Below are 43521 nucleotides of genomic sequence, written 5' to 3'. Positions count from 1 at the left end.
AGAGACTTGGTATTCATTTTTCGTCTTGCGACGTTAAGAATCCATGTCACTTTGAGTGCCCACACAGATTGTCTGATAAATTGTTAAAGAGCAGTTGCAACGCGGCGTTAAGCTCACCGTTGCGAGGTCCCGTATATTACGTTTTCCTCATTCAGAGTCAAGCGATTATTTTTGCTTTTCTCTGTCGGCGTTCATCTCTGAACCCCGCTAACCCGGCGGCCTGTAAGCCGTTGTTCCGTGTCAGTGGAGGCGCATTATAGGGAGTTCTCAGACGTTGACAACCCCTCTTTTAAAAAAAACTTTCAACCGTCTCTTTTTTGCTCAAAACCGTGCTACAGCGCCAGTTTTTCGAGCGTTTCAAAGCCATAACGGCGTAAAACGGGTAAAAGTTGCTCAGTCTCTTTCGTGATGGCCATACAAAACGCGATATTCGCATCGGTAGATTTCGCATCCGGCGCTTCATGCTCCAGCAGCCAGGCCGTGCGACGGGCGATAGCCGCGCCGGAATCCACCAGGCGCGTCCCCTCCGGCAACACCTCTAATAGCTCTTCCTGTAATAGCGGGAAGTGGGTGCAGCCCAGCACAACAGTATCCGGGGGTTCAGGCATGCGCAGCCACGGACGAAGAATACGACGCAGCTCGTCGAGTGATACCGCCTTTCCATGCAGCTTCGCTTCAGCCATCTCCACCAGCTCAGCCGAACCCAGCATCGCAATCTGGCATTCGTTGGCAAAACGGTCGATCAGCTCGCGGGTATAAGGACGCTTTACCGTGCCTCGCGTTGCCAGCAAACCCACAATGCCGTTCGCCGTCAGGCGCGCGGCAGGCTTTATCGCAGGAACAACGCCCACAACCGGGAACTGGAATTTTTCACGCAGGGCGGGAAGAGAAACGGTGCTCGCCGTATTACAGGCGATGACGGCCAGCGCAAGGGGATAGCGCTTTTGTACCGCGGTAACGATTTCAACCACACGCTCAACAATAAAATCTTCGCTCTTTTCCCCATACGGGAAAGCGACGTTATCGAAGGCGTAGATGTAATGGAGATCCGGCAGGAGGTGCCGAATCTCATCATAGACCGAAAGCCCACCGACGCCGGAATCAAACACCAGCACGGTGGGACGCGGATTAGAAGGTGTAGCTGCCAGACAAGGTGTATTCCCGTCCTGCAGTTTGGTAGCCATAAACTGTCTCGTAATCTTTATCGAACAGGTTGGCTATTTTACCACGAACTGTGAGATGTGAGGTGACAGGATACGAAACTGCGACATCCCACAGGCTGACACCACCCATTTTTACTTTCTCAGACGGATAAGCACCAAAGTCAGTGTCGTAACGCGTACCGAGATAGTGATAAGTCAGGCTCCAGTCGAAATCATAGATCTGCGTGTCGAGCTGATATTTCACCTGCTGCTTAGCACGACGGTCCAGAAGTTCGTTGGTTGCGGCATTGCGGGCATCCACATAGTCATAGCCTACAGTATGCGTCAACGGGCCCGTATCAAACGATGCTGTCGCTTCCACACCTTTAATGCGCGCTTTACCGACGTTGTAATATTGCTGAAGGTTATTATCGAAGTCGATGAGATTATCGACGTCATTACGGTAGCCGGAGACGCGCCAGCTCACGCCCGCCGTCAGGCCTTCAAACGCACCTTCCCACTGCTTGCTCTCTTCGGGATCAAGATGGTCATTGCCATAGAAACCATAGAGTTGACCCAGATTCGGTGCTTTATAGGCCGTACCATACGAAGCAACGAAGCGGTAACCCTCCACGAACTCCCAGGCCGCACTACTTTGCCAGGTGCCATGGCGACCGAACTGAGAGTTGTCATCGCTGCGAACCGCTCCTTCCAGAGTGAAGTCACCAAACTGCTGCAACCCGGTCAGGTAAACGCCGGTGTTACGCAGGTCGTAGCCGTTGGTCACGTAGTTTGTACCCGGCTCGGTGCTCTGCTTCTGCCAGTCAACGCCCGCGCCAATGTTCCCATGGCCAACGTCAACGGAGTTCAGCCACTGGACGTTGTACTGTTTGATTTCATCCAGCGTGGCTGTTGAATCGTAGCGGCCTAAATTTGGGTCGTAGTTATAGTCCTTGCTGTGGCTATAGCTGGTGAGCAGCTGTGAATGGAAGATGTCATTGTTGAAGCGCAATCCTGCATCCCAGGTCTGACTATAGAGCTGGCGGGTATCGACCAGTACGTCAGGGGTAAATGAACTGTAGTAACCGTCGTAGGCAGTACGGTTGCTATAGCCAAAGCCGCGAACAAATCCGCTCCACTGCTCCGAGAATGCGTGATCCACTGCACCATAGAGCGTTTTATTCATAAAGCCGTCGCGATCGGTCTGGGCAAGGCCACCATTGTTGCCGTCCGCAACCACATCAAACCCTTTGGTATAGGTGTAATCACCCGCAAGCGTGACGCGCGTGCTGTCACCCAATGTTTGCTGAGTACTGCCGCCATAATTCTGGTAACCATGCGACCCTACACCTGCGTTCAGCGTGGTACCGTCCTTCGCGCGAGTGGTAATAATGTTTACGACTCCGCCGATCGCGTCCGAGCCGTATACCGCCGAACGCGGTCCACGAACATATTCGATACGCTGCACCAGGGAGATCGGGAACTGGCTAAGATCGGATGACCCCGTGACGCCCGCCTGGTTAAGGCGGATCCCATCAACAAGGATCAGGACGTGGCTGGAGTTGGTGCCACGTATAAAGAGAGAAGAGAGTTGCCCCATCCCGCCATTTTGCGCCGTATCCACGCCGGGCAGGCGACGCATAACATCCAGGACTGAGGTTGATTGCCAACGGTCAATATCGGCACGCGTAACAACGGAGGTTGCAGCCAGAATAGTTTTTTCAGGTTGTTCAAAACGATTTGCCGTCACCACCAACGAGTCGGCGCTATCCTGCGCCCAGCCCGAAAATGCCGTGACGGACAACGCCGTCAACAGCGATACTTTTTTAATCATTGTTAAAGCATCCACAATATAAGAAGGATGCCGCAGGCCTCATCGATAGCACGCGATGATGAAACCAAATGCGACGTGATCCCGGCAGGTCTTCGGGCTAGGTGGCTATATAAGGATGAAGACTTCCCATTTTCACAGTGTCTACAACGCTCATCCCGCCAGACTTTACCGCTGCGCGTCAGCTCCAGATTTACACTGGATTCCCTTTTCACTCTCAGGAGACCGGAAACAGAATGCTACAATTAGACACGTATGGATGTCCAGACAGCTATTACCCATTAAATCTGGACATCCCCTGAACAATGCCTACAATCCCCGCGTAATTCTTTATCATTCAGGACGCATCATGACCCCAGAACACCTCCCGACAGAACAGTACGACGCGCAGCTGGCAGAGAAAGTCGTCCGCCTGCAAAGTATGATGACGCCTTTCAACGCGCCCGTTCCCGAGGTGTTCCGCTCTCCCGTCAGCCACTACCGCATGCGCGCCGAGTTCCGCATCTGGCACGACGGCGACGACCTGTACCACATCATTTTCGATCAGCAGACGAAGTCCCGTATCCGCGTGGACAGCTTTCCGGCGGCGAGCGAGCTCATTAACCAGTTGATGACGCTGATAATGGACGGCGTGCGCAACAATCCGGTACTGCGTAACAAGCTGTTCCAGATTGACTACCTGACCACGCAAAGCAATCAGGCGATTGTCTCCCTGCTGTACCACAAAGCGCTTAATGACGAGTGGCGCGAGCAGGCAGAAGCGCTGCGCGATGCGCTGCGCGCGCAGAACATCAACGTTCACCTGATTGGCCGCGCGACAAAAACCAAAATCATGCTGGATCAGGACTACATCGACGAGCGCCTGCCGGTGGCAGGTAAAGAGATGGTGTATCGTCAGGTCGAGAACAGCTTCACCCAGCCGAATGCTGCGATGAACGTGCAGATGCTCGAGTGGGCGCTGAAGGCGACGGAAGGGTCAACGGGCGATCTTCTTGAGCTCTACTGCGGTAACGGCAACTTCTCCCTGGCGCTGGCGCGTAACTTCGATCGCGTTCTGGCAACGGAAATCGCCAAGCCGTCGGTGGCTGCCGCGCAGTACAACATCGCCGCTAACCATATCGACAACGTGCAGATCATTCGTATGGCCGCAGAAGAGTTCACGCAGGCCATGAACGGCGTACGCCAGTTTAACCGCCTGGAAGGGATCGATCTCAAGAGCTACCAGTGTGAGACAATTTTTGTCGACCCGCCGCGCAGTGGCCTGGACAGCGAAACCGAGAAGATGGTGCAGGCGTACCCGCGTATTTTGTACATCTCCTGTAACCCGGAGACGCTGTGCAAGAACCTCGAAACATTAGGCCAGACGCACAAGGTTGAACGTCTGGCGCTGTTCGATCAGTTCCCGTATACGCACCATATGGAGTGCGGCGTTTTACTTACCGCACGGTGATCTGTAGGCCGGATAAGCGTAGCGCCATCCGGCGTTTTTGGCAGGTGGCGCTTCGCTTACCTGCCCTACAAATAATTCATTACTCTGGTAACTGGCTCTTACGGCTACGCATGCGCGAGCCAATCCAGAACACCAGCGCCACAGACAGTACCGCAGGGAAGAAGTTAGAGCCGATATCCGGATATTCCGCGCGAACCACGGTGCTATACAGCAATACCCCCAGAATAAAGCAGGCAGCGGCCAGCCCCGGTAACCCCACCGGCATGGTGCGGTTCAGGTAACGTTGATGCAGGCAGTAAACCGTCAGCACCAGCGCAATAAGCGGGAAAATCGAAAATGGAACGATTGAGCTAAAAATAGCGGCAAACGTACCATTAATGGATAAGCCAGCGATCAATGCCAGCAACAGCGTCCCTTTATCCTGACCTGACTGTTTCATTACTCACCTTCACTCTTCGGTTTGATGTGCCAGTTTCTCTTGTTCACGGCGATACCAGTAGTACGCGCCTTTGGAGATCATCCTGAGCTGCAATACCAGCCGCTCTTCGAGCTGCTTGCGTTGTTCAATGCTGACATCCAGCGCTTCGGCACCCGCGCTGAAAACAATCGTCACCATCGCCTCAGCCTGTGCTTCAGTAAACGCACGCGGCATATGGTTTTCGAGTTCAAGATAGTCGGCAAGTTCCGCGATGAAGTGCTGAATTTCACGCGCGACGGCGGCACGAAATGCCGCCGACGTGCCCGAACGCTCGCGCAGAAGCAGACGAAACGCGTTGGGGTTATTGCCGATAAATTCCATAAAGGTCGATACGGAGGTGCGGATCACGCTGCCCCCTTTGGCGATACGCTGACGCGCCTGGCGCATCAGCTGGCGCAGCATCAGACCGCTCTCGTCGACCATGGTCAGGCCCAGTTCATCCACATCACGGAAATGACGATAGAAGGACGTTGGCGCAATCCCGGCCTCGCGTGCGACTTCGCGCAGGCTCAAACTGGCAAAACTCCGCTCAGCACTCAGTTGACTGAATGCGGCTTCCACCAGCGAACGCCGGGTTTTCTCTTTTTGTTGTGCTCTTACGCCCATCACGATAGTTGAATCCTTCCAAAGGCCTGATGGCACTATACCAGAGAATAAAATTAATCTGTTTGCCTGGCTTTGTGAATGATTGTTTACGTGCGGTTTGTGCCCCACTGCCCGAAAAAAGCACAACGATAATTGGGTTACTCTGCCAATGATGTTATGATTCTGTTGCTTTTATGTATAAGAACAGGTAAGCCTTACCATGCCACATTCCTACGATTACGACGCAATAGTTATTGGTTCCGGCCCCGGCGGCGAAGGTGCTGCTATGGGTCTGGTGAAACAGGGAGCCAGAGTAGCGGTCATCGAGCGCTACCATAATGTCGGCGGCGGTTGCACCCACTGGGGCACCATCCCTTCGAAAGCCCTCCGCCACGCCGTTAGCCGCATTATCGAATTTAACCAGAACCCTCTTTACAGCGACCACTCCAGACTTCTTCGTTCATCCTTTGCTGACATCCTGAATCACGCGGATACCGTTATTAACCAGCAGACACGCATGCGTCAGGGATTTTATGAGCGTAACCACTGTGAAATTTTGCAGGGCAACGCGCATTTTGTGGATGAACACACCCTGGCACTCGAATGCCACGACGGTTCGGTTGAAACCATCACGGCTGAAAAATTTGTGATTGCCTGCGGCTCACGCCCTTACCATCCGGCCGACGTGGACTTCTCGCACCCGCGCGTCTACGACAGCGACTCGATTCTGAGCCTGCACCATGAACCCCGCCACGTCATTATCTATGGCGCAGGGGTGATTGGTTGCGAATATGCGTCGATCTTCCGCGGAATGGACGTCAAAGTTGACCTGATCAACACCCGCGACCGCCTGCTGGCGTTCCTCGATCAGGAGATGTCGGACTCCCTCTCCTACCACTTCTGGAACAGCGGCGTGGTGATTCGCCACAACGAAGAGTACGAGAAGATTGAGGGCTGTGACGACGGGGTGATCATGCACCTGAAGTCCGGTAAGAAGCTGAAAGCAGACTGCCTGCTGTACGCCAACGGTCGTACCGGCAACACCGATTCACTGCAGCTGGAAAATATCGGGCTTGAAACCGACAGTCGCGGTCAGCTGAAGGTCAACAGCATGTATCAGACCGCCCTGCCGCACGTTTACGCGGTCGGCGACGTGATTGGCTACCCAAGCCTGGCCTCAGCCGCTTACGACCAGGGACGCATTGCCGCACAGGCGCTGGTAAAAGGCGAAGCGACGGCGCATCTGATCGAAGATATTCCGACGGGCATCTATACCATCCCGGAAATCAGTTCAGTCGGCAAAACCGAGCAGCAGCTGACGTCAATGAAGGTGCCTTACGAGGTGGGACGTGCCCAGTTTAAACATCTGGCGCGGGCGCAAATCGTGGGGATGAGCGTGGGAACGCTGAAGATCCTGTTCCATCGCGAGACCAAAGAGATCCTCGGCATTCACTGCTTTGGTGAACGCGCGGCGGAAATCATTCATATCGGCCAGGCGATAATGGAGCAGAAAGGCGGTGGTAACACCATTGAGTACTTCGTTAACACCACCTTTAACTACCCGACCATGGCGGAAGCCTATCGGGTAGCTGCGCTGAACGGCTTAAACCGCCTGTTTTAACGCGCTGTCGAAATGGCCATCCATCGAACCACGGATGGCCTCTGCCAGCTGCTCATAGCGGCTGCGCAGCGGTGAACCCGGACGATACACCAGGCCGATAGTGCGACGCGGCTCCGGCTTAATGCACGGCAGATAAACCACGCCATCACGCTTACGCTCGCGCGGCACGGCCAGCGCAGGCAGCAGCGTAATACCGCTTCCCGCCGCGACCATATTACGCAGCGTTTCCAGGCTGGTTGCGCGGAAATGGGTATCCTCATCCGCACCCGCTTCAAAGCAGAAGCCCATCGCCTGATCGCGCAGGCAGTGGCCATCTTCCAGCATCAGCAGCTTTTCACCGGCCAGATCGGCCATCGGTACGCGATCGCGGTTCGCCCACGGGTGATCTTCATAGATCGCCAGCATCATCGGCTCATCGAACAGCGGCACTTCAATAAAGGCTTCACTCTCTTTCACCAGCGCCAGAATGGCGCAGTCGAGCTTGCCGCTGTCTAGCTGCGCCAGCAGCTGATGGGTCTGCGCTTCATGCAGGTACATTTCGAGTTTCGGGAACGTCTGGTGCAGCATCGGAATGATGTGCGGCAACAGGTACGGGCCAACGGTTGGGATCAGGCCAATATGCAGCGGGCCGGACATCGCCTCCCCCTGCTGGCTTGCCATTTCCTTGAGCACTTTGACCTCGCGCAGCACGGTGCGCGCCTGATCCACCAGCAGCAGACCTGCCTGTGTGAACAGAACCTTACGACTGGTGCGCTCCAGCAGCATCACGCCCAGCTCGTCTTCCAGCTTGCGGATCTGACCGCTCAGCGTGGGCTGGCTGACGTGGCAGGAATCTGCCGCGCGGCGAAAGTGACGATGCTCGGCTAACGCTACCAGGTATTCAAGATCACGAATATTCATTATTCATCCTCCGTCGCCACGATAGTTCATGGCGATAGATAGCATAGCAACGAACGATTATCCCTATCAAGCATTCTGTTGAATAATACACCACATAGATGAGGCGGCACGTGTTTGACCCTTGACGTCCCCGCACCGTCAGCGAGTTTCTCTCAAAACTCGAACAACTAAAGCCAACGTGAACTTTTGCGGACCCCGTGGTCCGCTTTTTTTTTGCGTAAAAAAGCCCGGGGATAAAAGCAAAATGGCAACCGAAGTTGCCATTTTTAGTGTTTGCTCCCTCTCCCCGTGGGAGAGGGCCGGGGTGAGGGCACCAGCCCGCACGGTTCAAACCAACCGGTTTTTCGCATCCGCTATCGCCTGCGCCACCTGCTTAGGCGACACGCCGCCTTTCGCGGCACGTTTATCCAGACAGGACTGCAGCGCAAGGATCGGATACACATCATCCCCGATAACCGCGCTGAACTTCTGCAGGTCGGCCAGCGCCAGATCTTCCAGCGGTTTACCCTGACGAATGGCTTCCACCACCGCTTCACCCACAATATGGTGCGCTTCACGGAAAGGTACGCCTTTCGCCACCAAATAATCCGCCAGTTCGGTAGAGTTAGCATAGCCCTGCTGCGCCGCTTCCTGACAGCGCGGACGTTTCACCTGAATGCCGTCCAGCACCAGCGCGCCCATATGCAGACAGTCCAGCCAGGTGTCGAGCGCGTCGAACAGCCCTTCTTTGTCTTCCTGCATGTCTTTGTTATACGCCAGCGGCAGCCCTTTCAGGGTCATCATCATGCCGGTCAGCGCGCCCTGCACGCGGCCACACTTGCCGCGGATCAGCTCCAGCGCGTCCGGGTTTTTCTTCTGCGGCATCAGGGAGGAGCCTGAGGTCACGCGGTCGGACAGCTCGACGAAGCCCGCTTCGCCAGAGTTAAAGAAGATCAGGTCTTCGGCAAAGCGCGACAGATGCACCATTCCGATAGACGCATTGGAGAGCAGCTCCAGCACGTGGTCGCGGTCGGACACGCTGTCCAGGCTGTTACGGGTGGCGGAAGCAAAGCCCAGCCAGCCTGCCAGCTGCTCACGGTCGATTTCATACGCCGTACCGGCCAGCGCGCCGCTGCCCAGCGGGCTGACGTCCAGACGTTTCAGGGTATCCTGCAGACGGCTTTCGTCACGCGCCAGCATCTCGACGTAGGCCAGACACCAGTGCGCAAAGGTCACCGGCTGCGCGCGCTGCAGGTGGGTATAACCCGGCATCACCGCGTCCTGGTTGTTCTGCGCGGTTTCCACCAGCGCGCTCTGCAGCTGACGGTTAGCCGCCAGCAGTTCGCCAACGGTATCTTTACACCACAGCTTCAGATCGGTGGCGACCTGGTCGTTACGGCTGCGGCCGGTATGCAGCTTTTTACCCAGCTGGCCGACCTTGTCGATCAGTTTACCTTCCACCCAGCTGTGAATATCTTCAGCATCGCTTTCGAGGATCTGCTGCGGGTTAAGACGCACCTCTTCCAGCAGATTGTTCAGCGCTTCTTCCAGCCGTAATTGTTCGTCTGGGGTCAGTACGCCCACTGTCACCAGCGCTTTGGACCAGGCCACAGAGCCGACAATATCCTGTTCGGCCAGGCGGTAGTCGAAGCGCAAAGAGTCGTTGAACTGTTTGAACCGCTGATCCGCTGCCTGTGTAAAACGCCCACCCCAAAGTGCCATAACATGATTCCTTTATTCGTTAGTTCTGCCGGGTGGCGCTTCGCTTACCCGGCCTACGGTCATTCAATAAAAACTTACGCTAAAATACGCGTGCCAATCGGCGTGCCGTTAAACAGCGCCGGCAGTTGTTCCGCGTGACGCCAGGAGGCGATATCCACCGGTCGGCCCAGCGTGCGTGCGGCATCCAGCGCGGCGTTCACTTTGACTATCATGCCGTCGGTAATAATGCCCTGAGCAATCAGCTGCTCGGCTTTCTCAGCCGTCATTTCAGCAATGCGCTGGCCTTTGCCATCCAGAATGCCGCTCACGTCGGAGAGCAGGATCAGATCCGCGCCCAGCGTTGCCGCCAGTGCCGTCGCCGCCTGGTCAGCGTTGACGTTCATCAGCTCGCCCTCTTCGGTCACGCCGATAGAGCTCACCACCGGCAGGAATCCCCCTTCCAGCAGCGTGTTAATCAGCTTAGGCGAACCTGGCTGCGCCAGTCCAACGTGGCCGAGCTCTTCGTCGAGCTGGGTCACTTTTACGCTGTCGCCATCGCCCAGATAGAGGCCAACGGACGCGATGTGGTGTTTCTTCGCCCACGCCAGCAGCGTTTTGTTCGCCGTGCCCGCCAGCGCACCGGTAATGATGTCAATCTGGTCAGCAGGCGTGACGCGCAGGCCGTTCTTCTTTTTCACCGGCAGGTTGAGCCCTTTCATCAGCTCGTCCACCACGCAGCCGCCGCCGTGCACAATCACCAGCGGACGCTGGTGTGATTCGCGATAGTTCACCAGCGCGGTAAACAGACGCTCCAGCGCTTCTTCGCTGTCCAGCAGTACACCACCGAGTTTGATAATTAATGGGTTCATCATCACACCTTAAATAAGAGCCTGCGTTTCCAGGAAACCGAAACGAATATTTGCACATTGCATTGCCTGTGCGGCAGCGCCTTTGAGTAAGTTATCTTCCGCGGCGACAACGATGAGATGCTCGCCCTGCACGGCAAAGCCGATGTCGCAGAACGGCAGGCCGACCACGTTTTTCAGCGCCGGCACGCCTTTATCGTACAGGCGCACCAGCGGTTTATCCGCATACGCCTGCGTGAAGGCCTCGTTCACCTGCTCTTTGGTCACGCCGGGCTTCAGGCGGCAGGTAATGGTTTCGAGGATCCCACGCGGGAAGCTGCCCAGGTGCGGGGTGAAAATGACGTCCGCGCCCAGATGCGTCGTGATTTCAGGGTGATGACGGTGATTAAAAACGCCATACGGCTGAAGGCTCACTTCGCAGAAGCTGTTGGAGATAGCGGCCTTACGACCTGCTCCGCTCACGCCGCTGGTGGCGTTGATCACCGGCCACTGGCTCAGATCCAGCAGGCCTGCGTCGATCAGCGGCTTCAGGGAGAGCTGCGCCGCCGTTGGGTAGCAGCCCGGAACGGCAATCAGGTCCGCTTCTTTCAGTTTATCTGCGCTCCACTCCGCCAGGCCGTACACCGCTTTTTCAAGCAGATCCGGATGCTGATGGGTGAAACCGTAATATTTTTCATAAAATGCGCCGTCGTTCACGCGGAACGCGCCGGAAAGGTCGAAGACCACGCAGCCGGCCGCCAGGAACTGCGGCGCCAGGTCGTGGCTGACCTCGTGCGCGGTGGCTAAAAACACCACGTCGACGCCGTCGGTAAACTCGCTGATGTCAGACATGGGCTGCAGCGGCAGATCGACAATGCCCTTAAGCTGCGGATGCAAATCGGAAATTAACTTTCCTGCATCATTGCTTTGCGCTGACACGGTCAAAGCGGTTATGGTCATATGTGGATGGCGATTCACGTAGCTTACAAGCTCTGCGCCCGCATAACCGCTAGCGCCTACAATCAGCGTATTCAACATCGGGTTCCTTTATGCTCAACGTTAATGTATTTTTATTCACATTTATTGCATGAATATTGATACTATCACGACCTAAGGTGTGTCAACAATGAAAATGAACTTACCGCCATTTATCGAGATCTACCGCGCCCTGATTGCCACACCGTCCATCAGCGCAACGGAAGAAGCGCTGGATCAGAGCAATGAGTCTTTAATCAATCTGCTGGCGGGTTGGTTTAGCGATCTTGGGTTTAACGTTGAGGTTCAACCCGTCCCCGGAACCCGCCACAAATTTAACCTGCTCGCCAGCACCGGAACCGGTGCGGGCGGCCTGCTGCTGGCCGGTCATACCGATACGGTGCCGTTTGACGACGGCCGCTGGACGCGCGATCCGTTCACCCTGACCGAGCACGACAACAAGCTCTATGGCCTGGGCACCGCCGACATGAAAGGCTTCTTCGCCTTTATCCTCGACGCGCTGCGTGACGTGGACGTGACGAAACTGAAAAAACCGCTCTACATTCTGGCGACCGCCGATGAAGAAACCAGCATGGCGGGGGCGCGCTACTTCTCTGAAAACACGTCGATTCGTCCGGATTGCGCGATCATCGGCGAGCCGACGTCTCTGCAGCCGATCCGCGCACACAAAGGCCATATTTCTACCGCCGTACGCGTGCTGGGCCAGTCCGGCCACTCCAGCGATCCGGCGCGCGGCGTGAACGCCATTGAGCTGATGCATGATGCCATCGGGCGCATCATGACCCTGCGCGACGATCTGAAAGAGCGCTACCACTACGACGCGTTCACCGTGCCGTATCCGACCCTGAACCTCGGTAGCCTGCACGGCGGCGATGCCTCGAACCGCATCTGCGCCTGCTGCGAACTGCATATGGACATCCGCCCGCTGCCGGGCATGACCCTCAGCGATCTCGACGGCCTGCTGAATGAGGCGCTGGCTCCGGTAAGCGAGCGCTGGCCGGGCCGCCTGACGGTCTCCGAACTGCATCCGCCGATCCCGGGTTACGAATGCCCGCCGGACCATCAGCTGGTTGAGGTGGTGGAAAAGCTGCTCGGTGAGAAAACCGACGTGGTGAACTACTGCACCGAAGCGCCGTTTATTCAGACGCTTTGCCCTACGCTGGTCCTGGGCCCCGGCTCCATCAACCAGGCGCACCAGCCGGATGAATATCTGGAAACCCGCTTCATCAAGCCAACCCGCGAACTGATTACTCAGGTTGTGCATCACTTCTGCTGGCATTAAAACCGCACCGAAGAGTCCCCTCTCCCTGTGGGAGAGGGTTAGGGTGAGGGCAACAAACCACATGATCTCCGTCACATTCCCATAAGCATCTCTTATCTGAAGCAATGCGAATTAAATTTCGTAAATTGCCCGCATTTATTCGTTTGCTGAACCGTTTTCGCAGCAATTGACGACGGGGGTTTTACGTGGCTTTATAAAGGGAGATGACAAAATAATGTCCAGAAAATTTTCGCCTGGACATAAACAAAAATGATGGGGTGACTGGGTTTTTATGAACGAACAATATTCCGCGTTGCGTAGTAATGTCAGTATGCTCGGCAAAGTGCTTGGAGATACCATCAAAGACGCGTTGGGGGAGAACATCCTCGACCGCGTTGAAACCATCCGCAAGCTGTCTAAATCTTCCCGTGCCGGTAACGAGGCCAGTCGTCAGGAGCTGCTCACCACCTTGCAGAACCTCTCAAACGATGAGCTGCTACCCGTTGCACGCGCATTCAGCCAGTTCCTGAACCTGGCTAACACCGCTGAGCAATACCACAGCATTTCGCCAAACGGCGAAGCGGCAAGCAACCCGGAAGTCATTGCCCGCACCCTGCGTAAACTGAAAGACCAGCCAGACCTCAACGAAGCCACCATCAAAAAAGCGGTGGAGTCGCTTTCGCTGGAGCTGGTGCTGACCGCACACCCCACTGAAATTACCCGTCGTACCCTGATCCACAAAATGGTGGAAGTGAACAACTGTCTGAAGCAGTTGGATAACAAAGACATTGCCGACTACGAACGCAACCAGCTGATGCGCCGTCTGCGCCAGCTAATTGCCCAGTCCTGGCACACCGATGAAATTCGTAAGCATCGTCCAAGCCCGGTCGACGAAGCCAAATGGGGCTTTGCGGTGGTGGAAAACAGCCTGTGGGAAGGGGTACCTAACTACCTGCGCGAGCTGAACGAACAGCTGGAAGAGAACCTCGGCTACCGCCTGCCGGTCGACTTTGTTCCGGTGCGCTTCACCTCCTGGATGGGCGGCGACCGCGACGGCAACCCGAACGTGACCGCAGAAATCACCCGTCACGTCCTGCTGCTGAGCCGCTGGAAAGCGACCGACCTGTTCCTGAAAGACATTCAGGTGCTGATCTCCGAGCTGTCGATGGTTGAGGCAACGCCTGAACTGCGCGCGCTGGCCGGGGAAGAAGGTGCCAGCGAACCGTACCGTTTCCTGATGAAAAAACTGCGTGGTCAGCTGATGGCCACTCAGGCCTGGCTGGAAGCGCGTCTGAAAGGTCAGCGCCTGCCAAAACCAGAAGGTCTGCTCAGCCAGAACGAACAGCTCTGGGAGCCGCTCTACGCCTGTTATAAATCACTGCAGGCCTGCGGGATGGGCATCATCGCTAACGGCGAACTGCTCGACACCCTGCGCCGCGTGAAGTGTTTCGGCGTGCCGCTGGTGCGTATCGACGTACGTCAGGAAAGTACCCGTCATACCGAAGCCCTGGGCGAGCTGACCCGCTATCTCGGCATCGGCGACTATGAAAGCTGGTCCGAAGCCGACAAACAGGCCTTCCTGATCCGCGAGCTGAACTCGAAGCGCCCTCTGCTGCCGCGTAACTGGGAGCCAAGCAACGAAACCCGCGAAGTGCTCAACACCTGTAAAGCGATCGTGGACGCGCCGAAAGGATCGGTGGCCGCCTATGTGATCTCCATGGCGAAGACCCCGTCCGACGTGCTGGGCGTTCACCTTCTGCTGAAAGAAGCGGGAATCGACTACGCTCTGCCGGTCGCCCCGCTGTTTGAGACCCTCGACGACCTGAACAACGCCAACGACGTCATGACCCAGCTGCTGAATATCGACTGGTACCGCGGCTTTATTCAGGGCAAACAGATGGTGATGATTGGCTATTCTGACTCCGCGAAAGACGCGGGCGTGATGGCGGCATCCTGGGCGCAGTATCAGGCGCAGGACGCACTGATCAAAACCTGCGAGAAAGCCGGTATTGAACTGACCCTGTTCCACGGACGCGGTGGCTCGATTGGCCGTGGCGGCGCGCCTGCACACGCAGCGCTGCTGTCGCAGCCGCCGGGAAGCCTGAAAGGCGGCCTGCGCGTCACAGAGCAGGGCGAGATGATCCGCTTCAAGTACGGTCTGCCGGAAGTGACCATCAGCAGCCTGTCGCTCTACACCAGCGCTATCCTGGAAGCAAACCTGCTGCCGCCGCCGGAGCCGAAAGCATCCTGGTGCCATATCATGGACGAGCTGTCTGATATCTCCTGCGATCTGTACCGCGGCTACGTGCGTGAAAACAAAGATTTCGTTCCTTACTTCCGCTCGGCCACGCCTGAGCAGGAGCTGGGTAAACTGCCGCTGGGCTCACGTCCTGCGAAGCGTCGCCCGACCGGTGGCGTAGAGTCTCTGCGCGCGATCCCGTGGATCTTCGCCTGGACGCAGAACCGTTTGATGCTGCCCGCCTGGCTGGGTGCCGGTGCCGCGCTGCAAAAAGTGGTGGAAGACGGTAAACAGAACGAACTGGAAACCATGTGCCGCGACTGGCCGTTCTTCTCTACCCGTCTGGGCATGCTGGAGATGGTCTTCTCGAAAGCCGACCTGTGGCTGGCGGAATACTACGACCAGCGTCTGGTGAAACCAGAGCTGTGGGCGCTGGGTAAAGAGCTACGCGAACTGCTTGAAGGCGACATCAAAGTGGTGCTGGACATCGCCAACGACTCACATCTGATGGCGGACCTGCCGTGGATTGCCGAGTCTATTCAGCTGCGTAACATCTACACCGACCCGCTGAACGTCCTGCAGGCAGAGCTGCTGCACCGTTCGCGTCTGGCGGAAGAAGAAGGTAAAGAGCCGGATCCGCGCGTTGAGCAGGCGCTGATGGTGACGATTGCGGGTGTTGCTGCGGGTATGCGTAACACCGGCTAATACGCTATGCCTGGCGGCGCCGCGCTTGCCCGGACCTATGATTGATAGGCCGGGTAAGCGTTAGCGCCACCCGGCACATTTCGGTAGTCTTCTCATGCATTTCGATATCACCCAAATTTTGGCAGACCTGGTGAACCGCACGCTACCGCTGGGTCAGATTCATTTCTCAGCGCTGTCTGAACAATACACCCGAACATCTCCCTGCCTCGTCATTACCCTTGATACCCCCTGTGAGGCGATATTTTCATCCTTTGGACACTTAACGCAGCCATCGCCTGACGCCCTGAGCATACATTTCGGTAAGCAGCTGCTGACTATCGAGTTACAGCATGACAATACGCTTGTGCAGCAGCTCCAGGTTGCCCGCCGCGGTCCGCGAACGGGTGCTTTTCTTCTGCAGACGCTAACCGAATTACAGATGCAGCCGGATGAGCAAGAGACCGCGATACTGGTGGTATTAAGCCTGCTCAGCCACTGCCGGGATCTGCTTGGCAGCGATATCCACACCGCCAGCCCCAGCCGCGCCCTGTTTGAGGCCATTCGCCGCTTCATTGAAGAACATCATGCTTCGGCGTTAACCCGTGAATCCGTCGCGCAGGCGTTCTACGTCTCGCCGAACTACCTTTCCCACCTCTTTCAGAAGATTGGCAACGTGGGGTTCAACGAATACCTGACCCAAACGCGACTCGAACACGCGCGCCAGCTGCTGAAAGGCTACGATCTTAAAATCAAAGATATCGCCGCAAGCTGCGGGTTTACAGACAGCAATTACTTCTGCCGTCTCTTTCGCAAGCACACCGAGCGTTCCCCTTCCGAATATCGTCGCCAGTATCACAGCGAACTGATCGCCAAAAAATAGCATTGTGATCGCTCTCGCACTTCGCTAAGGACATTACATTTGTCCAGTATTTGGCAAAATTGGCCTGTATCCGCTCTGCCTGCCCGCGCCTTATCCTTTATTCAACCTTTCTGACTTAAGGAAAAATAATGGAACTGTACCTGGATACCGCCAACGTGGCGGAAGTTGAACGCCTGGCGCGCGTTTTCACCATTGCGGGCGTCACCACCAACCCGAGCATCGTTGCCGCCAGCCGTGAATCCATCTGGAACGTGCTGCCGCGTCTGCAAAAAGCCATCGGACCGGAAGGCACGCTGTTTGCTCAAACCATGAGCCGCGATGCCGAAGGCATGGTGGCGGAGGCCAAACGCCTGAGTAACGCTGTCCCTGACGTCGTGGTGAAAATCCCGGTGACGGCTCAGGGGCTCATTGCGATTAAGTCATTGAAAAAAGAGGGGGTAACCACACTGGGAACCGCCGTTTACGGCGCGGCACAGGGCCTGCTCGCCGCGCTGGCAGGCGCGAAATATGTCGCGCCGTATGTAAACCGCGTTGACGCTCAGGGCGGTGACGGCATTCGTATGGTCCAGGAGCTGCAATCCCTGCTGGAAATGCACGCGCCGGAAAGCAGCGTGCTGGCCGCCAGCTTCAAAACGCCGCGTCAGGCGCTGGACTGCCTGCTGGCGGGATGCGAGGCAATCACGCTTCCCTTAGACGTAGCGCAACAAATGCTCGGCACGCCAGCGGTAGAGTCAGCCATAGAGAAGTTCGAGCAGGACTGGAAAAACGCGTTTGGTAACCTCAACCTCTAAGGGAGAACTGTTATGGACCGTATCATTCAATCGCCGGGAAAATATATCCAGGGCGCTGATGTGCTTACCCGTCTCGGCGACTATCTGAAACCCCTGGCCAATCGCTGGCTGGTTGTCGGCGATAAATTTGTGCTGGGTTTTGCCGAAGAGACCCTGCGTCAGAGTTTTAAAAAAGCCGAACTGCATGCCGAAATCGCGCCGTTTGGTGGCGAATGTTCACAAAATGAAATCGACCGACTGAAAAAACTGGCCGACAGCGCCGACTGTCTGGCGGTGTTGGGTATCGGCGGCGGTAAAACGCTCGATACCGCCAAAGCGCTGGCCCATTTTATGGATGTGCCGGTCGCTATTGCCCCGACAATTGCCTCCACCGATGCGCCGTGCAGCGCCCTTTCCGTCATTTACACCGACAGCGGTGAGTTCGATCGCTACCTGATGCTGCCGCACAACCCGAACATGGTTATCGTCGATACCAAAGTGGTGGCGGGTGCACCTGCGCGCCTGCTGGCCGCCGGGATTGGCGATGCGCTGGCGACGTGGTTTGAAGCACGCGCCTGCTCGCGCAGCGGCGCGACCACCATGGCGGGCGGCAAATGTACGCAGGCAGCACTCGCGCTGGCCGAGCTGTGCTACAACACGCTGGTTGAAGAGGGTGAAAAAGCCATGCTGGCCGCGGAACAGCATGTGGTTACACCGGCGCTGGAACGCATTATCGAAGCCAACACCTATCTCAGCGGCGTAGGCTTTGAAAGCGGCGGGCTGGCGGCAGCACACGCTATTCATAACGGAATGACGGCGGTACCGGACGCGCACCACTTCTATCACGGTGAAAAAGTGGCGTTTGGCACGCTGACGCAGCTGGTGCTGGAAAACGCGCCGGTAGAAGAAATAGAGACCGTCGCGGCGCTTTGTCACAGCGTTGGGTTGCCGATCACGCTGGCGCAGCTGAACATCAAAGAGGATATTCCGGCCAAAATGCGCCTGATCGCGGAAGCCTCCTGTGCCGAAGGGGAAACTATCCACAACATGCCCGGCGGCGTAACGCCGGATCAGGTGTATGCGGCACTGCTGGTGGCCGACCAGTATGGGCAGCGGTTCCTGCAGGAGTGGGAGTAAATAGCGTGAATAAAAATCCCCGCATCAGCGGGGATTTTTTTGTCCGTAAGCCGGGTAAGCGTCAGCGCCACCCGGCACAACGGTTACTGCAGGTCAAACCGGTCCAGATCCATCACCTTCGCCCATGCGGCAACGAAGTCGCGAACAAACTTCTCATGCGCATCATCACTGGCATAAACCTCTGCCAGCGCGCGCAGGACGGCGTTAGAACCGAAGACCAGATCGGCGCGGGTGGCGGTGTATTTCACTTCACCGCTGGCGCGATCGCTTCCGGCAAACAGTTCATTAGATTCGTCGGTCGCCTTCCACTGGGTGTTCATGTCCAGCAGGTTCACGAAGAAATCGTTGCTCAGCACGCCCTCGCGGTCGGTGAACACGCCATTCTTGCTGCCATCAAAGTTTGCGCCCAGCACGCGCAGGCCACCGATCAGCACCGTCAGCTCAGGCGCGGTCAGCGTCAGCTGCTGGGCTTTATCAATCAGCAGTGACTCAGTGGTGGACACATCCACCTGCGCACGATAGTTGCGGAAGCCGTCGGCAATCGGTTCGAGCAGGTTAAACATCTCGATATCCGTCTGATCCTGACGCGCATCCACGCGGCCCGGCGTGAACGGAACGTTGACGTAAACGCCTGCCGCTTTCGCCGCCTGCTCAACGCCCACCACGCCCGCCAGCACGATGATATCGGCCAGAGAGGCTTTGTTGGTGGTGCGCTGGATAGCTTCCAGAGCCGGCAACGCGCGAACCGCTGCGGCGTTCACATCCCAGTCGCGCTGAGGGGCCAGCGCCAGACGCGCGCCGTTGGCGCCGCCACGCTTGTCGCCGCCGCGGAAGGTTGACGCTGACGCCCAGGCAACGGAAATCAGTTCGCTCACGGAGAGGCCAGATGCAGCGATTTCCGCCTTCAGGCTTTCAATGTCTTCTTTCGACGGATTGAACACCGCCTGCGGCAGCGGGTCCTGCCAGATCAGATCTTCTTTCGGCACTTCCGGGCCAAGGTAACGCGATTTTGGCCCCATATCGCGGTGGGTCAGCTTGTACCACGCGCGCGCGAAGGCTTCGTTGAAGGCCTGCGGATCGTTCAGGAAGCGGCGGGAAATTTTCTCGAATTCCGGGTCAAAACGCAGCGTCAGGTCGGTGACCAGCATAGTAGGTTTGCGTTTTTTCGACGGGTCGAACGGATCGGGCATGATTTCCGGCGCATCCACGGCTTCAAACTGAATCGCCCCCGCCGGGCTGCGGGTCTGCACCCATTCGTATTTGAACAGGTTCTCGAAGAAGTAATTGCTCCACTGGGTCGGGGTTTGTGACCAGATAACTTCCAGACCGGAGGTAATGGCATCTGCGCCAATCCCCGTGCCGTGCGTGCTGGCCCAGCCCAGGCCCTGCGCTTCAATCGGCGAGGCTTCCGGGTCGGTGCCCACGTGCGTGGCTTCACCCGCGCCGTGGGTTTTGCCGAGAGTGTGGCCGCCTGCGATCAGCGCAACGGTCTCTTCGTCGTTCATCCCCATGTTGCCGAAGGTCGCGCGAATGGCCGCCGCAGCAGACAGGGGTTCGCCGCTGGCGTTTGGCCCTTCCGGGTTAACGTAGATCAGGCCCATTTCGGTGGCGGCCAGAGGACGCTTGGCCAGCGCTTCCGGGTCACGGTGGGTCAGCCAGGCTTTTTCATCACCCCAGTTCACGTCCAGATCCGGCTCCCAGACGTCTTCACGCCCGGCACCGAAACCAAAGGTACGGAAGCCGGAGTTCTCCAGCGCCACGTTACCCGCGAGGATAAACAGGTCGGCCCAGGAAATTTTTTGTCCGTACTTTTGCTTAATTGGCCACAGCAGACGGCGCGCCTTATCCAGGCTCACGTTATCCGGCCAGGAGTTCAGCGGCGCAAAGCGCTGTTGACCACGTCCGGCACCGCCGCGTCCGTCCACGGAGCGATAGGTACCCGCGCCGTGCCAGGCCATACGGATAAACAGGCCCGCATAGCTGCCCCAGTCGGCAGGCCACCACGGTTGAGAGTCGGTTAAAAGGGCTTTGAGGTCGCCTTTAAGGGCGGAGTAATCAAGTTTGCTGAATTCTTTGCGGTAGTCGAAGTCTTCACCCAGCGGGTTCGAACGATTGGAATGTTGGTTAAGAAGATCGATGCGGAGTTGTTTTGGCCACCAGTCGCGGCTGCCTGTACCTGCCCCCGCGCTGTGATCGACGCCGCCCTGGTGGAACGGGCATTTGCCGACCGATGCCGCTTTATTGGTCTCGTCTGACGTGCTCATCGCTATGCTCCCTTTTACAGTGTTACCGTTACGATATACACCACTAGCAATAAGTTATAGTTGAATTAATCCACAGATTCGATAGCTAATACCTTTTAACTATTCGCGTGACAAAAAAGCCCTCGTAATACGAGGGCTTTGGGCTTATTACGCCGGACGAACACCCAGCGTATGGCAAATGGCGTAGCTCATCTCCGCGCGGTTCAGCGTATAGAAGTGGAAATCTTTCACCCCTTCACGGCTTAAAATTTTCACCATGTCCATCGCGATATTGGCCCCCACCAGCTTGCGGGTTTCCGGGTCGTCGTCCAGCCCTTCGTACATTTTGGACATCCACAGCGGAATGCGGACATTGGTCATATCGGCAAACTTCTTCGCCTGTTTGAAGTTAGAGACCGGCAGAATACCCGGGATAATTTCAACGTCGATGCCCGCGGAGACGCAGCGGTCACGGAAACGCAGGTAGCTTTCCACATCAAAGAAGAACTGGGTAATGGCGCGGTTCGCACCGGCGTCCACTTTACGCTTCAGGTTAAGCAGATCGGCCTGGGCGCTTTTCGCTTCCGGATGCACCTCAGGATAAGCGGCAACGGAGATATCAAAGTCGGCCACGTCTTTCAGCAGCGCGACCAGATCGGCGGCATACATGTCCGGCTTACCGCTGCCCGGCGGCAGGTCACCGCGCAGAGCGACGATATGACGAATGCCGTTATTCCAGTAATCCTGGGCGATGGCCCGCAGCTCGTCGCGGGTCGCGTCGATGCAGGTGAGGTGCGGCGCCGCTTCCAGACCAGTACGATCTTTGATGCCTTTAATGATGCTGTGCGTACGGTCACGCTCGCCGGAGTTAGCGCCGTAAGTCACGGAGACGAACTTCGGCTTCAGGCTGCTAAGACGATCGATAGAGCTCCACAGGGTTTGCTCCATTTCACTGGTGCGCGGCGGGAAAAATTCAAAAGAGACGTTAATCTGGCCGTTTACTTCGGCCAGGCTCTGATTCAGTGCTTCCCGCTGGTTGGCGTGAAAAAAGCTCATACCTTACCTCTATCAATCGCATGTCGTTATTTGTTGTGTTGTGAACTTCTATACGTTTAGACGTCCAGATGTAAAAATGACGGAAAAGCGGAGTGACGTCAACATAAATAATCAACAATAACGGTGAGGTTTGCTCAGGGAATATGAGGGAAATTCAGGATGAGGGTGAGTGCGGTCTGATGCCCTCACCCTAACCCTCTCCCACAGGGAGAGGGAAATTCAGGTTTTACAGCAGCTTAGCCAGACGGTTGATGTCGGACTGAATGGCTCCAGCGGTGACATCGCGCCCCGCACCAGGACCGCGGATCACCAGCGGGTTATCGCGATACCAGCGGCTTTCGATGGCGAAGACGTTATCGCACGGCAGCAGCGCCGCCAGCGGATGTTCAGGACGCACCGCCTCGACGCCGACTCGCGCTTTTCCGTTGGCCTCAAAACGCGCCACGTAGCGCAGCACCAGCCCCATCTCGTTCGCCGCTTCCAGTCGCTGTACCATCTGCTCGTTAAGCTCTTCACCGTTTTCAAAGAAATGATCCACAGAACCTTCTTCACAGCCGGCAGGCACCAGCGATTCGACGCGTACGGCATCCGGTTCGATGTCGTAACCGGCTTCTCGCGCCAGGATCACCAGCTTACGCATTACGTCTTTGCCGGAAAGGTCAACGCGCGGATCGGGCTCGGTTAAGCCCTGCTGCCACGCCTGATCCACCAGGTCGGTGAACGGTACGGTGCCGTCAAACTGCAGGAAAAGCCAGGAGAGCGTGCCGGAGAAGATACCGCTCAGCGCCAGAATGCTGTCGCCGCTTTCAATCAGGTCACGCACGGTGTGGTTGACCGGCAGGCCAGCCCCAACGGTGGCGTTATAAAGCCAGTGGCGCCCTGTTTTTTCAAACGCGTCGTGGATCTGGCGGTATTTATCGGTACTGCTCGCCCCCGCCAGCTTGTTCGCACTAATAACGTGGAAACCGTGGCTGGCGAAATCCAGATACTGATCGGCAAGCTGTTCGCTGGCGGTGACGTCCAGTACCACCAGATCGTCATACGGGTGCGCACGCATCCACAGGAACAGCGACTCTTCATCCTGCTCTACGGCTTCATCATTAAAGAAGGCAAGCGCGCGGCTGGCGTCCAGCCCTTCGTAGTTCAGCAGGCTGCGGCGGCTGTCCACCACGCCCGCAAGAATAAATTCAAACCCGGTACGCGCCGAGAGCGTCACCTGTTCGCGGGCAAACAGTTCCAGCCAGCGGGAACCAATGTTGCCTTTACCAAACAGCACCAGACCGATGCGCTTTTCCGCGCGGAACAGGGAGGTGTGCAGACCCTGAATCAGGCTCTCGGTTGGGCCTTTGCGCAGGACGGCGACCAGGCTGATGCCCTCTTCCGACTGCCAGGTGAACTCCACCGGCTGGCCTTTCAGCTGCTGCCAGAAGCGGTGGCAGTGCAGCGGGTTACGGGTGACGCCCGCGCCCACCATCGCCACCAGCGCCAGCCCCTGACGCAGGCGAAGCTCGCCCGGCAGGCCCGCTTCATCCAGAATTTTCAGCGCGCTGTCCGCCACTTCAGCGGTGTAGCAGAACTGCAGCAGCTGACGATCGTTATGCACGCCAACGGCCAGCGGACGCACCTGGGCGCGTTTCAGGATCGTGTCGATATCTTTATGCGCCAGCTTGAAGTCCTGGCCCGCAGGCACCTGGAACTCAATCAGGCAGATGTCGTCGTGGCTGGTGACAATACGCGCCCCGGTACCGGACGCCAGCACGCGCTCAATGCGCGTGGAGCCTTGATCCGGGGTGTAACTGCAGCGCAGCTGGAGGTCGATATCGCTGCCGGAAACCGGCTGCAGCGTGCGCGCGTGCAGCACCGGCGCGGCCAGACGCGCCAGCTCGCTGGCTTCGTCGAGACGCAGCAGCGGCAGCAGGCAGGCATCTTTCACCTTACGCGGGTCCGCGCTGTACACACCGGCCACGTCGCTCCAGATGGTGACGCGGGACACGCCAGCCAGCGCACCAATCTGCGTTGCCGAGTAGTCAGAACCGTTACGGCCCAGCAGCACGGTTTCGCCCGCGTTGCTGCGGCTGATAAAGCCGGTGACGACAATACGTTTGCCCGGGTGCTGCACCAGCAGCTGTTGCAGCAGCGGGTAGGACAACCCTTCATCCACCTGCGGCTGCGCGGCGCGTTCGGCGCGCAGAAAATCACGCGCGTCGAGCCAGGCCGCTTCTACGCCCAGGTGTTGCAGCACGGCGGCCATCAGGCGCGCGGACCACACTTCACCGTGGCCCACCACTTCGGCATACACCGCGTCGGTAATCCCGCTGTCCAGCAGGGCAGCCAGACGTTCAAGGTCATGCGTGAAGGCGCCGATCAGCCCGTCCGCCACGTCCGCAGGCAGCAGGCCGGCAATCAGCTCGCTCTGGTAGCGGCGTAAGGACTGTTGCACCTGATGCGCAGAAAGGCGATCGGTCTGGCTCAGTTTCAGCCAGCTAATCAACTGGTTGGTGGTGCTGCCCGCCGCCGAGACAACCATCATGTCACCCGGCTGTGAATATTCCGTCATGATGCCTGCAACGCGCAGGTAACATTTCACATCAGCAAGACTACTACCACCAAACTTGTGCAGTTGACGACCCTTCGCCCCTGCCTGCGCTATCACACTCATGATTACCCCTTGGCTGCGATCCGGAAGGCATTTTCCAGATCGGCAATTAAATCTTCAGAATCTTCAATGCCGGTTGAGATACGCAGCAGCGTCTCAGAAATTCCGGCGGCGGCACGTGCTTCCGGTGCCATACCTGCGTGCGTCATGGTTGCGGCGTGGGAGATCAAGCTTTCAACCCCACCTAAGGATTCCGCCAGCGTAAACAATGACAGCCCGCTCAGGAAGCGACGCAGCGTTTGCTCGTCACCGTCCAGTTCAAAACTTAACATCGCGCCAAACCCTTTCTGCTGACGCGCGGCAATCTCGTGCCCCTGATTTTCCGGCAGCGACGGGTGATAAAGCTTTTTCACCAGCGGCTGGGTTTTCAGGAAATCGACAATCGCCTGGGCATTGCGCTGCGCCACCTCCATGCGCGGCGACAGCGTGCGGATGCCGCGCAACAGCAGATAGCTGTCGAAGGCCCCCGCGGTGACGCCAATATTATTGGCCCACCATGCCAGTTCGGTGACAACGTCGGGATCTTTGGCAATCACCACGCCCGCCACCACATCAGAATGGCCGTTCAGATATTTAGTGCATGAATGCAATACCAGATCGGCACCCAGTGCGAGTGGGTTCTGAAGGGCCGGACTGAGGAACGTATTATCCACTACACTTATCGCTCCCGCATCCCTTGCGAGCTGACAAATTTTCGCAATATCGACAACGCGCAACAATGGATTGCTTGGACTTTCCACCAGAACCAGCTTCGGTTTCTCTGCCAGGGCCTGTTTCAGCGCCTGTTCGTCGTTTTGATCGACAAACAGCACGCGATAGCAGCCGCGTTTCGCCAGGCTGTCAAACAGACGATAGCTGCCGCCGTAGCAGTCGTGCGGCGCAACCAGCAAGTCACCTGGTTTCAGGAACACCGTGGTCACCAGGTGAATGGCGGACATCCCCGTATTGGTTAATACTGCACCTGCGCCACCTTCCAGTTCGGCCAGCGCGCGCTGGGTCACGTCACGCGTAGGGTTGCCACGACGCGAATAATCATGCGCGCGGGGTTCATTAAATCCGGTGAAATTGTAGGTACTGGAAAGATGAATCGGCGGGACAACGCAGCCGTACTGCTCGTCATCATTTAATCCGCTACGCACTGCAATAGTGGCCTGTTTACGCGTCATGGTGAGGGCTTCCTGGCGAATGAGGTGAAAAGTCAGGCACCAGAGTAAACATTGAAAGTATGGACGTCAATACATCTGGACATCTAAACTTCTTTGCGTATAGATTGAGCAATGCGCAAATAGCCGTTAAAATTATATGCTTTAGTGCACGCTGCAGCGGCAATATCCGTGCCACGGTATCGTCTCTACGGTAAACTAGACAAGATTGCGGTTCAAAACGGGTGGTTACAGGTTTTGCACCTTTAAATAAATGACTGAGAGGATTAAAGGTATCTCATGGCTGAATGGAGCGGCGAATATATCAGCCCATACGCTGAGCACGGTAAGAAGAGTGAGCAAGTAAAGAAAATTACGGTTTCCATTCCTCTGAAGGTGTTGAAGATCCTCACCGATGAACGTACGCGTCGTCAGGTGAACAACCTGCGCCACGCGACCAACAGCGAACTGCTGTGCGAAGCGTTTCTGCATGCGTTTACCGGTCAACCGTTGCCGAACGATGAAGATCTGCGCAAAGAGCGTAGTGATGAAATCCCGGAAGAGGCGAAGGTGATCATGCGTGAACTGGGTATTGACCCGGAGACGTGGGAATACTGAGAAGCGGATACAAAAAAGGCACCTTGCGGTGCCTTTTTTTCGGGAAACTTATTTAGCGCCCGGGATGCTGAAACGCTTGTTGAAGCGGTCAACACGGCCACCGGTTGCAACGTCACGCTGCTTACCAGTGTAGAACGGGTGGCATTTGCCGCACACATCCAGGTTCAGATCGTGACCCACGGTAGAGCGGATCTGGATAGAGTTACCGCAAGAACAGTTTGCAGTAATCATTTCGTATTTCGGGTGAATATCTTTTTTCATGGGAGAACCTCAGTTAAGGCCGCGTCGCTCTTCCAGCCCTAACGCCAGACACCACGCGATGTTGATTGTAAGTTCTTTGGCGTAAAGTACACCAAAGGCGGCGAATCATACAGAATTTGACCAACGTATGCAAACTGATCCGCACGCCGCTTTTACTAATGTGTATACTAACGCGCCACTTTTCAAGTCAGGAAGATTCGATGCCCGTCGCTCACGTTGCCCTGCCCGTTCCGCTTCCCCGCACCTTTGACTACCTGCTGCCCAACAGCATGAGCGCCAAAGCGGGCTGTCGCGTGACCGTGCCGTTTGGCAAACAGCAGCGCGTGGGGATTGTTGTCTCCGTCAGCGATCAAAGCGAACTGCCGCTCAATGAACTGAAGTCGGTCGTAGAGGTGCTGGACAGCGAGCCGGTTTACTCCACCAGTACCTGGCGACTGCTGCTGTGGGCGGCGGATTATTATCATCACCCCATTGGCGACGTGCTGTTCCACGCCCTGCCGATCATGCTGCGCCAGGGCAAAAGCGCCAGCCATGCGCCGATGTGGTACTGGTTTGCCACCGAGCAGGGCCAGGCGGTGGATATCAACAGCCTGAAGCGATCGCAAAAACAGCAGCAGGCGCTGGCGGCGCTGCGTCAGGGAAAAATCTGGCGACATCAGGTCGACGAGCTTGAGGTCAGCGAAACGGCGCTACAGGCCTTAAGAAAGAAAGGGCTGAGCGAACTGGCAAGCGAAGCGCCCGCTCTTTACGACTGGCGGGAGAGTTTCTCTGTTTCAGGGGATCGCCTGCGTTTGAATACCGAGCAGGCCACCGCCGTGGGCGCGATTCATAGCGTCTCCGATCATTTCTCTGCCTGGCTGCTGGCGGGGGTCACCGGTTCCGGCAAGACCGAAGTCTACCTGAGCGTGCTGGAAAACGTGCTCGCGCAGGGCAAACAGGCGCTGGTGATGGTGCCGGAAATTGGCCTGACGCCGCAAACCATCGCCCGATTCCGCGAGCGCTTTAACGCGCCGGTTGAGGTGCTGCACTCCGGCCTGAACGACAGCGAACGCCTCAGCGCCTGGCTGAAAGCCAAAAACGGCGAAGCGGCGATTGTGATCGGCACCCGCTCGTCGCTGTTTACGCCGTTTAAAAATCTTGGCGTTATCGTGATCGACGAAGAGCACGACAGCTCCTATAAACAGCAGGAAGGCTGGCGCTATCACGCACGCGATCTGGCGGTCTATCGCGCGCACAGCGAGCAAATTCCCATTATTCTCGGCTCCGCCACGCCTGCGCTCGAAACGCTGCACAACGTGCGCCAGCGTAAATACCATATGCTGCGCCTGACGCGTCGCGCGGGGAATGCCCGTCCGGCCATTCAGCACGTGCTGGATCTGAAAGGCCAGCAGGTTCAGGCCGGGCTCGCGCCTGCTCTGATTACCCGCATGCGCCAGCACCTGCAGGCGGGGAACCAGGTCATTCTGTTCCTTAACCGACGCGGATTTGCCCCCGCCCTGCTGTGCCACGACTGCGGCTGGATTGCCGAGTGCCCGCGCTGCGACCACTACTATACCTTCCACCAGGCCCAGCGGCATTTGCGCTGCCACCACTGCGACAGCCAGCGCCCGGTGCCGCGCCAGTGCCCGTCGTGTGGCTCAACGCATATCGTGCCGGTCGGTCTGGGGACGGAACAGCTGGAACAGGCGCTTGGCCCCTTCTTCCCGGACGTGCCTATCTCTCGTATCGACCGGGACACCACCAGCCGAAAGGGCGCGCTGGAACAGCAGCTGGCGGAAGTGCATCGCGGCGGCGCGCGCATCCTGATTGGCACCCAGATGCTGGCCAAAGGCCACCACTTCCCGGACGTGACGCTGGTCGCCCTGCTGGACGTGGATGGTGCGCTGTTCTCGGCAGATTTCCGCTCAGCCGAGCGCTTCGCCCAGCTTTATACCCAGGTAGCAGGGCGTGCCGGTCGCGCCGGTAAACAGGGCGAAGTGGTGCTGCAAACGCACCATCCTGAGCACCCGCTGCTGCAAACCCTCCTGCATAAAGGCTATGACGCCTTTGCCGAGCAGGCGCTGGCCGAACGCCAGTCCATGCAGCTGCCGCCGTGGACCAGCCACGTCATCATCCGCGCGGAAGACCATAACAACCAGCAGGCGCCGCTTTTCCTGCAGCAGTTGAGAAACCTCCTGCAGGCCAGCCCGCTAGTGGATAATCAGCTGTGGATTTTGGGCCCGGTGCCGGCGCTCGCGCCAAAGCGCGGCGGACGTTTTCGCTGGCAAATTTTGCTCCAGCACCCCTCGCGCGTTCGTCTTCAGCACATCGTCAGCGGCACGCTGGCGCTCATCAACACGCTGCCGGAAGCGCGAAAAGTGAAGTGGGTACTGGATGTCGATCCCATCGAAGGCTGAAGACGGATCGAAAAATTTAACGCTCCTCACACTTTTTATGAAAATTCTGTAACCGATTCCATTAACTATCTGTAAAAATGGTGATGTCAGAAGTTCGGTGTTCAGGCGAGGAGAAGACGTTGAAGTCCAGGAAAGAGGTTGCACCGGCGACCATGAAAGACGTTGCCCAGAAAGCACAAGTCTCTACGGCAACGGTATCCCGCGCATTAATGAACCCGGATAAAGTCTCCCAGGCGACCCGTAACCGGGTGGAGCAGGCTGCGCTTGAAGTGGGCTATTTCCCACAGGCGATGGGGCGTAACGTTAAACGCAATGAGTCGCGCACCATTCTGGTGATTGTGCCGGACATCTGTGACCCCTTCTTCAGCGAGATTATCCGCGGTATTGAAGTCACCGCTGCGGAACAGGGTTACCTGGTGCTGATTGGCGACTGTGCTCACCAGAACCAGCAGGAAAAAACCTTCATCGATCTCATTATCACCAAGCAGATCGACGGCATGCTGCTGCTTGGCTCTCGCCTGCCTTTTGATGCCAGCATTGAAGAGCAGCGTAATTTACCGCCGATGGTGATGGCCAACGAGTTTGCGCCAGAGCTGGAGCTGCCGACGGTCCACATTGATAACCTCACCGCCGCGTTCAACGCCGTAAACTATCTCCAGGAGCTGGGGCATAAGCGCATTGGCTGTATTGCCGGGCCGGAAGAGATGCCGCTGTGTCACTATCGCTTACAGGGCTACGTACAGGCGCTGCGCCGTACCGGCGTCACCGTCGATCCGCACTACATTGCGCGCGGAGACTTTACCTTCGCCGCGGGTGGACAAGCGCTGGAGAAACTTCTGGACCTGCCTGAACCGCCAACCGCCGTATTTTGTCACAGCGACGTGATGGCGCTGGGCGCATTATCGTACGCCAAACGCCGCGGCCTGCGGATACCGAAAGATTTATCGATCATCGGATTCGACAATATTTCGCTTTCAGAATTTTGCGATCCGCCGCTCTCAACGGTCGCTCAGCCGCGCTATCAAATTGGCCGCGAAGCGATGCTGCTTCTGCTGGATCAGCTTCACGGTCAAACAGTTAGCAGCGGCTCGCGGTTGCTGGACTGCGAACTGATTGTCCGCGGCACTACCCAGGCATTGACTTAAAGTAAACGTCTTTCGGATACCCTTATCTGGTCAAAGCCCCGCCGCTTAAGTAACATGGCGGACTGACGAACGAATAAATACAGCGAAACGATAGTGGCACAACGAGATTATGTACGTCGCGGCCAGCCGGCACCTTCGCGACGCAAAAAGAGTAGCTCAAGGAAAAAGCAACGTAACCTGCCTGCTGTCTCGCCAGCAATGGTCGCTATTGCTGCGGCTGTAGTCGTCGCCTTTATTGGTGGCCTGTACTTCATCACGCACCATAAAAAAGAAGAGTCTGAGGCGCTTCAGGCCAGTAAAGTTGCCGGAAATGGCCTTCCTCCGAAGCCTGAAGAGCGCTGGCGCTATATCAAAGAGCTGGAAAGCCGTCAGCCCGGGGTGCGTGCGCCAACCGAACCTTCTGCGGGTGGTGAAGTGCAGAATGCGAATCAGCTGACGGATGAACAGCGTCAGCTGCTGGCCCAAATGCAGGCCGATATGCGCCAGCAGCCCACGCAGCTGAACGAAGTACCGTGGAATGAGCAGACCCCGGCGCAGCGTCAGCAAACGCTGCAGCGACGTCAGGCGCAACAGCAGATCCAGCAGCAGCAACAACAGCAGCAGTGGGCGCAAACCCAGCCGGTGCAGCAGCCGAAAGCACAGCCGCGGGTAACGGAACAGCCATACCAGCAGCAGACGCGTACGGCGCAGTCTCAGCCTGTCCAACAGCCGCCGAAAACGCAGCCGCAAAAACAGGCGGCTCAGCCGTATCAGGATCTGCTCCAGACGCCAGCGCATACCACCGCGCAGCAGCCGAAAACGCAGCAGGCCGCGCCGGTCACTAAAGAGACCGAAGCGCCGAAGCAGACTGCAGAGAAAAAAGACGAGCGCCGCTGGATGGTGCAGTGCGGTTCGTTCAAAGGCGCCGAGCAGGCGGAAACGGTACGCGCTCAGCTGGCCTTTGAAGGGTTTGATTCGCGTATTACCACCAATAACGGCTGGAATCGCGTGGTGATTGGTCCGGTCAAAGGCAAAGAAAATGCCGATGGCACCATTTCGCGTTTGAAAATCGCCGGCCACACAAACTGCATTCGACTCGCCTCCGGGGGTTGAAACCCCCAAAATCCCCCCCATCTATCATTTAATTCAGCCCTGAGCACAGGCTCAGGGCTTCTGTTTCCCGATTCTGTAACCAGGGGGTCTGCTCGTGACAACAATAGTAAGTGTACGCCGTAACGGCCATGTGGTAATCGCCGGTGATGGCCAGGCCACGCTGGGTAATACCGTCATGAAAGGCAACGTGAAGAAAGTGCGCCGTCTCTACAATGACAAGGTGATCGCCGGTTTTGCAGGCGGCACGGCGGACGCCTTCACGCTGTTTGAACTGTTTGAACGCAAACTGGAAATGCACCAGGGTCATCTGGTGAAAGCTGCCGTTGAGCTGGCGAAAGACTGGCGTACCGACCGCATGCTGCGCAAGCTCGAAGCGCTGCTGGCCGTAGCCGATGAAACCGCCTCGCTAATCATCACCGGTAACGGCGACGTGATTCAGCCGGAAAATGACCTGATTGCCATCGGCTCTGGCGGCCCTTATGCCCAGGCTGCAGCCCGCGCGCTGTTGGAGAATACCGACATGAACGCGCGTGATATCGCGGTGAAGGCGTTGGATATTGCAGGCGATATCTGCATTTATACCAACCACAACCACACCATCGAAGAATTGACCTCCAAAGCGTAAGGATCTCCCATGTCTGAAATGACCCCACGCGAAATTGTCAGCGAACTGAACAAACACATTATCGGCCAGGATAACGCCAAGCGTTCCGTGGCTATCGCTCTGCGTAACCGCTGGCGTCGTATGCAGCTTGACGAAGAGCTGCGCCACGAAGTGACGCCGAAAAACATTCTGATGATCGGCCCGACCGGCGTCGGTAAAACCGAAATCGCCCGTCGTCTGGCTAAGCTGGCTAACGCGCCGTTCATTAAAGTTGAAGCCACTAAGTTCACCGAAGTGGGCTATGTGGGTAAAGAAGTTGACTCCATCATCCGCGATCTGACCGACTCGGCGATCAAAATGGTGCGCGTCCAGGCGATCGAGAAAAACCGCTACCGCGCGGAAGAGATGGCGGAAGAGCGCATTCTCGACGTGCTGATCCCACCGGCAAAAAACAACTGGGGCCAGGCAGAGCAGCAGGCGGAACCGTCCGCTGCGCGTCAGGCTTTCCGCAAGAAGCTGCGTGAAGGCCAGCTGGACGACAAAGAGATTGAGATCGATCTCGCTGCCGCGCCAATGGGTGTGGAAATCATGGCGCCTCCGGGCATGGAAGAGATGACCAGCCAGCTGCAGTCCATGTTCCAGAACCTGGGCGGCCAGAAGCAGAAAGCGCGTAAGCTGAAAATCAAAGACGCGATGAAGCTGCTGATTGAAGAAGAAGCGGCAAAGCTGGTAAACCCGGAAGAGCTAAAGCAGGACGCTATCGACGCGGTTGAGCAGCACGGCATCGTGTTTATCGACGAAATCGACAAAATTTGTAAGCGCGGCGGCAACAGCTCCGGCCCGGATGTATCCCGCGAAGGCGTTCAGCGCGACCTGCTGCCGCTGGTTGAAGGCTGCACCGTCTCCACCAAGCACGGCATGGTGAAAACGGACCACATACTGTTTATCGCTTCCGGTGCGTTCCAGGTTGCCAGCCCGTCGGATCTGATCCCGGAACTGCAGGGGCGTCTGCCTATCCGCGTTGAGCTGCAGGCGCTGACCACCGAAGATTTCGAACGTATCCTGACCGAGCCAAACGCCTCTGCTACCGTACAGTACAAAGCGCTGATGGCGACCGAAGGCGTGAACCTCGAGTTCACCGAAGACGGTATCAAGCGTATTGCCCAGGCCGCATGGCAGGTCAACGAAACCACCGAGAACATCGGTGCGCGTCGCCTGCATACCGTGCTGGAACGCCTGGTAGAAGATATCTCTTATGACGCGAGCGACCTTAACGGTCAAACCGTTACCATTGACGCAGAATATGTGAGTAAACATCTGGATGCGTTAGTGGCAGATGAAGATCTGAGCCGTTTTATCCTATAATCGCGGTTACTGGATTCTCATCACGTTTAATGGGGGCTAATGCCCCCATTTTTATTGGCTAAATACTTATGACTGACATCAGCCGTACTCAGGCGTGGCTCGAAAGTCTGCGCCCTAAAACGCTTCCTCTGGCCTTTGCCGCGATTATCGTTGGCACCGCCCTTGCCTGGTGGCAGGGTTATTTTGATCCGCTGGTCGCCGCGTTGGCATTGATTACCGCGGGCCTGCTGCAAATTCTCTCCAATCTCGCCAACGACTACGGCGACGCGGTAAAAGGCAGCGACAAGCCGGACCGCATAGGGCCACTGCGCGGGATGCAGAAAGGGGTGATTACCCAGGCGCAGATGAAACGCGCGCTGATTATCACCGTGGTGCTGATCTGCGTATCCGGCCTGGCGCTGGTGACGGTGGCGTCTAAGACCACCAGCGATTTCATTGGCTTCCTGGTGCTGGGTTTACTGGCCATTATCGCGGCCATCACCTACACCGTCGGCACGCGTCCTTACGGTTATATTGGACTCGGGGATATCTCCGTACTGGTGTTCTTCGGCTGGCTGAGCGTGATGGGAAGCTGGTACCTGCAGGCGCATACGGTGATCCCTGCCCTGTTCCTGCCCGCGACCGCCTGCGGTCTGCTGGCGACGGCGGTGCTCAACATCAACAACCTGCGCGACATCGACAGCGATCGCGAGAACGGCAAAAACACCCTGGCGGTGCGTCTGGGGCCGGTCAATGCGCGCCGCTATCACGCCTGTCTGCTCATTGGCGCGCTGGTTTGCCTGGCGCTGTTTAACCTGATTTCCTTGCAGAGCCTGTGGGGCTGGCTGTTTGTACTTGCCGCGCCGCTGCTGATTAAGCAGGCCCGCTTTGTGATGCGTGAACTCAGCCCGTCCGCCATGCCGCCAATGCTGGAGCGCACGGTAAAAGGTGCGCTGCTGACTAACCTGTTGTTCGTCATCGGGATTGTTTTAAGCCAGACGCTGCGTTAGCTGACAAATATCAATTAACAATTGATGATTTTGCCAACAACGCATTTCGCACGATATACTGAACACATTCGCAGCAACTGAGCGTTAAACCTATGAAATACGATACCTCCGAGCTTTGTGACATCTACCAGGAAGATGTCAACGTCGTTGAACCGCTGTTCTCCAACTTTGGTGGGAGGTCGTCGTTTGGCGGTCAAATCGTCACGGTGAAATGTTTCGAGGACAACGGGTTGCTGTACGATCTGCTCGAACAGAATGGCCGCGGCCGCGTTCTTGTGGTCGACGGCGGCGGTTCCGTGCGCCGTGCATTAATTGATGCTGAACTGGCCGGCATTGCCGTCCAGAATGAGTGGGAAGGCCTTGTGGTGTACGGTTCCGTGCGTCAGGTGGACGATCTGGAAGACCTGGATATCGGGATTCAGGCCATCGCGGCCATACCGGTAGGGGCGGCAGGTGACGGTATCGGCGAAAGCGACGTGCGCGTCAATTTCGGCGGCGTGACCTTCTTCTCCGGGGACCATCTCTACGCCGATAATACCGGCATTATCCTTTCCGAAGACCCGCTGGATATCGAGTAGTAAAAAGTCAGCGAGAACCATAAAAAAAGCCGGGTGGCGGCGACGCCTTACCCGGCTTATTTCATCTGTATTTCCCGAGAGAAATTAGACTTCTTCCATACGTCCCAGCAGCGCCTGCAGGCGATCCTGCCAGCCGTTCTGCTGTTCGCGCAGCTGGTTGTTTTCGCGCTCCAGTTCTTCGCGGCCGTGCTGAGCGTTCTGAACTTCCTGCGCCAGGCTGTTGTTCTTTTCTTTCAGCTCTTCAATTTCCATCTGCAGCAGGGTGATGGTGTCAATCGCCTGCTGTACTTTCGATTCCAGTTTCTCAAACACTTCTAAAGACATGATGCTACCTCTCCTGAATTGCAAGGCGACGCTTTAACATAAACGCGCACGACATATACCGTCGATTGTATGGAGCGCGGCGCTCTGTGTCCAGCGACACACCGCGCAGATCGCGGTTTGCAACACTTTTAGGTCTGGTCCTGGTGTGTTCGCGTCATATACCCCTTAATTGTTAACTGATTCGTTAATGAAATGATTCAGCTCACATTCCTGTACTGATGCAAAAATGTGCTTTATGGCGCGAAAACGCTCATTTTATTGACGCAGACCACACATTTTGATTTCGATATTTCTCGTTTTTGCTCGTTAACGATAAATTAACACTATGTCTACAGGGCATCGTGGCTGTCACGGGCGGCCATGCTAACAATAAACATCAATTTCTTCAGGATTCCGATTATGAGTCAGACATCAACCTTAAAAGGCCAGTGCATTGCCGAGTTCCTTGGTACCGGGTTGTTGATATTCTTCGGAGTGGGCTGTGTTGCTGCACTGAAAGTGGCGGGTGCCAGTTTTGGTCAGTGGGAAATCAGTATCATCTGGGGTCTGGGCGTGGCGATGGCCATCTACCTGACTGCAGGGGTTTCTGGTGCACATCTTAACCCGGCGGTGACAATCGCACTGTGGCTGTTCGCGTGCTTTGACGGACGCAAAGTAGTTCCTTTCATTCTTTCTCAGTTTGCCGGCGCGTTTTGCGCAGCGGCGTTAGTTTACGGGCTTTATTATAATCTTTTCATCGACTTCGAACAGACGCATCATATGGTACGCGGCAGCGTCGAAAGTCTGGATCTGGCAGGCATCTTCTCAACCTACCCTAACCCGCATATCAATTTTGTGCAGGCGTTCGCAGTTGAAATGGTGATTACCGCTATTCTGATGGGCGTTATCCTGGCGCTGACCGACGACGGAAACGGCATTCCGCGCGGCCCGCTGGCACCCCTGCTGATTGGTTTGCTGATTGCGGTGATTGGCGCATCCATGGGCCCGCTGACCGGCTTCGCGATGAACCCGGCACGTGATATCGGCCCAAAAGCCTTCGCCTTTATTGCTGGCTGGGGCGACGTGGCCTTCACCGGCGGCAAAGACATTCCTTACTTCCTGGTACCGCTGTTTGCGCCGGTTGTCGGGGCTGCGCTGGGTGCGTTTAGCTACCGCAAATTAATTGGTCGCCACTTACCGTGCGACACCTGTGTGGAAGAGGAGAAGGAAACGACTTCTACCGCACAACAAAAAGCTTCGCTGTAATCTGACTACGGGACACATACCATGACCGAAAAAAAATATATCGTTGCGCTCGACCAGGGCACTACCAGCTCCCGCGCTGTCGTAATGGATCATGACGCGAACATCGTCAGCGTGTCACAGCGCGAATTTGAGCAAATTTATCCTCGTCCAGGCTGGGTAGAACACGACCCGATGGAGATTTGGGCATCGCAAAGCTCCACGCTGGTTGAAGTGCTGGCGAAAGCCGATATCAGTTCCGACGAGATTGCCGCGATTGGTATCACCAACCAGCGTGAAACTACCGTGGTCTGGGAACGCGAAACCGGTAAGCCTATTTACAACGCCATTGTCTGGCAGTGCCGCCGTACATCCGAGATCTGCGAACAGCTGAAGCGCGACGGTATGGAAGAGTACGTGCGCAGCGCCACCGGTCTGGTGGTTGACCCGTATTTCTCCGGCACCAAAGTGAAATGGATCCTCGACCACGTAGAAGGTTCACGCGAGCGTGCTAAACGCGGCGAGCTGCTGTTCGGTACCGTCGATACCTGGCTTATCTGGAAAATGACCCAGGGACGCGTTCACGTCACCGACTACACCAACGCCTCACGTACCATGCTGTTCAACATCAACACCCTGGAGTGGGATGACAAGATGCTGGACGCGCTGGACATTCCGCGCGCGATGCTGCCTGAAGTGCGTAAGTCTTCAGAAGTGTACGGTCAGACTAACATCGGCGGTAAAGGCGGCACCCGTATTCCTATCGCCGGTATCGCCGGTGACCAGCAGGCGGCGCTGTTTGGCCAGCTGTGCGTCAAGGAAGGGATGGCGAAGAACACCTACGGCACCGGCTGCTTTATGCTGATGAACACCGGCGAAAAGGCGGTGAAATCAGAAAACGGCCTGCTGACCACCATCGCCTGCGGCCCGCGCGGCGAAGTGAACTATGCGCTGGAAGGTGCGGTGTTCATGGCGGGTGCATCCATTCAGTGGCTGCGCGACGAAATGAAGCTGATCAGCGATGCGTTCGACTCCGAGTACTTCGCGACCAAAGTGAAAGACACCAACGGTGTGTACGTGGTGCCTGCGTTCACCGGTCTGGGCGCACCGTACTGGGATCCGTATGCACGTGGCGCAATTTTCGGCCTGACGCGCGGTGTGAACTCTAACCACATTATTCGCGCTACTCTCGAATCCATCGCCTATCAGACGCGCGACGTGCTGGAAGCGATGCAGGCTGATTCCGGCATTCGTCTGCACGCCCTGCGCGTGGACGGCGGTGCGGTAGCGAATAACTTCCTGATGCAGTTCCAGTCCGACATTCTCGGCACCCGCGTTGAGCGCCCTGAAGTGCGTGAAGTGACGGCGCTGGGCGCGGCGTACCTTGCCGGTCTGGCGGTAGGCTTCTGGCAGAACCTGGACGAGCTGCAGGAAAAAGCGGTTATCGAACGCGAGTTCCGTCCGGGCATCGAAACCACCGAGCGTAACTTCCGCTACAGCGGCTGGAAAAAAGCGGTGAAACGCGCCCTGGCGTGGGAAGATCACGAAGAGTAATGCGATAATGGGTGGCCTATATCCGGCCACCCATTTTCAATTATTCTGGATTAATTTTTTTTGTGTAAATTTCAGTTATTTTATCTTCCATATCTTGATAACTGTCCATAAATTGAAAATCCGCATGATTCTCATACTTTGTCGCAAAGGGGTATGCAAAACCTTCAGGATCCTTTCTATCTGATGTCGAGAAGAAAAATTTAGTATATCGCCGAGGGGATACACCTTCAAATTGAATAAAATTAACCTTTCTGCAATCTTCAATGTTTATATCATTGATAGCATCATCATGAAGGTCTAAGGCAAGACTTTTTTCGTAAGGTTCGATATAATATACACTACTAATACCTGCCGCAACGATATGCCGCGCACAATTATGGCAAGGATAGGTTGTAGTAAACATAATTTTATCTTTCGTTGAGGCATCACCTGTTCTAGCCAAAGTTGTAATAGCATCCATTTCAGCATGGATTGCTCTTGAGTATTCTATCAATGATTTAATTGGAGAGTTTTCATATATTGATGAAGATAATGATTCAATAAAATCACTCTCAATCAATAATTCTCTAATTGATTTTTCAACAAATGGTTTCGATGCTGTTTCTAACCTAATTCCGTCAATTTTTTTTGTTATCAGGTAAACTATTTTTTCTTTTATTTTTGATTTATGAAGATCGTTATAACATTTTCCACCTTTATGGATACACCTGTAATCTTTATTTTCATCTTCAAATGTATATAACCCTCCACCAGGTCTAGGAACATCATTTCTACCTGTGGATAAAACATTCCCCATATTATCAACTATTGCAGCCCCAACCTGACGTGAAAGACATGCTGACAGTAACGACGCGCTAAAAGCATTAAACATGCCTTTTTCATGCAATGATGGCGTTATGCCATTTTTTCCATGCACTAAACCGAGAAAACGCTCTACCTTACGATTTAACTGAGTAGAATGACTTTGATTATTTCTTATAAAGAAATCAGCATCTAAAATAGTCTTTTCGACTTGCTGCCCTGAATTTCCACCGCTCTTTCTGTCTCTGTGTATTAAATCATCAATATTTTGAGGTGAAATGCCTTCATCTCTAAGATTTCTCTTTCTTTCAGATTCATTTCTAACTACACCTACTAAATAAAAATTATGCTGATAAACTAATCGTAACAACTCAACTTCAGCAGGGTTTTTCAACTGATCTATTATATAAGCAAACTTACCTGTGAATCGCGTTTCAGAAGTGTCTTTAGGTTTTGATTTCTCTTTTATCTCAGCAATACTAGCGATCGCAGCTTCGGCCATTATTTGATAACCGAACTTTTCTCGCAGAAAATTGCCTTGTTTTTGCTTTTCAATATATCTATCGTAGGCGTCACTAAATCTTAATTGTTTTTTATTTACCACATCCATTAAACTGCTAATATGTATATGGTGAACTATATATCCTAGGTCCTTTAAGTTCTTTTCAAACGCTGTACGAACGGCTTTGATCCCAGATCCGATAGGACCACAGAATGCAATAATTAATTCTTTTGATTGCCGGTTAACGATAGTTTGAATAGAGTCTTCTGAAGAAGAATTTGTGGTAGATAAGGAGGCAGGTATTTTCTTTGCTGTATTAGAAGACATAATGAAAGCTCTCGAATGTTATCGAAGCTTTCAATATAGAAGACTTAAACGGCGATCACCACTTCAGTGATTGAGCTCGCTTAAGTATCGCAGCAATTGCTTGATCTTCATCAACCTTCTTGCTTTTTTCAGGCGTCACGAAATCAAGTACTTTAGCGTCCCTTTGAGCACAATAAGAACCAGATTTGTCTTTAGATGTTGTTGTAGATTTGCTCGTATTAAGAGTGATAATCATGCTGCCCCCTATAAAATCTGCATGCATTTTACGCATACCTATCACAACGTCAATATCAAAATTAAGCTGTTTATCTAAAATAGCGCATCAGAAAATAATTACAACAACACAATTTAACACATTGAAATTAAACAAAAATCAAATGGGCATATTCAAAAGTTGCGTGATAAACTTCGTGCAATTCCTTTTGATTGCACGAGTACCTCATGAAACGTGAACTTGCTATCGAGTTTTCCCGCGTCACCGAAGCGGCCGCCCTTGCAGGCTATAAATGGCTGGGTCGTGGCGACAAAAATACCGCAGACGGCGCAGCCGTCCATGCCATGCGCATTGTACTTAACCAGGTCAACATCGACGGCACCATCGTGATCGGCGAAGGCGAGATCGACGAAGCGCCGATGCTCTATATCGGTGAAAAAGTCGGTACCGGCAAAGGCGATGCCGTAGATATCGCGGTTGACCCGATCGAAGGCACCCGTATGACGGCGATGGGTCAGGCCAATGCCTTAGCGGTGATGGCCGTGGGCGATAAGGGCTGCTTCCTCAACGCGCCGGATATGTACATGGAAAAGCTGATTGTCGGTCCTGGCGCGAAGGGCGCAATCGACCTTAGCCTGCCGCTGGAAGAGAACCTGCACAACATCGCCAAAGCCCTGGGCAAACCCCTTAGCGAACTTACCGTGACGATTCTGGCGAAACCGCGCCACGACGCCACCATCGCGCAGATGCAAAAGCTCGGCGTGCGCGTGTTTGCTATCCCTGACGGTGACGTTGCCGCCTCGATCCTGACCTGCATGCCGGACAGCGAAGTCGACGTGCTGTACGGCATCGGCGGCGCGCCGGAAGGTGTGGTCTCCGCGGCAGTGATCCGCGCGCTGGATGGCGATATGCAGGCCCGTCTGCTGCCCCGCCATGAGGTGAAAGGCGATAATGAAGAGAACCGCCGTATCGGGGAAAACGAGCTGGCGCGCTGCGAAGCGATGGGCATCGAGGCCAATAAAGTGCTGGCCCTGGACGAGATGGCGCGTAGCGATAACGTTGTCTTCTCGGCGACCGGCATCACCAAAGGCGATCTGCTGGACGGCATCACCCGCAAGGGTAATATGGCCACCACTGAAACGCTGCTGATCCGCGGTAAATCACGCACCATTCGGCGCATCCAGTCTATCCACTATCTCGACCGCAAAGACCCGGACGTGCAGACGCACATTCTGTAAAACCGTTTGATCGATAGAGCTTTCCGGCCCTGACGGGCTGGAAATTGTCACCACAAGTACGGAAGATAGAACAGAGAAACAGCACAGGAGAAGATCATGGCGGACTGGGTAACAGGTAAAGTCACAAAGGTACAGTTCTGGACCGATGCGCTATTTAGTCTCACCGTACATGCTCCCGTTCACCCGTTTAAAGCCGGGCAATTTGCGAAGCTGGGGCTGGACGTCGACGGCGAGCGCGTGCAGCGCGCCTACTCTTACGTTAACGCACCTGATAACCCGGACCTCGAGTTCTATCTGGTCACCGTTCCTGACGGTAAGCTCAGCCCGCGCCTTGCCGCCCTAAAGCCCGGCGACGAGGTGCAAATTGTGAGTGAAGCGGCAGGCTTCTTTGTGCTTGAAGAGATCCCTGACTGCGACACGCTCTGGATGCTGGCAACCGGTACGGCCATCGGCCCTTATCTCTCTATTTTGCAGTACGGCAAAGATCTGGAGCGCTTTAAAAACATCGTGCTGGTGCACGCTGCGCGCTACGCCGCAGACCTGAGCTATTTGCCGCAGATGCAGGCGCTTGAACAGCAGTACGGCGGGAAGTTAAAGATTCAGACGGTGGTCAGCCGCGAAACCGTAGCAGGAGCGCTTACCGGTCGCGTGCCGGCGTTAATTGAGAGTGGCGCCCTGGAAGACGCGGTGGGTTTGCCGCTGAACGCTGAAACCAGCCACGTCATGCTGTGCGGCAACCCGCAGATGGTACGTGACACGCAGCAGCTTCTGAAGGATACCCGGCAGATGACGAAACACCTTCGTCGCCGACCGGGCCATATGACCGCCGAACACTACTGGTGATCAGCGGTATTTCACCTCAACGGTGTCTTTACCGTATTTATTTTCGCTCTGGGTGCCAATAAACGCGCCCAGATCGACAATCATCATCACGAAGATGACCGACGGCAGCAGCCTGCCCACGACCCACGGCAGGATGGACGGAAGCATCGCCCAGTTTCCCGCCACCAGCATCCACGCCAGAATAATCAGAAATGCCCACGCGCCGGAACGTCCGCGATCGTGCAGCCGTTTTACGACAACCGCCGCCGTTGGCCATAGCAGACAGACCAGCGCGAAGGCCGCCGTTTGCGTGCTCAGCCAGGCGTTGTAAGCAACGAAAAACAGAAGCAGCATGGCGACAACCCACGTCACCATCCAGATCCAGAAATCACGGCGTCCAATACGCCCTTTGAATGAAAACAGCCACTGCTGTATGGTCATGTAAGGTTCCTTATTATCGTATAGCGCGCATTTTACCCTGGAGTTGTGACCTTTTGACAAGCCGACCAGATATCGTTTTAATCATGAGCACTTACGGCCAGGGGCAATGTTGATGAAAAGTTCGGCACGTTCTCTTTTCCTGTGTTTAGCGCTGCTCAGCGCGGGTTATCCCCTGCACGCCGCCGAAACCACTGCCCCGACCACAGCACCGTATCTGCTGGCGGGCGCGCCGTCCTTCGATCAGTCCATCAGCCAGTTTCGTGAAACCTTCAATCAGACCAACCCCACGCTGCCGCTGGATGAGTTTCGTGCCATTGATGGCTCACGGGATACCCCCACACTGACCCGTGCGGCAAGCAAGATAAATGAGAATTTGTATGCTTCTACGGCGCTGGAGCGCGGTACGTTAAAAATCAAAAGCATGCAAATCACCTGGCTGCCGATACAGGGGCCAGAGCAGAAAGCTGCGAAGGCGAAAGCGCTGGAGTACATGAGCGCGGTACTGCAGGCCTTTACCCCTGCGCTGACGAAAAAGCAAAGTCAGCAAAAGCTGCAAAAACTCCTTACCGCCGGGAAAAACAAGCGTTACTACGCTGATACCGAAGGCGCGATCCGCTATGTTGTGGCGGACAACGGCGAAAAAGGACTGACCTTCGCTGTTGAACCGATTAAGCTGGCACTATCTGACACCCTCGGCGGGGCGAATTAATGACAAAAAGCAAAGCCTTTCGAGGGAAAATCTCTATACTGATTCACAGACCATGCTGCCCGACAGGGTGGCCATATTCCTTAATTCGCTTATTTAGCGTGGAGAATTGAAATGCGACATCCTTTAGTGATGGGTAACTGGAAACTGAACGGCAGCCGCCACATGGTAAACGAGCTGGTTGCGAACCTGCGTAAAGAGCTGGCTGGCGTGACGGGCTGCGCGGTTGCTATCGCTCCGCCGGATATGTACCTGGATCTGGCTAAACACGCCGCTGACGGCAGCCACATCATTCTGGGCGCGCAGAACGTTGACGTTAACCTGTCTGGCGCGTTCACCGGTGAAACCTCCGCTGAAATGCTGAAAGATATCGGCGCGAAATACATCATCATCGGCCACTCCGAGCGTCGCACCTATCACAAAGAATCCGATGAGTTCATCGCGAAGAAATTCGCCGTGCTGAAAGAGCAGGGTCTGATCCCGGTTCTGTGCATCGGTGAAACCGAAGCAGAAAACGAAGCGGGCAAAACCGAAGAAGTGTGCGCACGTCAGATCGACGCAGTGCTGAAAACCCAGGGCGCGGCAGCGTTCGAAGGCGCGGTAATCGCATACGAGCCAGTCTGGGCGATCGGTACCGGCAAATCTGCAACCCCTGCGCAGGCTCAGGCGGTTCACAAATTCATTCGTGACCACATTGCTAAAGCCGACGCGAAGGTCGCTGAGCAAG

Annotated in this window: 38 protein-coding genes and 1 riboswitch (1 of these 39 cut by a window edge); of the genes, 21 read left to right on the top strand and 17 right to left on the bottom strand. The window is 55.8% G+C overall.

All coding sequences use genetic code 11. The features are described from left to right. Positions 1 to 332: 332 nt before the first annotated feature. The gene (gene murI / locus DFO52_RS21155) at positions 333 to 1184 is read right to left on the bottom strand and encodes a glutamate racemase (RefSeq protein ID WP_023309660.1); all 852 of its coding nucleotides are present in this window, start codon (positions 1182 to 1184) and stop codon (positions 333 to 335) included. Beyond that, positions 1129 to 2976, bottom strand: a complete 1848-nt coding sequence (btuB, locus tag DFO52_RS21150) for a TonB-dependent vitamin B12 receptor BtuB (protein WP_133551137.1) — start codon at positions 2974 to 2976, stop codon at positions 1129 to 1131. Before btuB ends, murI begins: the two co-directional genes overlap by 56 nt. Before the next feature lie 65 nt (positions 2977 to 3041). Next, positions 3042 to 3218, bottom strand: a riboswitch (cobalamin riboswitch). A gap of 104 nt (positions 3219 to 3322) precedes the next feature. On the opposite strand from btuB, the gene trmA reads away from it, so the two are divergent. Continuing rightward, positions 3323 to 4423, top strand: coding sequence for a tRNA (uridine(54)-C5)-methyltransferase TrmA (gene trmA, locus DFO52_RS21145; protein ID WP_047653051.1), 1101 nt, complete (start codon positions 3323 to 3325; stop codon positions 4421 to 4423). 79 nt (positions 4424 to 4502) lie between these two features. On the opposite strand, the gene DFO52_RS21140 is transcribed toward trmA, so the two are convergent. Together DFO52_RS21140 and fabR are read right to left on the bottom strand one after the other, a co-directional pair. Next, entirely contained in the window at positions 4503 to 4862 is a 360-nt protein-coding gene (locus tag DFO52_RS21140) for a YijD family membrane protein (RefSeq protein ID WP_008501783.1), read from the bottom strand. Between the two features lie 9 nt (positions 4863 to 4871). Further along, the gene (gene fabR / locus DFO52_RS21135; RefSeq protein WP_008501784.1) at positions 4872 to 5510 is read right to left on the bottom strand and encodes an HTH-type transcriptional repressor FabR; all 639 of its coding nucleotides are present in this window, start codon (positions 5508 to 5510) and stop codon (positions 4872 to 4874) included. Between the two features lie 196 nt (positions 5511 to 5706). On the opposite strand from fabR, the gene sthA reads away from it, so the two are divergent. After that, positions 5707 to 7107, top strand: coding sequence for a Si-specific NAD(P)(+) transhydrogenase (gene sthA, locus DFO52_RS21130; protein WP_008501785.1), 1401 nt, complete (start codon positions 5707 to 5709; stop codon positions 7105 to 7107). Here the strand turns inward: sthA and oxyR are convergent. The 4 genes from oxyR to argC all read right to left on the bottom strand — a co-directional run bounded on the left by oxyR (position 7090) and on the right by argC (position 11570). Further along, on the bottom strand, positions 7090 to 8007 hold the full coding sequence (oxyR, locus tag DFO52_RS21125; protein WP_023309664.1) for a DNA-binding transcriptional regulator OxyR: 918 nt from the start codon (positions 8005 to 8007) through the stop codon (positions 7090 to 7092). The two genes, sthA and oxyR, sit on opposite strands and share 18 nt — an antisense overlap. Before the next feature lie 327 nt (positions 8008 to 8334). Next, positions 8335 to 9708, bottom strand: coding sequence for an argininosuccinate lyase (gene argH / locus DFO52_RS21120; RefSeq protein WP_029740758.1), 1374 nt, complete (start codon positions 9706 to 9708; stop codon positions 8335 to 8337). A gap of 74 nt (positions 9709 to 9782) precedes the next feature. Then, positions 9783 to 10559, bottom strand: a complete 777-nt coding sequence (argB, locus tag DFO52_RS21115) for an acetylglutamate kinase (protein ID WP_090420882.1) — start codon at positions 10557 to 10559, stop codon at positions 9783 to 9785. Positions 10560 to 10565: 6 nt separating this feature from the next. Continuing rightward, positions 10566 to 11570 (bottom strand): N-acetyl-gamma-glutamyl-phosphate reductase, encoded by a 1005-nt coding sequence (argC, locus tag DFO52_RS21110; protein WP_133551136.1) that lies wholly within the window; start codon positions 11568 to 11570, stop codon positions 10566 to 10568. 88 nt (positions 11571 to 11658) lie between these two features. On the opposite strand from argC, the gene argE reads away from it, so the two are divergent. The 5 genes from argE to DFO52_RS21085 all read left to right on the top strand — a co-directional run bounded on the left by argE (position 11659) and on the right by DFO52_RS21085 (position 18499). Beyond that, positions 11659 to 12810, top strand: coding sequence for an acetylornithine deacetylase (gene argE, locus DFO52_RS21105; protein ID WP_023309677.1), 1152 nt, complete (start codon positions 11659 to 11661; stop codon positions 12808 to 12810). A gap of 271 nt (positions 12811 to 13081) precedes the next feature. Continuing rightward, the gene (gene ppc, locus DFO52_RS21100) at positions 13082 to 15733 is read left to right on the top strand and encodes a phosphoenolpyruvate carboxylase (RefSeq protein WP_023309665.1); all 2652 of its coding nucleotides are present in this window, start codon (positions 13082 to 13084) and stop codon (positions 15731 to 15733) included. A gap of 94 nt (positions 15734 to 15827) precedes the next feature. Continuing rightward, complete coding sequence (locus DFO52_RS21095) at positions 15828 to 16592, top strand: AraC family transcriptional regulator (protein ID WP_133551135.1); 765 nt, start codon at positions 15828 to 15830, stop codon at positions 16590 to 16592. Positions 16593 to 16720: 128 nt separating this feature from the next. Further along, positions 16721 to 17383 carry a fructose-6-phosphate aldolase gene (gene fsa / locus DFO52_RS21090; protein ID WP_133551134.1) on the top strand — a complete coding sequence of 221 codons (663 nt, stop codon included), beginning with the start codon at positions 16721 to 16723 and terminating at the stop codon, positions 17381 to 17383. Positions 17384 to 17395: 12 nt separating this feature from the next. Further along, the gene (locus DFO52_RS21085) at positions 17396 to 18499 is read left to right on the top strand and encodes a glycerol dehydrogenase (protein ID WP_008501794.1); all 1104 of its coding nucleotides are present in this window, start codon (positions 17396 to 17398) and stop codon (positions 18497 to 18499) included. An 83-nt stretch (positions 18500 to 18582) separates the two neighbouring features. Here the strand turns inward: DFO52_RS21085 and katG are convergent, their stop codons facing one another. The 4 genes from katG to metB all read right to left on the bottom strand — a co-directional run bounded on the left by katG (position 18583) and on the right by metB (position 25620). Then, positions 18583 to 20763, bottom strand: coding sequence for a catalase/peroxidase HPI (gene katG, locus DFO52_RS21080; protein ID WP_133551133.1), 2181 nt, complete (start codon positions 20761 to 20763; stop codon positions 18583 to 18585). A 147-nt stretch (positions 20764 to 20910) separates the two neighbouring features. Continuing rightward, entirely contained in the window at positions 20911 to 21798 is an 888-nt protein-coding gene (gene metF / locus DFO52_RS21075) for a methylenetetrahydrofolate reductase (RefSeq protein ID WP_023309676.1), read from the bottom strand. Between the two features lie 226 nt (positions 21799 to 22024). Then, positions 22025 to 24457, bottom strand: a complete 2433-nt coding sequence (locus DFO52_RS21070; protein WP_029739191.1) for a bifunctional aspartate kinase/homoserine dehydrogenase II — start codon at positions 24455 to 24457, stop codon at positions 22025 to 22027. A gap of 2 nt (positions 24458 to 24459) precedes the next feature. After that, a complete protein-coding gene (gene metB, locus DFO52_RS21065; RefSeq protein ID WP_047646964.1) occupies positions 24460 to 25620 on the bottom strand; it encodes a cystathionine gamma-synthase in 1161 nt (386 codons plus the stop codon). Between the two features lie 276 nt (positions 25621 to 25896). Between metB and metJ the strand changes: the two genes are divergently transcribed. Next, positions 25897 to 26214: a met regulon transcriptional regulator MetJ gene (gene metJ / locus DFO52_RS21055; RefSeq protein ID WP_015966498.1), complete on the top strand. Its 318-nt coding sequence runs from the start codon at positions 25897 to 25899 to the stop codon at positions 26212 to 26214. A 48-nt stretch (positions 26215 to 26262) separates the two neighbouring features. Here the strand turns inward: metJ and rpmE are convergent, their stop codons facing one another. Beyond that, positions 26263 to 26475: a 50S ribosomal protein L31 gene (gene rpmE, locus DFO52_RS21050; RefSeq protein ID WP_003862040.1), complete on the bottom strand. Its 213-nt coding sequence runs from the start codon at positions 26473 to 26475 to the stop codon at positions 26263 to 26265. A 200-nt stretch (positions 26476 to 26675) separates the two neighbouring features. Here rpmE and priA point away from each other — a divergent pair, with 200 nt between their 5' ends. From priA to rraA, 7 genes are all read left to right on the top strand, one after another. After that, positions 26676 to 28871: a primosomal protein N' gene (gene priA, locus DFO52_RS21045; protein ID WP_133551132.1), complete on the top strand. Its 2196-nt coding sequence runs from the start codon at positions 26676 to 26678 to the stop codon at positions 28869 to 28871. A 119-nt stretch (positions 28872 to 28990) separates the two neighbouring features. Beyond that, complete coding sequence (gene cytR, locus DFO52_RS21040) at positions 28991 to 30016, top strand: DNA-binding transcriptional regulator CytR (RefSeq protein WP_023309683.1); 1026 nt, start codon at positions 28991 to 28993, stop codon at positions 30014 to 30016. 93 nt (positions 30017 to 30109) lie between these two features. Next, positions 30110 to 31108 (top strand): cell division protein FtsN, encoded by a 999-nt coding sequence (gene ftsN / locus DFO52_RS21035; RefSeq protein WP_133551131.1) that lies wholly within the window; start codon positions 30110 to 30112, stop codon positions 31106 to 31108. Between the two features lie 94 nt (positions 31109 to 31202). Continuing rightward, a complete protein-coding gene (hslV, locus tag DFO52_RS21030; RefSeq protein WP_008501802.1) occupies positions 31203 to 31733 on the top strand; it encodes an ATP-dependent protease subunit HslV in 531 nt (176 codons plus the stop codon). A 9-nt stretch (positions 31734 to 31742) separates the two neighbouring features. Next, positions 31743 to 33077: an HslU--HslV peptidase ATPase subunit gene (gene hslU, locus DFO52_RS21025; protein ID WP_023309685.1), complete on the top strand. Its 1335-nt coding sequence runs from the start codon at positions 31743 to 31745 to the stop codon at positions 33075 to 33077. Positions 33078 to 33145: 68 nt separating this feature from the next. Then, positions 33146 to 34066 carry a 1,4-dihydroxy-2-naphthoate polyprenyltransferase gene (menA, locus tag DFO52_RS21020; RefSeq protein ID WP_033146936.1) on the top strand — a complete coding sequence of 307 codons (921 nt, stop codon included), beginning with the start codon at positions 33146 to 33148 and terminating at the stop codon, positions 34064 to 34066. Positions 34067 to 34158: 92 nt separating this feature from the next. Then, positions 34159 to 34644 (top strand): ribonuclease E activity regulator RraA, encoded by a 486-nt coding sequence (gene rraA / locus DFO52_RS21015; protein WP_023309687.1) that lies wholly within the window; start codon positions 34159 to 34161, stop codon positions 34642 to 34644. A gap of 84 nt (positions 34645 to 34728) precedes the next feature. Here rraA and zapB read toward each other — a convergent pair whose 3' ends face one another. Next, positions 34729 to 34968 carry a septal ring assembly protein ZapB gene (gene zapB, locus DFO52_RS21010; RefSeq protein WP_010436935.1) on the bottom strand — a complete coding sequence of 80 codons (240 nt, stop codon included), beginning with the start codon at positions 34966 to 34968 and terminating at the stop codon, positions 34729 to 34731. A gap of 399 nt (positions 34969 to 35367) precedes the next feature. On the opposite strand from zapB, the gene DFO52_RS21005 reads away from it, so the two are divergent. Both DFO52_RS21005 and glpK read left to right on the top strand, forming a co-directional pair. Beyond that, positions 35368 to 36213 carry an MIP/aquaporin family protein gene (locus tag DFO52_RS21005; protein WP_014885705.1) on the top strand — a complete coding sequence of 282 codons (846 nt, stop codon included), beginning with the start codon at positions 35368 to 35370 and terminating at the stop codon, positions 36211 to 36213. Positions 36214 to 36234: 21 nt separating this feature from the next. Then, positions 36235 to 37743, top strand: a complete 1509-nt coding sequence (glpK, locus tag DFO52_RS21000) for a glycerol kinase GlpK (protein ID WP_029739196.1) — start codon at positions 36235 to 36237, stop codon at positions 37741 to 37743. A 40-nt stretch (positions 37744 to 37783) separates the two neighbouring features. Here glpK and DFO52_RS20995 read toward each other — a convergent pair whose 3' ends face one another. Both DFO52_RS20995 and DFO52_RS20990 read right to left on the bottom strand, forming a co-directional pair. Further along, entirely contained in the window at positions 37784 to 39373 is a 1590-nt protein-coding gene (locus DFO52_RS20995) for an anti-phage dCTP deaminase (RefSeq protein WP_071886582.1), read from the bottom strand. A gap of 55 nt (positions 39374 to 39428) precedes the next feature. Next, positions 39429 to 39644: a hypothetical protein gene (locus tag DFO52_RS20990; protein ID WP_133551130.1), complete on the bottom strand. Its 216-nt coding sequence runs from the start codon at positions 39642 to 39644 to the stop codon at positions 39429 to 39431. 170 nt (positions 39645 to 39814) lie between these two features. Here DFO52_RS20990 and glpX point away from each other — a divergent pair, with 170 nt between their 5' ends. After that, entirely contained in the window at positions 39815 to 40825 is a 1011-nt protein-coding gene (glpX, locus tag DFO52_RS20985; RefSeq protein WP_029739197.1) for a class II fructose-bisphosphatase, read from the top strand. A 96-nt stretch (positions 40826 to 40921) separates the two neighbouring features. After that, positions 40922 to 41668 carry a ferredoxin--NADP(+) reductase gene (gene fpr / locus DFO52_RS20980; RefSeq protein WP_029739198.1) on the top strand — a complete coding sequence of 249 codons (747 nt, stop codon included), beginning with the start codon at positions 40922 to 40924 and terminating at the stop codon, positions 41666 to 41668. On the opposite strand, the gene DFO52_RS20975 is transcribed toward fpr, so the two are convergent. After that, positions 41669 to 42088, bottom strand: coding sequence for a DUF805 domain-containing protein (locus tag DFO52_RS20975; RefSeq protein ID WP_023293600.1), 420 nt, complete (start codon positions 42086 to 42088; stop codon positions 41669 to 41671). Between the two features lie 112 nt (positions 42089 to 42200). On the opposite strand from DFO52_RS20975, the gene DFO52_RS20970 reads away from it, so the two are divergent. Further along, positions 42201 to 42797, top strand: a complete 597-nt coding sequence (locus DFO52_RS20970; protein WP_023309692.1) for a DUF1454 family protein — start codon at positions 42201 to 42203, stop codon at positions 42795 to 42797. Positions 42798 to 42908: 111 nt separating this feature from the next. Next, positions 42909 to 43521, top strand: the 5' portion of a protein-coding gene (gene tpiA / locus DFO52_RS20965) for a triose-phosphate isomerase (protein WP_014172206.1). 155 nt of this gene lie beyond the right edge of the window; the window shows 613 of its 768 coding nt (coding positions 1-613); its start codon is at positions 42909 to 42911; its stop codon lies off the right edge, out of view.

The organism is Enterobacter sp. AG326, from assembly GCF_004362415.1.
Classification (GTDB): Bacteria; Pseudomonadota; Gammaproteobacteria; order Enterobacterales; family Enterobacteriaceae; genus Enterobacter; species Enterobacter asburiae.
Note: the sequence above shows the minus strand (reverse complement) of the source record. Positions and strands in the feature narration are given on the sequence as shown.

What these genes read in the sequence shown, in the direction of transcription:
- argH (WP_029740758.1), bottom strand. Translation starts at nt 9,708, where the DNA reads ATGGCACTTTGGGGTGGGCGTTTTACACAGGCAGCGGATCAGCGGTTC.
- oxyR (WP_023309664.1), bottom strand. Translation starts at nt 8,007, where the DNA reads ATGAATATTCGTGATCTTGAATACCTGGTAGCGTTAGCCGAGCATCGT.
- DFO52_RS21070 (WP_029739191.1), bottom strand. Translation starts at nt 24,457, where the DNA reads ATGAGTGTGATAGCGCAGGCAGGGGCGAAGGGTCGTCAACTGCACAAG.
- DFO52_RS20970 (WP_023309692.1), top strand. Translation starts at nt 42,201, where the DNA reads ATGAAAAGTTCGGCACGTTCTCTTTTCCTGTGTTTAGCGCTGCTCAGC.
- DFO52_RS21095 (WP_133551135.1), top strand. Translation starts at nt 15,828, where the DNA reads ATGCATTTCGATATCACCCAAATTTTGGCAGACCTGGTGAACCGCACG.
- DFO52_RS20990 (WP_133551130.1), bottom strand. Translation starts at nt 39,644, where the DNA reads ATGCGTAAAATGCATGCAGATTTTATAGGGGGCAGCATGATTATCACT.
- argC (WP_133551136.1), bottom strand. Translation starts at nt 11,570, where the DNA reads ATGTTGAATACGCTGATTGTAGGCGCTAGCGGTTATGCGGGCGCAGAG.
- menA (WP_033146936.1), top strand. Translation starts at nt 33,146, where the DNA reads ATGACTGACATCAGCCGTACTCAGGCGTGGCTCGAAAGTCTGCGCCCT.
- glpX (WP_029739197.1), top strand. Translation starts at nt 39,815, where the DNA reads ATGAAACGTGAACTTGCTATCGAGTTTTCCCGCGTCACCGAAGCGGCC.
- fpr (WP_029739198.1), top strand. Translation starts at nt 40,922, where the DNA reads ATGGCGGACTGGGTAACAGGTAAAGTCACAAAGGTACAGTTCTGGACC.
- btuB (WP_133551137.1), bottom strand. Translation starts at nt 2,976, where the DNA reads ATGATTAAAAAAGTATCGCTGTTGACGGCGTTGTCCGTCACGGCATTT.
- hslU (WP_023309685.1), top strand. Translation starts at nt 31,743, where the DNA reads ATGTCTGAAATGACCCCACGCGAAATTGTCAGCGAACTGAACAAACAC.
- metF (WP_023309676.1), bottom strand. Translation starts at nt 21,798, where the DNA reads ATGAGCTTTTTTCACGCCAACCAGCGGGAAGCACTGAATCAGAGCCTG.
- glpK (WP_029739196.1), top strand. Translation starts at nt 36,235, where the DNA reads ATGACCGAAAAAAAATATATCGTTGCGCTCGACCAGGGCACTACCAGC.
- DFO52_RS20975 (WP_023293600.1), bottom strand. Translation starts at nt 42,088, where the DNA reads ATGACCATACAGCAGTGGCTGTTTTCATTCAAAGGGCGTATTGGACGC.
- argB (WP_090420882.1), bottom strand. Translation starts at nt 10,559, where the DNA reads ATGATGAACCCATTAATTATCAAACTCGGTGGTGTACTGCTGGACAGC.
- DFO52_RS20995 (WP_071886582.1), bottom strand. Translation starts at nt 39,373, where the DNA reads ATGTCTTCTAATACAGCAAAGAAAATACCTGCCTCCTTATCTACCACA.
- DFO52_RS21140 (WP_008501783.1), bottom strand. Translation starts at nt 4,862, where the DNA reads ATGAAACAGTCAGGTCAGGATAAAGGGACGCTGTTGCTGGCATTGATC.
- sthA (WP_008501785.1), top strand. Translation starts at nt 5,707, where the DNA reads ATGCCACATTCCTACGATTACGACGCAATAGTTATTGGTTCCGGCCCC.
- fsa (WP_133551134.1), top strand. Translation starts at nt 16,721, where the DNA reads ATGGAACTGTACCTGGATACCGCCAACGTGGCGGAAGTTGAACGCCTG.
- rpmE (WP_003862040.1), bottom strand. Translation starts at nt 26,475, where the DNA reads ATGAAAAAAGATATTCACCCGAAATACGAAATGATTACTGCAAACTGT.
- metB (WP_047646964.1), bottom strand. Translation starts at nt 25,620, where the DNA reads ATGACGCGTAAACAGGCCACTATTGCAGTGCGTAGCGGATTAAATGAT.
- argE (WP_023309677.1), top strand. Translation starts at nt 11,659, where the DNA reads ATGAAAATGAACTTACCGCCATTTATCGAGATCTACCGCGCCCTGATT.
- DFO52_RS21085 (WP_008501794.1), top strand. Translation starts at nt 17,396, where the DNA reads ATGGACCGTATCATTCAATCGCCGGGAAAATATATCCAGGGCGCTGAT.
- priA (WP_133551132.1), top strand. Translation starts at nt 26,676, where the DNA reads ATGCCCGTCGCTCACGTTGCCCTGCCCGTTCCGCTTCCCCGCACCTTT.
- DFO52_RS21005 (WP_014885705.1), top strand. Translation starts at nt 35,368, where the DNA reads ATGAGTCAGACATCAACCTTAAAAGGCCAGTGCATTGCCGAGTTCCTT.
- murI (WP_023309660.1), bottom strand. Translation starts at nt 1,184, where the DNA reads ATGGCTACCAAACTGCAGGACGGGAATACACCTTGTCTGGCAGCTACA.
- katG (WP_133551133.1), bottom strand. Translation starts at nt 20,763, where the DNA reads ATGAGCACGTCAGACGAGACCAATAAAGCGGCATCGGTCGGCAAATGC.
- ppc (WP_023309665.1), top strand. Translation starts at nt 13,082, where the DNA reads ATGAACGAACAATATTCCGCGTTGCGTAGTAATGTCAGTATGCTCGGC.
- trmA (WP_047653051.1), top strand. Translation starts at nt 3,323, where the DNA reads ATGACCCCAGAACACCTCCCGACAGAACAGTACGACGCGCAGCTGGCA.
- zapB (WP_010436935.1), bottom strand. Translation starts at nt 34,968, where the DNA reads ATGTCTTTAGAAGTGTTTGAGAAACTGGAATCGAAAGTACAGCAGGCG.
- rraA (WP_023309687.1), top strand. Translation starts at nt 34,159, where the DNA reads ATGAAATACGATACCTCCGAGCTTTGTGACATCTACCAGGAAGATGTC.
- metJ (WP_015966498.1), top strand. Translation starts at nt 25,897, where the DNA reads ATGGCTGAATGGAGCGGCGAATATATCAGCCCATACGCTGAGCACGGT.